This is a genomic window from Nonomuraea sp. NPDC050783 (genome assembly GCF_040802095.1).
Lineage (GTDB): Bacteria > Actinomycetota > Actinomycetes > Streptosporangiales > Streptosporangiaceae > Nonomuraea.
The window spans coordinates 54,394-111,795 of sequence record NZ_JBFAHK010000022.1; the positions used below are offsets into that span (position 1 = coordinate 54,394).

General features: G+C 71.5%; 48 protein-coding genes (2 of these 48 cut by a window edge). 23 read left to right on the forward strand and 25 right to left on the reverse strand.

The window, feature by feature from the left end:
- From AB0H75_RS40035 to AB0H75_RS40050, 4 genes are all read left to right on the forward strand, one after another.
- Positions 1 to 800, forward strand: the 3' portion of a protein-coding gene (locus tag AB0H75_RS40035; protein ID WP_367805262.1) for a S1 family peptidase. Its footprint begins 334 nt before the window's first position; 800 of the gene's 1,134 nt are visible here — the last part of the coding sequence; the start codon falls outside the window, past its left edge; the stop codon is at positions 798 to 800.
- A gap of 185 nt (positions 801 to 985) precedes the next feature.
- Positions 986 to 1,696, forward strand: a complete 711-nt coding sequence (locus AB0H75_RS40040; protein ID WP_367805264.1) for a DUF998 domain-containing protein — start codon at positions 986 to 988, stop codon at positions 1,694 to 1,696.
- A gap of 201 nt (positions 1,697 to 1,897) precedes the next feature.
- On the forward strand, positions 1,898 to 4,555 hold the full coding sequence (locus AB0H75_RS40045; protein ID WP_367805266.1) for a nitrate- and nitrite sensing domain-containing protein: 2,658 nt from the start codon (positions 1,898 to 1,900) through the stop codon (positions 4,553 to 4,555).
- The gene (locus AB0H75_RS40050) at positions 4,552 to 4,926 is read left to right on the forward strand and encodes a DUF742 domain-containing protein (protein ID WP_367805268.1); all 375 of its coding nucleotides are present in this window, start codon (positions 4,552 to 4,554) and stop codon (positions 4,924 to 4,926) included. The genes AB0H75_RS40045 and AB0H75_RS40050 overlap by 4 nt, the downstream gene beginning before the upstream one ends.
- A gap of 17 nt (positions 4,927 to 4,943) precedes the next feature.
- Here the strand turns inward: AB0H75_RS40050 and AB0H75_RS40055 are convergent, their stop codons facing one another.
- From AB0H75_RS40055 to AB0H75_RS40080, 6 genes are all read right to left on the reverse strand, one after another.
- On the reverse strand, positions 4,944 to 5,516 hold the full coding sequence (locus AB0H75_RS40055) for an ATP/GTP-binding protein (RefSeq protein ID WP_367805270.1): 573 nt from the start codon (positions 5,514 to 5,516) through the stop codon (positions 4,944 to 4,946).
- Complete coding sequence (locus AB0H75_RS40060; protein ID WP_367805272.1) at positions 5,497 to 5,862, reverse strand: DUF742 domain-containing protein; 366 nt, start codon at positions 5,860 to 5,862, stop codon at positions 5,497 to 5,499. The genes AB0H75_RS40055 and AB0H75_RS40060 overlap by 20 nt, the downstream gene beginning before the upstream one ends.
- Positions 5,859 to 6,266: a roadblock/LC7 domain-containing protein gene (locus AB0H75_RS40065; protein WP_367805274.1), complete on the reverse strand. Its 408-nt coding sequence runs from the start codon at positions 6,264 to 6,266 to the stop codon at positions 5,859 to 5,861. Before AB0H75_RS40065 ends, AB0H75_RS40060 begins: the two co-directional genes overlap by 4 nt.
- Positions 6,267 to 6,279: 13 nt before the next feature.
- Positions 6,280 to 8,394: a nitrate- and nitrite sensing domain-containing protein gene (locus tag AB0H75_RS40070; protein WP_367805276.1), complete on the reverse strand. Its 2,115-nt coding sequence runs from the start codon at positions 8,392 to 8,394 to the stop codon at positions 6,280 to 6,282.
- Positions 8,395 to 8,558: 164 nt separating this feature from the next.
- Positions 8,559 to 9,419 carry a PrsW family intramembrane metalloprotease gene (locus tag AB0H75_RS40075; protein WP_367805278.1) on the reverse strand — a complete coding sequence of 287 codons (861 nt, stop codon included), beginning with the start codon at positions 9,417 to 9,419 and terminating at the stop codon, positions 8,559 to 8,561.
- Positions 9,416 to 10,945 carry an FAD-dependent oxidoreductase gene (locus AB0H75_RS40080; RefSeq protein ID WP_367805280.1) on the reverse strand — a complete coding sequence of 510 codons (1,530 nt, stop codon included), beginning with the start codon at positions 10,943 to 10,945 and terminating at the stop codon, positions 9,416 to 9,418. Before AB0H75_RS40080 ends, AB0H75_RS40075 begins: the two co-directional genes overlap by 4 nt.
- 380 nt (positions 10,946 to 11,325) lie before the next feature.
- On the opposite strand from AB0H75_RS40080, the gene AB0H75_RS40085 reads away from it, so the two are divergent.
- The 3 genes from AB0H75_RS40085 to AB0H75_RS40095 all read left to right on the forward strand — a co-directional run bounded on the left by AB0H75_RS40085 (position 11,326) and on the right by AB0H75_RS40095 (position 13,656).
- Positions 11,326 to 11,526 carry a hypothetical protein gene (locus AB0H75_RS40085; protein ID WP_367805282.1) on the forward strand — a complete coding sequence of 67 codons (201 nt, stop codon included), beginning with the start codon at positions 11,326 to 11,328 and terminating at the stop codon, positions 11,524 to 11,526.
- Positions 11,527 to 11,536: 10 nt separating this feature from the next.
- Complete coding sequence (locus tag AB0H75_RS40090; protein ID WP_367805284.1) at positions 11,537 to 12,889, forward strand: flotillin family protein; 1,353 nt, start codon at positions 11,537 to 11,539, stop codon at positions 12,887 to 12,889.
- Between the two features lie 74 nt (positions 12,890 to 12,963).
- The gene (locus AB0H75_RS40095) at positions 12,964 to 13,656 is read left to right on the forward strand and encodes a hypothetical protein (RefSeq protein ID WP_367805286.1); all 693 of its coding nucleotides are present in this window, start codon (positions 12,964 to 12,966) and stop codon (positions 13,654 to 13,656) included.
- 12 nt (positions 13,657 to 13,668) lie between these two features.
- Here the strand turns inward: AB0H75_RS40095 and AB0H75_RS40100 are convergent, their stop codons facing one another.
- Together AB0H75_RS40100 and wecB are read right to left on the reverse strand one after the other, a co-directional pair.
- Entirely contained in the window at positions 13,669 to 15,705 is a 2,037-nt protein-coding gene (locus AB0H75_RS40100) for a glycosyltransferase (protein WP_367805288.1), read from the reverse strand.
- A 55-nt stretch (positions 15,706 to 15,760) separates the two neighbouring features.
- Positions 15,761 to 16,891: a non-hydrolyzing UDP-N-acetylglucosamine 2-epimerase gene (wecB, locus tag AB0H75_RS40105; protein ID WP_367805290.1), complete on the reverse strand. Its 1,131-nt coding sequence runs from the start codon at positions 16,889 to 16,891 to the stop codon at positions 15,761 to 15,763.
- A 56-nt stretch (positions 16,892 to 16,947) separates the two neighbouring features.
- Between wecB and AB0H75_RS40110 the strand changes: the two genes are divergently transcribed.
- The 7 genes from AB0H75_RS40110 (at position 16,948) to hisC (ending at position 25,165) form a co-directional block, all read left to right on the forward strand.
- Positions 16,948 to 18,633, forward strand: coding sequence for a glycosyltransferase family 4 protein (locus AB0H75_RS40110; RefSeq protein WP_367805292.1), 1,686 nt, complete (start codon positions 16,948 to 16,950; stop codon positions 18,631 to 18,633).
- A 124-nt stretch (positions 18,634 to 18,757) separates the two neighbouring features.
- Positions 18,758 to 20,011, forward strand: coding sequence for a nucleotide sugar dehydrogenase (locus AB0H75_RS40115; protein WP_367805294.1), 1,254 nt, complete (start codon positions 18,758 to 18,760; stop codon positions 20,009 to 20,011).
- A 19-nt stretch (positions 20,012 to 20,030) separates the two neighbouring features.
- Complete coding sequence (locus AB0H75_RS40120) at positions 20,031 to 21,119, forward strand: glycosyltransferase (protein WP_367805296.1); 1,089 nt, start codon at positions 20,031 to 20,033, stop codon at positions 21,117 to 21,119.
- Between the two features lie 20 nt (positions 21,120 to 21,139).
- Positions 21,140 to 22,942, forward strand: a complete 1,803-nt coding sequence (locus tag AB0H75_RS40125; RefSeq protein ID WP_367805298.1) for a DUF4434 domain-containing protein — start codon at positions 21,140 to 21,142, stop codon at positions 22,940 to 22,942.
- A gap of 43 nt (positions 22,943 to 22,985) precedes the next feature.
- On the forward strand, positions 22,986 to 23,651 hold the full coding sequence (locus tag AB0H75_RS40130; RefSeq protein WP_367805300.1) for an NUDIX domain-containing protein: 666 nt from the start codon (positions 22,986 to 22,988) through the stop codon (positions 23,649 to 23,651).
- A gap of 10 nt (positions 23,652 to 23,661) precedes the next feature.
- Positions 23,662 to 24,075: a hypothetical protein gene (locus AB0H75_RS40135; protein WP_367805302.1), complete on the forward strand. Its 414-nt coding sequence runs from the start codon at positions 23,662 to 23,664 to the stop codon at positions 24,073 to 24,075.
- A gap of 31 nt (positions 24,076 to 24,106) precedes the next feature.
- Positions 24,107 to 25,165 (forward strand): histidinol-phosphate transaminase, encoded by a 1,059-nt coding sequence (hisC, locus tag AB0H75_RS40140; protein ID WP_367805304.1) that lies wholly within the window; start codon positions 24,107 to 24,109, stop codon positions 25,163 to 25,165.
- Here hisC and AB0H75_RS40145 read toward each other — a convergent pair.
- Positions 25,162 to 26,103 (reverse strand): EamA family transporter, encoded by a 942-nt coding sequence (locus AB0H75_RS40145; protein ID WP_367805306.1) that lies wholly within the window; start codon positions 26,101 to 26,103, stop codon positions 25,162 to 25,164. The two genes, hisC and AB0H75_RS40145, sit on opposite strands and share 4 nt — an antisense overlap.
- A gap of 160 nt (positions 26,104 to 26,263) precedes the next feature.
- Here AB0H75_RS40145 and AB0H75_RS40150 point away from each other — a divergent pair, with 160 nt between their 5' ends.
- Positions 26,264 to 26,722 (forward strand): rhodanese-like domain-containing protein, encoded by a 459-nt coding sequence (locus AB0H75_RS40150; protein ID WP_367805308.1) that lies wholly within the window; start codon positions 26,264 to 26,266, stop codon positions 26,720 to 26,722.
- Between the two features lie 300 nt (positions 26,723 to 27,022).
- On the opposite strand, the gene AB0H75_RS40155 is transcribed toward AB0H75_RS40150, so the two are convergent.
- The 4 genes from AB0H75_RS40155 to purD form a co-directional block, all read right to left on the reverse strand.
- Positions 27,023 to 28,312 carry a GTP cyclohydrolase IIa gene (locus AB0H75_RS40155; RefSeq protein WP_367805434.1) on the reverse strand — a complete coding sequence of 430 codons (1,290 nt, stop codon included), beginning with the start codon at positions 28,310 to 28,312 and terminating at the stop codon, positions 27,023 to 27,025.
- Between the two features lie 201 nt (positions 28,313 to 28,513).
- Entirely contained in the window at positions 28,514 to 29,779 is a 1,266-nt protein-coding gene (murA, locus tag AB0H75_RS40160) for a UDP-N-acetylglucosamine 1-carboxyvinyltransferase (protein WP_367805310.1), read from the reverse strand.
- A gap of 80 nt (positions 29,780 to 29,859) precedes the next feature.
- Positions 29,860 to 30,696 (reverse strand): phosphoribosylaminoimidazolesuccinocarboxamide synthase, encoded by an 837-nt coding sequence (locus tag AB0H75_RS40165; RefSeq protein WP_367805312.1) that lies wholly within the window; start codon positions 30,694 to 30,696, stop codon positions 29,860 to 29,862.
- The gene (gene purD / locus AB0H75_RS40170; RefSeq protein ID WP_367805314.1) at positions 30,693 to 31,907 is read right to left on the reverse strand and encodes a phosphoribosylamine--glycine ligase; all 1,215 of its coding nucleotides are present in this window, start codon (positions 31,905 to 31,907) and stop codon (positions 30,693 to 30,695) included. The genes AB0H75_RS40165 and purD overlap by 4 nt, the downstream gene beginning before the upstream one ends.
- A 392-nt stretch (positions 31,908 to 32,299) precedes the next feature.
- Between purD and corA the strand changes: the two genes are divergently transcribed.
- Complete coding sequence (corA, locus tag AB0H75_RS40175) at positions 32,300 to 33,367, forward strand: magnesium/cobalt transporter CorA (RefSeq protein ID WP_367805316.1); 1,068 nt, start codon at positions 32,300 to 32,302, stop codon at positions 33,365 to 33,367.
- Positions 33,368 to 33,425: 58 nt separating this feature from the next.
- Here the strand turns inward: corA and AB0H75_RS40180 are convergent, their stop codons facing one another.
- On the reverse strand, positions 33,426 to 34,331 hold the full coding sequence (locus AB0H75_RS40180; RefSeq protein WP_367805318.1) for a glycerophosphodiester phosphodiesterase family protein: 906 nt from the start codon (positions 34,329 to 34,331) through the stop codon (positions 33,426 to 33,428).
- Between the two features lie 108 nt (positions 34,332 to 34,439).
- Between AB0H75_RS40180 and AB0H75_RS40185 the strand changes: the two genes are divergently transcribed.
- Positions 34,440 to 35,105 (forward strand): GNAT family N-acetyltransferase, encoded by a 666-nt coding sequence (locus AB0H75_RS40185; RefSeq protein WP_367805320.1) that lies wholly within the window; start codon positions 34,440 to 34,442, stop codon positions 35,103 to 35,105.
- On the opposite strand, the gene AB0H75_RS40190 is transcribed toward AB0H75_RS40185, so the two are convergent.
- The 3 genes from AB0H75_RS40190 to fbaA all read right to left on the reverse strand — a co-directional run bounded on the left by AB0H75_RS40190 (position 35,102) and on the right by fbaA (position 37,960).
- Complete coding sequence (locus tag AB0H75_RS40190; RefSeq protein WP_367805322.1) at positions 35,102 to 36,385, reverse strand: adenylosuccinate synthase; 1,284 nt, start codon at positions 36,383 to 36,385, stop codon at positions 35,102 to 35,104. The genes AB0H75_RS40185 and AB0H75_RS40190 overlap by 4 nt on opposite strands.
- A gap of 107 nt (positions 36,386 to 36,492) precedes the next feature.
- On the reverse strand, positions 36,493 to 36,903 hold the full coding sequence (locus AB0H75_RS40195) for a DUF3151 domain-containing protein (protein ID WP_367805324.1): 411 nt from the start codon (positions 36,901 to 36,903) through the stop codon (positions 36,493 to 36,495).
- Positions 36,904 to 36,937: 34 nt separating this feature from the next.
- Positions 36,938 to 37,960 carry a class II fructose-bisphosphate aldolase gene (gene fbaA, locus AB0H75_RS40200; RefSeq protein ID WP_367805326.1) on the reverse strand — a complete coding sequence of 341 codons (1,023 nt, stop codon included), beginning with the start codon at positions 37,958 to 37,960 and terminating at the stop codon, positions 36,938 to 36,940.
- Positions 37,961 to 38,088: 128 nt separating this feature from the next.
- Between fbaA and AB0H75_RS40205 the strand changes: the two genes are divergently transcribed.
- Entirely contained in the window at positions 38,089 to 38,790 is a 702-nt protein-coding gene (locus tag AB0H75_RS40205; RefSeq protein ID WP_367805328.1) for a DedA family protein, read from the forward strand.
- A 70-nt stretch (positions 38,791 to 38,860) separates the two neighbouring features.
- Positions 38,861 to 39,298 carry a hypothetical protein gene (locus tag AB0H75_RS40210; protein WP_367805330.1) on the forward strand — a complete coding sequence of 146 codons (438 nt, stop codon included), beginning with the start codon at positions 38,861 to 38,863 and terminating at the stop codon, positions 39,296 to 39,298.
- Positions 39,299 to 39,314: 16 nt separating this feature from the next.
- Here the strand turns inward: AB0H75_RS40210 and pyrE are convergent, their stop codons facing one another.
- On the reverse strand, positions 39,315 to 39,848 hold the full coding sequence (gene pyrE, locus AB0H75_RS40215) for an orotate phosphoribosyltransferase (RefSeq protein ID WP_367805332.1): 534 nt from the start codon (positions 39,846 to 39,848) through the stop codon (positions 39,315 to 39,317).
- Between the two features lie 148 nt (positions 39,849 to 39,996).
- Here pyrE and AB0H75_RS40220 point away from each other — a divergent pair, with 148 nt between their 5' ends.
- Both AB0H75_RS40220 and AB0H75_RS40225 read left to right on the forward strand, forming a co-directional pair.
- Entirely contained in the window at positions 39,997 to 42,339 is a 2,343-nt protein-coding gene (locus AB0H75_RS40220) for a sigma-70 family RNA polymerase sigma factor (RefSeq protein WP_367805334.1), read from the forward strand.
- Positions 42,340 to 42,519: 180 nt separating this feature from the next.
- A complete protein-coding gene (locus AB0H75_RS40225; protein WP_367805436.1) occupies positions 42,520 to 43,782 on the forward strand; it encodes an NYN domain-containing protein in 1,263 nt (420 codons plus the stop codon).
- Positions 43,783 to 43,818: 36 nt separating this feature from the next.
- On the opposite strand, the gene AB0H75_RS40230 is transcribed toward AB0H75_RS40225, so the two are convergent.
- Positions 43,819 to 44,448, reverse strand: coding sequence for a two-component system response regulator (locus tag AB0H75_RS40230; protein WP_367805336.1), 630 nt, complete (start codon positions 44,446 to 44,448; stop codon positions 43,819 to 43,821).
- A 3-nt stretch (positions 44,449 to 44,451) separates the two neighbouring features.
- Positions 44,452 to 48,624, reverse strand: coding sequence for a HAMP domain-containing protein (locus AB0H75_RS40235; protein ID WP_367805338.1), 4,173 nt, complete (start codon positions 48,622 to 48,624; stop codon positions 44,452 to 44,454).
- A 462-nt stretch (positions 48,625 to 49,086) separates the two neighbouring features.
- Here AB0H75_RS40235 and AB0H75_RS40240 point away from each other — a divergent pair, with 462 nt between their 5' ends.
- Complete coding sequence (locus AB0H75_RS40240) at positions 49,087 to 50,289, forward strand: PP2C family protein-serine/threonine phosphatase (protein ID WP_367805340.1); 1,203 nt, start codon at positions 49,087 to 49,089, stop codon at positions 50,287 to 50,289.
- Positions 50,290 to 50,800: 511 nt separating this feature from the next.
- Here AB0H75_RS40240 and AB0H75_RS40245 read toward each other — a convergent pair.
- From AB0H75_RS40245 to AB0H75_RS40255, 3 genes are all read right to left on the reverse strand, one after another.
- Positions 50,801 to 52,567, reverse strand: a complete 1,767-nt coding sequence (locus AB0H75_RS40245; protein WP_367805342.1) for a prolyl oligopeptidase family serine peptidase — start codon at positions 52,565 to 52,567, stop codon at positions 50,801 to 50,803.
- Positions 52,568 to 52,711: 144 nt separating this feature from the next.
- On the reverse strand, positions 52,712 to 53,740 hold the full coding sequence (locus AB0H75_RS40250; protein ID WP_367805344.1) for a putative RNA methyltransferase: 1,029 nt from the start codon (positions 53,738 to 53,740) through the stop codon (positions 52,712 to 52,714).
- Between the two features lie 229 nt (positions 53,741 to 53,969).
- The gene (locus AB0H75_RS40255; RefSeq protein WP_367805346.1) at positions 53,970 to 54,434 is read right to left on the reverse strand and encodes a GntR family transcriptional regulator; all 465 of its coding nucleotides are present in this window, start codon (positions 54,432 to 54,434) and stop codon (positions 53,970 to 53,972) included.
- Between the two features lie 373 nt (positions 54,435 to 54,807).
- On the opposite strand from AB0H75_RS40255, the gene AB0H75_RS40260 reads away from it, so the two are divergent.
- Complete coding sequence (locus tag AB0H75_RS40260; protein WP_367805348.1) at positions 54,808 to 55,107, forward strand: hypothetical protein; 300 nt, start codon at positions 54,808 to 54,810, stop codon at positions 55,105 to 55,107.
- Between the two features lie 50 nt (positions 55,108 to 55,157).
- On the opposite strand, the gene AB0H75_RS40265 is transcribed toward AB0H75_RS40260, so the two are convergent.
- Entirely contained in the window at positions 55,158 to 55,730 is a 573-nt protein-coding gene (locus tag AB0H75_RS40265) for a hypothetical protein (RefSeq protein ID WP_367805350.1), read from the reverse strand.
- Positions 55,723 to 57,402, reverse strand: partial view of a hypothetical protein gene (locus AB0H75_RS40270; RefSeq protein WP_367805352.1) — the 3' portion only. 426 nt of this gene lie beyond the right edge of the window; the window shows 1,680 of its 2,106 coding nt (coding positions 427–2,106); its start codon lies beyond the right edge, outside the window; it ends in the stop codon at positions 55,723 to 55,725. Before AB0H75_RS40270 ends, AB0H75_RS40265 begins: the two co-directional genes overlap by 8 nt.

Sequence of the window (57,402 nt, forward strand, 5' to 3'; positions counted from 1 at the left end):
GCGCGCAGCCCGTCGTCGTCCAGCGCTCGCTGGCCGACCTCAACGGCATCATGCGGAAGCTGGACCGGGCACCGAACCGGGCCAAGGCCGGCGCCGCCCTGTGGTACGTCGACGTCACCACCAACACCGTCTCCGTCCAGGCTCCCACGGTCGAGGCCGCCGAGGCGCTGGTCGCCGCCGCCGGCGTGGACCGCGGCCAGGTGAGCGTGGCCGCCACGGCCGAGCGCCCGATGACGTTCATCGACATCATCGGCGGGGCGCCGTACTACATCGGCTCCAGCCGCTGCAGCGTCGGTTTCGCCGTCACCCAGGGCTCGACCCAGGGCTTCGTCACCGCCGGGCACTGCGGCCGGGTCGGCTCCCGGACCTCCAACCCGAGCGGCACCTTCCGCGGCTCGTCCTTCCCGGGCAACGACTACGCGTGGGTGGCCGCCGACAGCGGCAACACCGCCACGCCGTACGTCCGCGGCTCCGGCGGCGCGCTGGTGACCGTCCGCGGCTCCACGCAGGCCTCGGTCGGCGCCTCCATCTGCCGCTCCGGCTCCACCACCGGCTGGCGCTGCGGCACCATCCAGCAGCACAACGCCACCGTCCGGTACGCGCAGGGCACCGTCACCGGCCTGACCAGGACCAGCGCCTGCGCCGAGCCCGGCGACTCCGGCGGCTCGTTCATCTCGGGCAACCAGGCCCAGGGCACGACCTCGGGCGGCTCGGGCAACTGCACGACCGGCGGCACCACCTACCACCAGCCGGTCAACGAGCCCCTGAGCGTGTACGGGCTGACGCTCCGCACCGGCTGACGCCCGATCCCCGCTCCCGTAACGCCGCGCAGCGCGCCCACCAGACCCGGGCACGCTGCGCGGTCTTTTGCGTGCCGCCCGGCCTCGCCGGCGTCCCCGGCCCTGACCCCCTCAGGGTCGGGTCAGGGACGGCTCGGGGGTGGCTCCGGATGCCCGGCAGGGGGGCGCGGCGGGAGGGTGGAGGCATGACCGCAGCAAAGAAGCTCCTCCCGGCCGTCGCCTGTGGCTCGATCCTGTTCGCCGTGGTCGCGGTGGTGGTGGGCCAGTTCGGGCCCGACCCCTACCTCGACCCGATGAGCGTGACCGTCAGCGAGTACGCCGTGTCCGACCGCGGGGGCGTCACGGAGGCCGCGATGGCGGTGCTCGGGCTGGGGTCGCTGGCGCTGCTGGCGGGGCTGCGGTCGGCGGGCGCTCCGGTGCGGGGGTTGCCGGAGCGCCTGCTGCTCCTCTGGTCCGCGGCGCTGGTGGTGGCGGCGGTCATCCCGACGACGCCGATCGGCCAGGACCTCGACCTGGCGGCGCAGATCCACCGGTACGTGTCCGTGGCGGCCTTCGTGAGCCTGCCGGCCGCCGGGGCGCTGCTGGTGCCGCGGCTGGGCGCGGACGCCGCGTGGAAGCCCGTGGCGCGGGCCGTGGAATGGGTGACGCTGGCGGGCGGGTTCGGGCTGCTGGCGATCACGTACGTGGCCCTGCCGGGGGAGCGGGTCATGATCGGGCTGGTGGAGCGGCTGCTGCTGGGGGCCGAGGTGACGTTGCTGGGCGTGCTGGCGTTCTGGCTGGCGTGGCTGTCGTGGCAGCGCCGGCCCGCCCTGGCCCGGACGGCCGGGCAGGTGCCCGCCCAGATGGCCGCCCAGGTGCCCGGGCAGGTGCGCGGCGGCCTGACGACGGCGGCCTGACGACGGCGAGCTGACGACGGCGGCCTGACCTGGCCACGGGCCGCCGGCCGGAAGGGTGGTTCCGGCCGTCCGTAAGGGGCGGACCTCGCGACCCCCAAGCCGCAAATTTCCGACATATCACAGATTTATCGCTAGTCGATCTTAAAACCATGTGTTTCGATGCTATTCTCTCCCGCGATCTTCTATCCGGGAGCAGGTGTCATGGCATCGGGCAGATCCATCCGATTCAAGATCTCGACGCTGCTCGTCATCCCCTTGATCTCCCTGATCGCGCTCTGGGGCTTCGCCGCGAGCACCACGTCGGGAGAGGCGCTCAACCTGCTCAAGGTCGAGACGATCTGGACCGGCGTCATCAACCACGCCGACGGCCTGGTCGGCAACCTCCAGAAGGAGCGCCAGGCCTCCGCCGAGCTCATCGGGAACAACGGCACCGACCCCGACGCCCTGGCCGAGGCGCGCGGCAAGGTGGACGCGAGCCGGAAGCGCCTGACGCAGAGCGCGATGACGGAGGACGTCCAGAACGCGCTCACCCCCGACATGAAGAGCCAGCTCCGCACGGTCCTCGCGGCCATCGACCGGCTGCCCGACATCCGCCGCAAGGTGGACGAGCGCCGGCTCACCCCGGGCTCCCTGGTCACCGAGTTCGCCCGGATCTCCGACGAGATCCACCTGCTCTACGCGCGGCTCAACATGAGCACCGACGTCGAGCTCTCCCTCCAGGCCCAGGGCGTGATCACCGCCGACGAGGTGCGCGAGCTGCTCAGCCGCGAGCACGCCCTGATCATCGCCTCCAACGGCCGGGCGGGCATGCACGACCTGCACATGCTGGCCGGCATCGACGGCTCCAGGACGTACCTGTTCCCCAAGGCCCTGGCCAACCTCGACACCGAGCTGCGCGCCCCGTTCGAGAAGATCTACTACTCCCCCAGGTACGTCACCATGCAGAACCTGGTGGAGAACTACGTCGCCGGGCAGCCGATGGACATCGAGCTGTGGCGCGGCATCGCCGACCAGGTGCAGAAGGAGTACCAGGAGGCCATCTGGCGCACCGGTGACAAGCTGCTGGCCAGGATGGAGCCGGCCGGCGTGGCCATCGTCGTGCGGGCCGCCGTCGCGGGCGCGCTCGGGCTCGTCGCGGTCATCTTCTCGATCTTCATCTCGGTCCGGTTCGGCCGCCGCATCACCCGCGAGCTGGCGACGCTGCGCCGCTCCGCGCTGGACCTGGCCGAGATCAGGCTGCCCGACGTCGTGGCGAAGCTGCGCAAGGGCGAGCGCGTGGACATCCAGGCCGAGGCGCCGCCCATCAGGGTCGGCAGGAACGCCACCAGCGAGGTCAGCGACCTCGCGGCGGCCTTCGACAGCGTGCAGAGCACGGCCGTGGACGCGGCCGTCGAGCAGGCCAGGCTGCGTGAGGGCCTGTCCGAGGCGCTGCGCAACCTGGCCCGGCGCAGCCAGTCGCTGCTCCAGCGCCAGCTCCGGCTGCTGGACGAGATGCAGCGCCAGACCGAGGAGCCCGAGGCGCTGGAGCGGCTGTTCAAGCTCGACCACCTGACCACCCGCATGCGCCGCCACGCCGAGGGCCTGGTGCTGCTGTCGGGCGGCTCGGCCGGCCGCCGCTGGCGCGGCGTCATCCCGATGGAGGACGTGCTCAGCGGCGCCGCCGCCCAGGTCGAGGAGTACACCCGGGTCCGGGTCTACCCGATGCCCGAGGCCGGCGTCTCCGGCGCCGCCGTGGCCGACCTCATGCACCTGTTCGCCGAGCTCATCGAGAACGCCGCCGCCTTCTCCTCGCCCAGCAACGAGGTCTCGGTACGCGGCGAGATGGTGGGCCGGGGCTTCGCCGTCGAGATCGAGGACCGCGGGCTCGGCATGGACGAGGCCACCCGGCAGGCCATCAACAGCCGCCTGGCCAGCCCGCCCGAGTTCGACGCCGCCCAGACCGAGCGGCTGGGGTTCGCGGTGGTCGGCATGCTGGCCGCCAGGCACGGCGTCAAGGTGACGCTCAAGCCGTCCCCGTACGGCGGCACCACCGCCATCGTGCTGGTGCCGGGGGCGCTGGTGGAGCCGCTGGCGCCGCCGGCGCAGCCGCTGGAGTTCCAGCCCCTGCCCGTGTCCGTGATGTGGCCGGAGAGCGCGGCCAACGGCCACGGCACGAACGGCCACGCGAACGGCCACGCGAACGGCCACGGCACGAACGGCCACGCCAACGGCAGCGGGTCCAACGGCAGCGGATCCCACGGCAACGGATCCCACGGCAACGGGGGCGACGGCGTCCTGCCGCGGCGCGTGCACACCAGCAGGCGCGGCCCGGCGCCCGCCCTGCCGCAGCAGGCGCAGCCCCTGGACGACGAGCTGGGCTCGCCGCCGGGAGCCGAGCCCCCGGCCGTCCCGCCGCCGACCCTCCTGCAGCCGCGCGCCGACGCGCCCGGCGCGTCCCCGGCGGCGCCCGCGTCCCCGCCCGCGCCGGAGCCCCTGACCGCGCCGGAGCCCCTGACCGCGCCGACGGAGCTGCCGCGGCGCGGGCGGACGGGCGGCGGGGCGCACCGCTCCGGCGAGCAGCCCGGCCAGCCGCAGGCCGACCGACCGCAGCTCGACCGACCGCAGCTCGACCGATCGCAGTTCGACCGATCGCAGCTCGACCGATCGCAGCCCGAACGACCGCCGACGAGCCTGCCCCGCCGCCAGCGCCAGACCGGCCTGCCGCAGCGGCTGCGGCAGGCGCCGCCGCCGCCTCCGGAGCCGGCGCCGCCCGTCGCGGAGCGTTCGCCCGAGGAGGCCAGGGCGTTGCTCTCCTCGCTCCAGTCCGGCTGGCAGCGCGGCCGGCAGGACAGCGAACAGGATGGGGGATCTCAGTCGTGAGCCGCGAGCACGAGTGGGTCGACGAGGAGGCCGGGCCGGTCGTGCGGCCCTACGCGGTCGCGCGCGGACGTACCAGGCCGGCGTCCTCGGCGCTCGACCTGCTGGCGACCGTCACCGCGACGGGGCTGCCCGTCCCGGCCAACGCCGAGCTGGGCGCCCAGCACCGCCGGGTGCTCGCCTGCCTGGCCGCCGAGGCCAGGCCGGTGGTCGAGCTGGCCTCGGAGGTGGCCCTGCCGGTCGGTGTGGTGCGGGTGCTCCTGGGCGACCTGCTGGAGCAGGGGCTGGTCTCGGTGCGCCGGCAGCGCGACCGGGGGTCCTCGCCGACCGAGAGCCTGCTCCGTGAAGTGATCAACGGCCTGAGGGCGCTGTAGCGGCCCCCAGGGAGCCGTCAGTTCGCCGAGGTGAGCGTCCTCAGGGAGTGCTCGACCAGAGTGATCATCACTTCCTTGGCCGAGGTGCGGCGCCGCACGTCGCACAACATCACCGGGACGTCGTCGTCGAGGTCGAGCGCGATGCGCACGTCCTCCACGCTGTGCCGCTCGGCGCCGTCGAAGCAGTTGACGGCCACCACGAACGGCGTGCCGCGCTGCTCGAAGTAGTCGACCGACGGGAAGCAGTCGGTCAGCCGGCGGGTGTCGGCGATCACCACCGCGCCCAGCGCGCCGTAGGACAGCTCGTCCCACATGAACCAGAACCGCTCCTGCCCGGGCGTGCCGAACAGGTACACCACGAGCCCTTCGCGGATGGTGATGCGGCCGAAGTCCATCGCCACGGTCGTGGTGGTCTTGGCCTCCACGCCGTCGAGGTCGTCCACGCCGACGCCGCGGTCGGAGAGCACCTCCTCCGTGCGCAGTGGTTTGATCTCGCTGATCGACCCCACCAGGGTGGTCTTGCCGACGCCGAACCCGCCGGCGACGAGGATCTTCAGCGCGACGGGGTCCTCAGAGAGCACGGAGTCCATTGATCACTTCCTTGAGAATGCGCTCATTCGGGCGCGTCCCTCCGGCGGAGGGCGAGGACACCGAGATGAGGCCTTGATCACGCATGTCGCCCAGGAGCACCCGGACGACACCGACAGGCAGGTCGAGCTCGACGGCCAGGTCGGCCACCGAGATCGGGCTGCGAGCAGCCCGCAGGATCAGTTGCTGCTCGGGACCGAGCTCGCCGGCCGGCGCCTCGGCGAGGGCGCGCACGGTCGCGACGAGGTCGAACGCGTCACCGGACGGGCGCGTGCGACCGCGGATGAGGGCGTAGGGCCGTACGACCGGGCCGGCCTCCTCATCGAACCACTGCGGGCTATCGCTCATGACGCTCCTGAGCGCGGGTTGGTGGTGATGTGCTGGCCCACCCGCTTGACCAGCATCGCCATCTCGTAGGCGATGTGCCCGACGTCCACGTTGGCGTCGGCGATCACGGCCAGGCAGGTGCCCTGCCCCGCCGCGGTCACGAACAGGAACGCCGACTCCATCTCCACGATGGTCTGGCGCACGTCGCCGCCGCCGAAGTGGCGCCCGGTGCCGCGCGCCAGGCTCTGGAAACCGGCCGCCACGGCCGACAGGTGCTCGGCGTCCTCCCGGATCAGCCCCTTGGAGTATCCGATCGCCAGCCCGTCGGTCGACAGGATGACCGCCTGCCGCACCGCCGCGACCCGCGACGTCAGGTCGTCCAGCAGCCAGTTCAGCTCACCAGTGTTGGTGGTCGGCGAACTCATGCATCCCCCTTAATCATGGCCCCTCCTCAGAGGCTTCTTCTCGGGCGCGCCGGGTTCCCCGCTGGAAGGCGGAGAACAGGTCGCGGACCTCCTCGGGAGAGCGTTCGGTCTGCTTCTCCTCAGTGTGCTGCTCCTCGGCGGGTGGCTGGGACGTCTCCGCCGGCTGGGGCGAGAGGTTGGCCTGGCGCACCCGCCGGGGCAGCCCCTTGTGGGTGCCCGAGGTCACGACCGCGAGCGCCTTCTTCCTCGTCCGGCCGGGCAGCGCGGCCATCTCCTCGCCGCCGTGGCCGGCCGTCAGCGCGGTCTGCTCGGTCACCAGCGAGCGCGGCACCAGGACGATGGCGGTCGTGCCGCCGAAGGGCGAGCGCCGCAGCACGACCTTGATGCCGTGCCGCTCGGCGAGCCTGGCCACCACGAACAGCCCGAGCCGGTCGCTGTCGGCCAGGTCGAACTCCGGCGGGTTGGCCAGCATCCGGTTGGTCGCGGTGTACTCGTCGGCGGGCAGGCCGAGGCCCCGGTCCTCGATCTCGATGGCGTAGCCGTTGCTGACCTGGTCGCCGCGTACCTGGACGGTGGTGTCCGGCGGCGAGTAGATGGTGGCGTTCTCGACCAGCTCGGCGATCAGGTGGGTGAGGTCGGCGGCGGCGCCGCCGTCGAACGCGCTGACCGGCATCGCCTGGACCTCGACCCGGGTGTAGTCCTCGACCTCGGCCACCGCGGCCCGGACGATGTCGATCACGGGCACCGGCTTGCGCCAGGCGCGGCCGGGCGCCGAGCCGGACAGGACCATCAGGCTCTCGGCGTGCCGGCGCATGCGGGTGGTCAGGTGGTCCAGGCGGAAGAGCTCTTCGAGGCGGTCGGGGTCGTGGGTGCGCCGCTGCATGCCGTCCAGCAGCGCGAGCTGGCGGTGCAGCAGGCCCTGCTTGCGCCGGGCGAGGTTGAGGAAGACCTGGCCGACGCCGCGCCGCAGCGCCGCCTGGCCGATCGCGGCGGTCACCGCGGTGCGCTGCACGGAGCCGAAGGCCCTGGCCACGTCGGTGATCTCAGCGGAACCGCTCACCTTGATCGGCTTGGCCTCCTTCCGCACGTCCACGTCCTCGCCCTTGCGCAGCCGCGCCACGAGGTCGGGCAGCCGCCGGTCCGACAGCTCGACCGCGGCCGCGCGCAGCCCGCCGAGCTCCGCGGCCAGGCGGCGACCGAAGCGTACCGAGATGATGATCGACGCGAGCACCGCGATCAAACCGAGGCCGCCCGCGACGGAGATCTCGACCACGGTGGTGGTGACGGCGTCGGAGGTGCGCGCGTTCAGGGTCTCGGAGGCGGCCACGCCCTCGTCGTCGAGCTGGGAGGTGAGCTTGCCGACGGTCTCGTTCCAGGCGCCGGCGTCCGAGGGCGGGGCACCGGTCTGGATGATCCGCGCCTCCAGCGTGATGAAGGTCTGGAACGGCGCGGAGGCGAAGGTCTGCTCGTACGGCCGGCGCAGCGCCACGTCGAGCCCGGCCAGGCCGCGCGCGTGCAGGAACCTCCTGGAGGCGGCGTACTCGGTGAAGGCCGTGACCTCGGCCGGGGTGAGCCGGTGGTCGGCCAGGGCGCCGGTGACGAGGGCGTGCTCCCTGGCGATGTGCTCCCGCGCCATGCCCATCGCCTGCATGGCGCCGGCCTGCTGGAGGATGGGCAGGTCGGCGACGGTGACCAGGTGGTCGTAGAGGGTGAACAGCGCGTCGAGGATCGTGTTGTAGGCGGTCAGGCCCGCCAGGCGGGAGCTGCGCCCGCCGTCGATGTCCGCCCTGATCTCCCCGAGCCGGTCGAGGGCGCGGGCGAGCGTGCCGAGCGGCAGGCGCAGGCCGGCGGCGTCGTCCCCGGCCTCGGCGACGGCGCGGCGGAAGTCCCGGACGGCGCCGTCGGTGCGGGCGCGCTGGCTGCCGAGCACCTCGGTGAGCTCACGCGTCGTGAGCGCCTCGGCGGAGCGGATGCGCTCGGCCTGGAGCTGAAGGCCCAGGTCGGTGGAGGTGACGCCGATGGTCCGGTACAGCGTGTTCGCGCGCAGCAGTGACTGCGCGTCACCCATGGTGAGGTTGAGGACGAAACCCCAGAGCGCGCTCAGAGACAGGAGGGGTAGCAGCAGCAATAAGAAGATCTTGAACCGAATTGACCGGTTACGCGAGCCCATGTCCCAACCTCGAGTCGGGGGCATTTCCACACCTTGTGTAAATACACCTCCGAAAGATCGCACAGGAGACTAGCACCGATTATGCTTCCGGCGCAGTGGGAGGAACACGTTCATTACCGTGACTATTGGGACAAGATCCCCTGCTCGTGGCGTGCCGTCCGCACCTCGGACCACAGCCAGCCCAGCGCGACCAGGGAGATCACGACGAGCCCCGCCCAGTTCAGGAGGGTGTACACGTGCACCTGCCACTCGGTCACGTGCGGCACCCGGCCGATCCTGAGCTGCTCGAACTGCCACGGCCGCCCGGTCAGCACGAGCGTGACCGCGATGGCGATGGCGCTCATCGAGTCCCACAGCGCGTGCAGCAGCGAGACGCCCAGGTAGGCCAGCACCACCCGGTTCGCCAGCCGGCCGCCCGCCGAGAACAGCACCCCGCCGAGGATGGCCGTCCACAGGCCGTGCCCCACCGGGGTCAGGATGCCGCGCAGCACCTCGGTCTCGACGAGCTGGCCCAGTGACAGGCCCCCGGAGGTGAACAGCGCGTTGAAGGCGTAACCGGCGCTCTCGAAGGCGGCGAAGCCGAAGCCGACCGTCGCGCCGAGGATGACGCCGTCCCTGGCCGAGCGGTGCGGCATGCGCCGGGTCACGAACATCAGCGCCGCCAGCTTCACGCCCTCCTCGATGAGGCCGACGGCGAGGTACATGAGCACCGACGGCCGGATCAGCCAGCTCTCCAGCAGCGAGGCCCCCAGCACGCCCAGCACGCCGCCCACGACGAACGCCATGAACAGCAGCTCCACCGTGACCCGGGGCGAGCGGCCCCGCCCGTACGCCCACACCACGAACGTCACCGGCACCAGGAAGCTGCCGAACAGCACCACGGTGGGCACCAGGTTGGAGTTGCCCGTCCAGCCGGTCACCAGCACCGTGGCCACCCACAGGACGAACCCGGTCAGGAAGATCCGCAACCACAGTCTCTTCACGTCATCAGCTCCTCCACGGCGCGGAACGCGGCGGTCACCGCGGCGTCGGCGCGGGCGGCGGAGGCCGCGTCCGAGCCCGCGATCGCGATCCTGCCGAAGCGCCGGCGGGCCACCTCGGCCGGGAACGGCCCGTCGGGGTAGAAGGCGTGCCACGGCCGGCAGTACTCGGGGGCGTTGCCGTGCCCCCAGCGGTTGACCGTGATCTCCTCGACGTCCGCGGCAGGGTCGAAGCCGGCCGGGCCGAGCAGCCGGGTCAGCTGCTCGCGGATCGTGCGCTCCAGCACCTCGTACGGCGTCCTGATCAGCTCCCTACGGCCCGCCACGGCTCCCGCCCGCGGCCCCAGCTCCGCCCGGCACGGCGTGGCCAGCAGGTGCACCTCGGCCGGCCCGCCCGGTCGGCCGGGCGGGTCCAGCTCGATCAGCGACCAGTAGGCGCCGGTCCACCGGACCCGGCGCACCCCTGCCCGCCGCCAGGCGTTCCAGTCGCGCACCCGGACGCTCGCGTGCAGCAGCGGCACCCGGACCGCCTCGCCCAGCGCCTCGCGCTGCGGCGCGGGCAGCTCCGGCACCAGGTAAGGGATCACCGCGCTCCAGCAGGCCAGGACCACCGACCCGGCCTCGACGCTCCTGACCCGGTGCCCGTCGAAGTAGGCGACTCTCGCCGCCCCCTCGCCGTCGCGCACCGACACCACCGGGCTGGACAACCGGAACCGCGCCCGGTCGCCCGGCCGGTCGGGCGAGCCGGGGTCGGGCAGCATGCGGTTCACCATCGCGCGCACCAGCGCCTGGTTGCCCTCGGGGAAGAGGTGGACGTCGGGGTCGCCGATGCCCCACTGCTTCCTGACCGTCGGGGAGTTGTACCGCGACGGCTTGCCCTTCTCCAGCCCGAGCCCGGCGAAGCCCGGGTACCCGGTCCCCCAGGCGTCGATCGCGCCCAGCGCGCGGGTGTCGTAGCCCCACTCGGGGCAGGACATGCTCCGGCAGAAGCGCTCGACGTCCGGGTGCGCGCCGCAGACCTGGAGCAGGAACGCCGAGTACGTCAGCCCGGCCAGCCGCTCCTGCTTGGCCTCGGCCGGCAGCCCGGGGAACCAGTCGGGCGGGCCGTGGCGCAGCCGGCGCAGGTCGTCCCTGGCCCGCGCGGCGATCGGCAGCCGGGCCACCCAGTCGGCCGTGAGCCGGACCAGGGTGTCGGCGCCGAAGCTCTCCTCGTCGCACATCACCGCGTCCACGAGCCCCGGTTCGGGGGTCACGAGCCTGGCGCCGGCGAGCCCCGTGCCCGCGGGCCCGGTGCCCGCTCCTCCGAGGGCGCCCTGGCGGTGGAACCTCGCCCGCCGGGCCTGCCCGCCGATCTCGTCGTGGTTGTCGAGGACGAGCACGCTCGCGCCCGGCCGGCGGCGCAGCCACTCGTAGGCCGCGCTGACGCCGCTCAGCCCGCCGCCCACCACGACGAGGTCGTAACGCTCGCCGGTGGGCTCGGGCGGGCCGGCGTACTGCCAGAAGCGGCCGTCCCTGAGCGCGTGCGGCACGCCGAGGGCCTCGGGACCGCCACCGCTGAACCCGCCACCGGATCCACCGCCTGATCCACCGCCGGATCCGCCGCCGGGCTCGGGCCGCGCCGGCGCGGCCGCGCCGGCCCGATCCGCACTGCCGCCAGGGACCACGCTCCCCAGCGCGCCCCCCAGAGCGCCCCCCAAGGTGCTCGCCGCAATGCCGTCGAAGAAGTCACGGCGGGAAATGGACTGGTTCATCCCAAGGTCGCGTGGCGTCAGGCTCATGGCGCGATCATCAGCAGCCCCGGTAATTGCGGCGCAGGGACGCGCAGTGCCCAGAGAAACATTTTGCGCGGCCTATTACGGCGAATGCCGGTTTGGAGTAGCGTCCGGAACAGCGCGGCGGGGGGAGTCGGGTGATCGGCAAGCAGGGCAGGGTCACCGGGAGGATCGGCCCCGGGCTCGTCGGCGAGGTGATGATCTCCGTCAGGGGCGGCAGCGAGGCCTTCTACGCGTACCCGAGCGTCTCCGACGAGGAGATCCAGATCGGCTCCATCGTCGTCGTGGTGGAGTACTTCCCCCCGCGCACCGTCTACGTGGCCAAAGCGCTCCTCTAGGGAGGCCCCGATGTCACCGGAGCTCTACATCACCGCCGGGGCGGCACTCGCCGCCGTCGTGGTCGTGATCCTGCTGTTCAAGGCGGTGTGGCGGGTCGCCGAGCCGAACGAGGCGCTGATCATCTCCGGCCTGGGCGCGCGCCGGCGCGGCGGGGACGTGGACAGCCTCGGCTTCAAGATCATCACGGGCAAGGGCGCCGCGGTCATGCCCGGCTTCCAGGCCGCCCGCCGCCTGCGCCTGGACACCCGGGCCGCCAACCTCCAGGTCTCCTGCGTCACCCAGCAGGGCATCCCCGTGCACATCCGCGGCGTGGTGATCTACAAGGTCGGTGACGACTTCGCCTCCATCGCCAACGCCGCCCGCCGCTTCCTCGACCAGCAGGACTTCATGACCAGCGCGATCCACGAGCTGTTCACCGGCCACCTGCGCTCGATCATCGGCAACCTCACCATCGAGGACCTCATACTCAACCGCGAGCGCCTCACCAGCGAGACCCGCGCCTCGGCCGCCGACGAGATGAGCAAGCTCGGCCTCGTCGTGGACTCGCTGCAGATCCAGGAGATCGACGACGAGACCGGCTACATCGTCAACCTCGGCAAGCCGCACGCCGCCAGGGTCGCCGCCACCGCCCGCATCGCGCAGGCCCAGCGCGACCAGGAGGCCACCGAGGCCGAGCAGGTCGCGGCCGCCAACATGGCCGCCGCCCGCCGCGACGCCCGCATCAAGGAGGCCGCCTACCAGGCGGAGATCGACCGGGCCCAGGCCACCTCGCGGCAGGCGGGCCCGCTGTCGGAGGCCACCGCCCGCCAGGAGGTGGTGGTCCAGGAGACCAGGGCCGCCGAGCTGGAGGCCCAGCTCGCCGAGCAGCGGCTCCAGTCACAGGTACGCAAGCCCGCCGACGCCAAGGCGTACGAGACCCGCACCCTCTCCCAGGCCGAGCGCGACGCCCGCATCGCCCAGGCCGAGGGGGAGGCGCAGGCCACCAGGACGCGCGGGCTGGCCGACGCCGACGCGGCCAGGGCGCTGGGCCTGGCCCAGGCCGAGGCGTCGCAGGCCAAGGGCCTGGCCCAGGCGCAGGCGATCAGCGCGCGGGCCCAGGCGCTGAAGGACAACCAGGAGGCGGTCATCGCCCAGCAGCTCGCCGAGCGGTGGCCGGAGATCGTCGAGGCGGGCGCGAAGGCGTTCGGCGGCGTGGACCACATGGTGGTGCTCAACGGCGCCCAGGGCGTCGAGGAAATGCTCGCCAAGGCGCTCACCCTGGGCGGCGCGGGGCTGGGCCTGGCCCGGGTGCTGCTCAACGGCAACACCCCGAACGACAGTAATTCGGAGAACGGCCTTAAAGCCACTGAATCCCGCGAATAGCGACGTTGCCCGGATGGCCGGGCCGCGATTCCTCTAGCGTTTTCGAGAATACCGCCAGAGGAATTGGAGAACTCATGCTTAAGGCCCTTTCCGGCATATGTCTGAGCATGATGGTCGTCGCCGGATGCTCGTCCGGCGGCGACGCGCCGGCCGCGCCCGCCGCCGCGGCCGGCAAGCCGGCGCAGGCGGCCGGGGCGTCATCGGCCGACGCCGCCAGGCTGCGTGCCGCGCTGCTGCCCGTGCCCGAGGGCATGCGCATCTCGTACGGCCCGGAGCTGGGCGCGTTCGGCTCGCTCAAGTCCACCCAGCAGGGCCTGGCCGCGGTCCGCCAGGCCCGGCTGGAGCGGCCGGAGTGCGCCGGCGCGGCCCAGCTCGACGCCGCCAGGCCGGACGTCGCCAAGGCCCCCGCCGCGGTGATCGCCTTCGCCGCCGAGCGCGGCTCGATCACCCAGGCGGTGGTCGAGCTCCCGTCGGCGGCCTTCCCCGCGCCGCTGCCGAAGCAGTGCTCGTCCTACACCGCGGACGTGGACGGCGCCAAGGTCACCTACGACACCCGCGTCCTGCCGATGCCGGCCAAGGGCGACCAGTCGCGCGCCTACCTCACCACGGCCGCGGGCGGCAAGGAGAACGCCCAGATCGGCTCGGTGATGATCCGGCGCGGCACCATGATCATGAGCATGCTCGTCGTGGGCCGCCAGGTGAAGGCGGAGGGCCTGTACGAGCTGGCCAAGCTGGCCGACCAGAACCTGGCCAGGGTGACGCGCTGAGCGCGGCGGGCCTCAGATCAGCACGTGGTCGTCCGGCCTGCCGACGAAGGCGAACTGGGCGTTGCGGGTCAGCTTGATGTGGTCGGCCTGCCAGGTGTGCATGGAGGCGTCGGCGCTGCGCCAGTAGACGAAGTTGAAGCGGTCCGCCGAGTAGATCTTGACGGAGTCCTCCTTGAGCCGGCGGACCAGCTCGGTGTCCTCCCCGCGGGTGATGTCGGCGAAGCGGTAGGAGCGGAACATGTCCGCCTTGCCGAGGAACGTACCTCCCTGCACCAGGAACGAGTAGCGGTGCTCCAGGCCGGGCAGCCGCAGCATCGTGGTGTTGGAGCCCTCGAAGTAGGCGTAGTGCGCGCCCTTGCCGACCAGCTCGGCGTCGGAGTAGTCGAAGGCCCGCACCAGGTCCGACAGGTAGTGCTCGCCGTAGAGGTTGTCGTCGTCCATCTTGGCGATCAGCTCGCCCTCGGCGGCCGCGATGCCCAGGTTCATGCAGCCGCCGAGCGACAGCTCGGCGGCGGCCGGCAGGACCACGACGTCGGTGATCCCGGCCATGCGCGCCTTGTCGGCGACCACCACGGGGTCGATGTCGAGGCCGTGCAGCACCATGACGAGCTGGAGCGGCCGGTGCCGCTGCCGGGCCACCGAGGAGATCGCGTGCTCGATCTGGGAGGCGCGGTTGGTGGGCAGCACGACCGAGATCGAGCGGGTGCGCGGCGTCACCCGGTGGCCGAGGTCCTGGAGGATCTGGTCCACCCGGTGGGAGAACAGGTGCTTGTCGAAGACCTCGCGCATGGCCAGGTGGCCCATGCGGGCCCGCAGCTCGGGGCTGTTGATCAGGTGCAGCACCTGGTTGTACGACTCGACCGGCTCGCGCGCGATGGGGATGAGGTCGCCGAAGGTCTCCTCGATGGCCCGCGACCAGCCGGAGACCACCGGGGTCGCGCAGGCCGACAGCTCGAAGACCCGCCGCGCGCACATGGTCGGCGAGTCGAGCACGGAGTTGACGTTGAGGAAGACCTTGTACATGCGGTACGCGGCCAGCATCTGGTCGTAGGGCAGCTCGCCGACGATGTGCGGGCGGTACTTCTCCGGCCAGGCGTACTTCTCGTCCACCTCGCCGTTGCGGGCGAAGATGTGCAGGCCCAGCTCGCGCACCGGGTCGAGGACGACCTCCATCTGCTCGCGGCGCTCGGGGTGCTTGTCCCGGAAGTACATGCCGGCGAAGACCACGTCGTGCAGGCGGCCCTGCTTCTGCTGGATCGGGTTGTGGACGCGGGGCTGGGCGGCGAACTGCAACACGTCCACCCGGTCGTGTCCAAGAATTTCACGATATTTCGGCAGCATGTCGCCGTCGCACGTGAACACGTAGTCGAACAGCTTGGCCGTGTCGATGAAGAAGTCGAAGTTCGGCGGGTCCTCCTTGTTCCAGAAGACCGTCGGGATGCCCTCGGCCCTGCACCAGGCCACCAGCTCGCGCAGCGGCTCCTTGGGGGCGTTGGTGCCGGTCATCTGGTAGCGCCAGCGGCCCTGGTTGCCGTGCCAGGCCGACTCGCAGAACAGCAGGTCGGGGCGCTTCTCGGCGAAGATCTCCGGCCAGTCCTTGAGCCCGAACTCGATCTGGTCCCACTCGTAGCGGAAGGCCATGCGGGAGAAGTCGTCGAGGATCACCGCGACCTTGAGGCCGGGCCGGTTGACCGGGCCGTTCGGCCACTTGACCGGCGGCACCTCCACCAGCGGCGGGCGGTTGCCGGCCAGCTCGACGGCCTCGGTCACGGGCATCGGCGGCTTGGGGGCCCGCTCCTTCGAGCGCACCGCCTCCATGATCTTCCCCGGGCTCTTCGCGCCCAGGGCCTCGCCCAGCTTGTACGTCCGCTTCGCCTGCGTGGCCTCCAGCTTCCAGCTCGCGTACGCGGCCTTGGCCTCGGCGATCTCCAGCCGCCGCCGTAGCTCCCTGAGCTCCGCCTCGTAGCGCTCGACGACCTTGCGCTCCTCGGGCAGCCAGTTGACGGGACCGAGTCGCTGGTACGAGGGGGGCTCAGGGGTTTCGGCCATGGTGATGACGCCTAACGCTCAGGGGAGATTTGCCATGTTACGCCGCCAGTGGTGGCTATTCGCGGCGTTTCGCCTGGGAAGCCGGTGCCAGGTTGTCGCCCTTGAGCCAGGCGGCGACCACCGTGGCGATGCGCGGCCCGGCCTTGCCGTCCCACAGCACCGGCAGCTCGCCGGCCGGCGTGGCGGCGCCGTCGGCCAGCGCCTTCTCCGCCGCCGCGGGCAGCAGGGCGGGCGTGACCAGGCGGTTCGTGCCGTGCGTGATCGTGATCGGCCGCTCGGTGTTGGGCCGCAGCGTCAGGCAGGGGACGCCCAGCACGGTCGTCTCCTCCTGCACACCGCCGGAGTCGGTGATCACCAGCGCCGCCCCGCGGACGAGTGAGAGGAAGTCCACATAGCCCAGCGGATCGACGACCTTGACCGTACCGCCGTCCACCAGGCCCGCCTCGGCCAGCCGCGCCTTGCCGCGCGGGTGCACCGGCACCACGACCGGGACCTGCCGCGAGACCTCCAGCACCGCCTCCACCAGCTCCCTGGCGGCCTCGGCGGTGTCCACGTTGGCCGGGCGGTGCAGGGTCGCCACGGCATACCGGTCGGGTATGCCGAGCCGGGCGGCCACCGGGGCCGGGTCCAGGGCGGGCAGCGCCGCGTACAGGCTGTCGATCATGGGGTTGCCCACCAGGTGCACCCTGGACGGCGGCACGCCCTCGCCGGCCAGATAGGCCAGCGCCTCGGGGGAGGTGGCGAAGAGCAGGTCGGCCAGCGCGTCGGTGACGACCCGGTTGACCTCCTCGGGCATGCCCCGGTCGAACGAGCGCAGCCCCGCCTCGACGTGCGCGGTCGGCACGCCCAGCTTGGCGCAGACGAGGATGGCGGCGAGGGTCGAGTTGACGTCGCCGTACAGCATGACCAGGGCGGGCTCCTGCTCCTGGACGACCTCCTCCAGGCCGACGAGCAGCGCCGCGGTCTGTCTGGCGTGGCTGCCCGAGCCGACCGCCAGGTTGGCCACCGGCTCCGGCAGGCCGAGGTCGGCGAAGAACACGTCCGACATCAGCGCGTCGTAATGCTGGCCGGTGTGGATGATGCCCTGCCGCACGCCGAGCTCGCCGAGTGCCCGCACCACCGGGGCCGCTTTCACGAAATTGGGACGAGCACCCAAAACGTGCAGGACCAGGGGGTTCTCCCTCATTGACCTCGCCTTTCATAGCGGAAGGGAAAAAACGCTGCCTATGGTACGGTCACCGCGTGGCATCCGACGCCAGTCGTCAAGACTCCTCCCAAAGCGCCGGCCGGGTCTCCGCGAAGTCCGCTCGTGCCGGTGTCGGTGGGCTGATCAAGGGCTTCGTCCAGCACCCGATCATCGTCTCCCGCGTCGTCGCGACGAAGGTCAAGTCCGACCCCGTCCGCGTGGCCCAGGCCGCCGCCGAGGCGCTCCCGCCCCGGCTGCGCCCCGTCGTGGGCGGCGTGGCCTGGCCGGCCGCGCGCCGGGCCCGGCGCATCGCGCGCAAGCTCGGCATGCGTGTGCTCAAGGGGCCGTGGAACGAGGCCAAGGCGCTCTGGGACGCCGGCCGCGTCAGCGAGGCCGCCGCCGTGCTGGAGGCCCACACCAAATACCCGTTCATCAAGCGCAGGGCCGCCTACTACCGCGGCGAGCTGGCCGCGATCAGCCCCGACCCGATCCCGCCCGGCCCCAAGGTGGCCATCCTGGAGCGCGTCCAGGGGCGGGTGCTGCACCTGGTCACCAACGCGCTGCCGTACACGCAGGCCGGCTACACCGTCCGCACCCACCGCATCGTCACCTCCCAGAAGGCCGCGGGGCTCGATCCGCACGTGGTCACGAGCTGGGGCTGGCCGATGATGCAGGGGCACGCCGACGCGCCGCCGTACGAGGAGATCGACGGCGTCCCCTACTACCGGCACCTGCCGGACGGGCACGGCGAGGTGCCCTTCGAGATGCGCGGCCGCATGGTCAAGGGCGCCGACTCGGTCACCAGGCTCGTCACGGAGCTGCGCCCGCAGGTCCTGCACGCCGCCACCGACCACCGCAACGGCTCGGTGGCCCACGCCGTGCGCGACCGCACGGGCACGCCGTTCGTCTACGAGGTCCGCGGCTTCCTGGAGGAGACCTGGGCCTCCCGCGACCCGATCCGGGTCGGCAGCGAGCGGCACGTGCTCCAGCGCGAGCGCGAGGCGTTCCTCATGCGCGAGGCCGACGCGGTGGTCACGCTGGCCGAGACGATGGCCGCCGAGATCGTCGAGCGCGGCGTGCCCAGGGAGCGCATCCACCTGGCGCCCAACGCCGTGGACGACTCCCTGCTGACCGCCCACTACGACGGCGCCTCCTTCCGCGACGCCTACGGCATCGCGCCCGGCGAGATCGTCGTCGGCTCGGTGTCGAGCATCGTGGCCTACGAGGGCTTCGCCACCCTGCTGCGGGCCGCGGCGATCCTGCGTGACGAGGGCACCCCGGTGCGGGTGCTCATCGTGGGCGACGGCGCCGAGCGCGAGAACCTGCTGGCGCTCGTCGAGGAGCTGGCGCTCAAGGACGCGATCCTGCCCGGCAGGGTCGGCCCCGAGGAGGCGCTGCAGGCGCAGGACGCCATCGACATCTTCGCCTGCCCGCGCGAGGACCTCCGGGTCTGCCGGCTGGTCACGCCGCTGAAGCCGGTGGAGGCCATGGCGCTCGGCAAGCCGGTGGTGCTCAGCGACCTGCCCGCCCTGTCGGAGCTGGTGGGCTCGGAGGGTGCCGGCCTGCTGGTGCCGCCGGGCGACCCCGAGGCGCTGGCCAAGGCCGTCGCGGGGCTGCGCGAGGACCCGGCCAGGCGGGCCGAGATGGGCGAGGCGGGCCGGGCCGAGGTGGCCGCCAAGCGGACGTGGGGCCGCGTTGCCGAGACTTATCGAGCCCTGTACCAGTCCCTTGTCGAAAGATGACCTTCCCGTGGGATGTCTCTTGTGACGGTTTCGGTCGCATTAGGCATGAGCTAGGTGGACTTGAGATAACCTTTGCGACCATGAAGTGTTGTATCCGGCTCCCAAAGGCACAGCTGTGACAGAAATGGACTTGGCTGTCATCGGCCTGGGCTACGTCGGCATGCCGCTCGCCAAGGAGGCGGTGGCCGCCGGTCTGCGAGTCGTCGGCGTCGACGTCGACCCCCGCAAGGTCGACGCGCTCAACGCCGGACAGTCGTACATCGATGACCTGACCGACGCCGACCTCGAGCACATGCTGGCTCACGGCTTCACGGCCACGCTCGACCAGAGTGTCCTGGCCCGGAGCAACACCGTCGTCATCTGCGTGCCCACGCCGCTGGACGAGGACCACCGCCCCGACCTGTCCGCCGTCGAGGGCGCGAGCAGGGCCGTGGCCGCCCACCTCACCAAGGGCACCCTCGTCGTGCTGGAGTCCACCACGTGGCCCGGCACCACCGACGAGCTGGTCCGGCCGCTGCTGGAGAGCACCGGCCTGGTCGCCGGCGAGGACTTCCACCTGGCCTTCTCGCCCGAGCGCATCGACCCGGGCAACCCCAAGTTCGGCCTGCGCAACACGCCCAAGGTCGTCGGCGGCTACACCGCGACCTGCCGCGACCGCGCCACGGCGTTCTACGGCCGCTTCATCGAGCAGGTGGTGCCGGTCAGCGGCACCCGCGAGGCCGAGATGGCCAAGCTGCTGGAGAACACCTACCGGCACGTCAACATCGCCCTCGTCAACGAGATGGCGATCTTCTGCGACGAGCTGGGCATCAACCTGTGGGAGTCGATCGAGGCGGCGGCGACCAAGCCGTTCGGCTTCCAGAAGTTCCTGCCCGGGCCGGGCGTCGGCGGGCACTGCATCCCCGTCGACCCGTCCTACCTGTCGTACACCGTGCGCAAGCTCGGCTACCCGTTCCGGTTCGTGGAGCTGGCGCAGGAGATCAACGAGCGGATGCCGTCCTACGTGGTGGCGCGCGTCCAGCGGTTGCTCAACCGGCATAAGAAGCCCGTGAACGGCGCCAAAGTCGTTATGCTCGGCGTCACCTACAAACCGGATATCGCCGACGAGCGGGAGACCCCGGCGCTGCCGGTGGCGCGTGCGCTGCTGGAGCTGGGGGCCGACCTCTCGTTCGCGGACCCGTACGTCAAGGAGTGGTCGGTGGACGGCACCGCGGTGCCGCGGGAAGAGGATCTGGCCGAGGCCGTGATCAACGCGGACGTCACGCTGCTGTTGCAGCAGCACGCCGCGTTCGACCTCGACATGGTCGAGGCGAAGGCCAAGCTCGTGCTGGACACCCGCGGCGTGCTCGCCGAGGGTGAACGCGTCGAGCGGCTGTAGCGACGGAGGGCTGCGCGCAGTGCACGTGCTCGTCATGACGGTGGTGCATAACCCCGAGGACGCGAGGATCCTGCATCGGCAGATCCGCGCGCTCGTGGATGCCGGTCATGAGGTCACGTATGCCGCCTCCTTCACCGGCTTCGGAGTCGTCCCGCGTCCCTGGGTGACCGGTGTCGACCTGCCCAGGGCCGCCCAGCGCAAGCGCGTGGCGGCGGTCTGGGCGGCACGCCGGCTGTTCAAGCGCATGCGTGACAAGGTCGACCTGGTCCTGGTGCACGACCCCGAGCTGCTGTTCGCGGTGTGGGGCGTGCGCAACCGGCCGCCGGTGGTGTGGGACGTCCACGAGGACACCCCGGCCACGCTCTCGCTCAAGCCGTGGCTGCCCTCGGCGCTGCGCCCGCCGGTGCGCTTCCTGGCCCGCATGCTCGAAGGCACCGCCGAGCGCCACCTGCACCTGCTGCTGGCCGAGACGGCGTACGCGGGCCGCTTCAAGCACGCCCACCCGATCGTGCCCAACGAGACCTGGGTGCCCGACTCCGTCACGCCGCCGGGCGACGACCGCGTCGTCTACCTCGGCTGGCTGTCGCGGGCGCGGGGCGTGATGGAGGCGGTCGAGGTCGCCAAGCTGCTGCAGCCCTATCGCGTGGCGGTGGAGCTGATCGGCTACGCCGACCCGCAGAGCCGCCCGGTGCTCAACCAGGCCGTCACCGACGGCCTGCTGGAGTGGCGCGACTTCATGCCCAACGACGAGGCGCTCAAGCGCCTCGACGGCGCGCTCGCCGGGCTGTCGCTGCTGCACGACGAGCCCAACTACCGCCACTCGATGCCCACCAAGATCGTCGAGTACATGGCGCACGGCATCCCCGTGATCACCACCCCGTCGCCGCGCGCCGTGGAGCTCGTCGAGCGCTACGACAGCGGCGTGGTGGTGCCCTGGCAGGACCCGAAGGCGGTGGCCCAGGCCGTGCTGACGCTCCGCGACGACGTACGCGAGCGGCGGGCCCAGGGCGCGCGCGGCTACGCGGCGGCCCGCGCCAACCACCACTGGCCCAACTCCGCCAAGCGCTTCGTCGCCCAGCTCGAAGCCTGGGCGGGGGTCAAGCCATAGCGGACGGCGGTTCGTCGAAAGTGCGCTGGCTTCTACTCGTCGCGGGCGTGGCCATCCTGGCGGTGGTCGCCGCCGTGGTCATCGTGCTGCGGCCGGACGGCGAGCAGAAGGTCGTCCCGGTGGCGCGCACCAGCGCGGCGGTCAGGCCCACGGCCGAGGCGCCGCCCACGCCGGCGGTCACCCAGTTCACCGACGACTGCGGGACGTTCGCCACCAAGGAGAAGGCCCCCTACGCCGTCACCGGCTACTGGATCACCCCGAAGTCGAACCCCTGCACCTGGCGCACCCAGCTCAAGGAGATCCACGACGTCGGCGGCGACACCATCATCAGGATCGGCTACGGCCTGCAGTTCCGCACGGTCTCGCCGGCCGGGGAGATCCTGACCAGGGACGGCGAGCCGGATTCCCTCTACAAGAGCTGCCGCGAGGACGGCCTGACCTGCCACGACGCCGCCGAGCGGGACCTGATGAAGGCCAACCCGGACAACCGCGTCGGCCGCACCTACGTCTACCGCACCGACGAGTCGTTCGGCCCCAACGTGTTCCGCTGCCCCGAGGTCGAGCACAGCGTCACCGTGGGCAAGCGCACCTACTTCCGCCTGATCACCCAGCCGGACGGCTCGGACGACTCGACCTGCGACTTCTCCAGCAAGGGCGCGTCCTACGACCTGATCCTGGTGGCCGGCTCCGCGACCGACAGCCTCACCAAGCTCCTCGACCTCGGCGACCGGTTCGGCATGCGGATCTTCCCCGCCCTGCCGCTGGCCCCGCGCGACCCCGCGACCCCGATCAGGGCCAACAAGAAGCACCTCGGCACGCTCACCACGCTGACCCGGCGCATCCTGCAGGACTACGGCGCCCGCTTCGCCGACCGGGAGTCGCTGGGCGGCGTCTACCAGCCGTTCGAGGTGCAGATGTCCGACACGCTGGCGGGCAACCCGACGCTGGAGGTCTACGCCGACCAGCACACGATCGTCGAGCAGGAACTGCCCGGCAAGCCCATCCTCATCAGCCCCTACATGGACGCGCGCAGGCGGAAGGCGTTCGGCCAGACCCCCGCGCAGGTGGCCGAGGCGTTCAAGGCGCTGGCCAAGACCGGGGTCGGCATCATCGCCCCGCAGGACAGCCGCGGCACCGGCAAGGTGGGCCTGTTCTGGCCGGACGAGCGCGACGACGAGGTGGACGAGCGGCTGCGGCCGATGGTCGGCGAGGCCACCTACGACACCGCTTACTACGGCTCCACCCGCGACTACTACCGCGAGATGTCCCTGGCCCGCGAGGAGATGGTCCAGGAAGGCCACGAGGTGCAGCTCTGGGCCAACGTGGAGGCGTTCGAGCCGTCGGGCGAGCAGCCGTGCGCCCCCACCGGCACCCGCGGCAAGACCGACAAGAAGCGCCTGGACCAGGCGGTCACCATGACCGGCCGGTACGTGCAGAAGGTCGTCTCCTACATGTGGAGCGACTTCATGACCTGCGGCGAGCCCTCGCTGGAGGAGGAGATCACCGCCGACTGGCGGCGGCCGATCGCCGTGGACGCCATCAGGCGCTCGCGCGACATCCAGGACGGCGTCGAGGTGCGCGGCTACAACCTCAAGGACGGCACGGTCACCGTGCAGTGGTCCGGCGGCACCAAGGACCTGGTGGTGTCGCAGGTGGGCTGGCTGGAGGAGGATCCGCTGGAGGAGCTGCCCGAGGGCATGGTGACGGCGTGGGTGCCGTTCGACTGGACCCGGGTGCCGGGCGGCGAATGGGTGCGGATCACCGTCAAGGGGCCGTCGGGGCTGGCCGCCAACGAGCCCCTGCACGTCAGGATCGCCGCCTGACGCGTGTTCGCCGCCCCTTCGCCGTGCGTGTAACGTGCCGTGCATGGTCCCGAGCGTCCCGGTCAGCGTCGACCTGGTGGTGCTCACCGTGCGCGATCATGCCCTGAGCGCTCTGGTGTGGCGCCGCGACAACCCGCCGTTCCTGCGGCGCTGGTCGTTGTCGGGCGGTTTCATCCAGCTCGACGAAGACCTCCCCGACGCCGCCCGCCGCATCCTGGCCGAGCGGGCGGGCCTGCCCGGCGCGCCGGTCCACCTGGAGCAGCTCCAGACCTACGGCTACCCCGACCGCGACCCGCGCCAGCGCGTGCTGAGCGTCGCCTACCTCGGCCTCGCCCCCGACCTGCCCGCCTCCGAGCAGGCCCACATGAGCTGGCAGCCGGTCCAGGCCCTCACGGTCATGGCCTTCGACCACCGCCGCATCATGCTCGACGGGGTCGAGCGGGCCCGCGCCAAGCTGGAGTACACCTCGCTGGGCGCGGCCTTCTGCCCGCCCGAGTTCACGGTGGCCGACCTGCGGCGGGTCTACGAGATCGTCTGGGGCCGCCCCCTCGACCCGCGCAACTTCCACCGCAAGGTCACCAAGGCCGAGGGTTTCCTGGTGGAGACCGGCGGCACCACCACCCGCGACGGCGGCCGCCCGGCCAAGCTCTACCGCCGGGGGCCGGCCGAGCTGCTGCACCCGCCGATGCTGCGCTCGCTCAAGGAGTAGCCTCGATCGCATGAAGGCGGGCCCGTCAGGCATCCTGCTGCTCTCCGTGCTGGTCGTGGCGGCCGGGGTCGCCCTCGTCCTGGCGGTGGTCGCGCCGCCCGCCTCCCGGCCCACGGTGTCCATCCCCGGCACCGACGCCCCCGCGGTGATCAGGACGGTGCCGTGGCAGCAGGGCTCCGATCCCGACCTGCCCCACCTGCTGGTCGTCGGCGTGGACATCGAGCCGGGCACCTACGTCGCCCCCGGCCGCGCCGGGCCCGAGGCGGTCCATCCGTGCACCTGGGCGCGGCTGCGCGGGCTCGACGGGCGCAGCGAGGACGTCATCGCCTCCGGGACGGCCACGGGGCCGGTGACGGTGACGATCCTGCCCGGCGACAAGGGGTTCGTCACCGGGGGCTGCGGCGAGTGGGTCGGCCCGGCATAAGGGTCTCCCGAGCAGGAATTAAGGTAGGGCCATGCCTCGTTTCCGCCAGATCCTGGACACCATGGCCCCGTACAAACCGGGCAAGGCGGTCGCCGCACCCGACGGGCGGTCCTACAAGCTCTCCTCCAACGAGTCCCCCTACGACCCGCTGCCGTCCGTGGTGGAGGCGATCGCGGAGGGCGCGCGGCAGATCCACCGCTACCCCGACCCCGCGGCGGTCGAGCTGACCGAGGCCGTCGCCCGGCGCCTCGGCGTGCCGGCCGAGCACGTGGCGCTCGGGCCCGGCTCGGTGACGGTGGCGCAGCAGATCCTGGAGGCGGTGGGCGAGCCCGGCGGCGAGGTCGTCTACGCCTGGCGCTCGTTCGAGGCCTACCCGCTGCTGGCCGACCTGGCGGGGGTGACCTCCGTACGGGTGCCGCTGGCCGGCGAGGACCACGACCTCGACGCGATGGCGGAGGCGGTGACCGAGCACACCCGCCTGATCTTCGTGTGCAACCCCAACAACCCGACCGGCACCGCGATCCGCCGCCGCGAGCTGACCGCCTTCCTCGACCGCGTGCCCGAGGACGTGCTGGTGGTGCTGGACGAGGCCTACCGCGAGTACGTCCGCGACGACGACGTCCCCGACGGCGTCGAGCTCTACCGCGACCGGCCCAACGTGTGCGTGCTGCGCACCTTCTCCAAGGCGTACGGGCTGGCGGGGCTGCGGGTCGGCTACCTGGTCGGGCACGAGCCGGTGGCCTCGGCGGTGCGCAAGACGACCATGCCGTTCGCCGTCAACCACCTCGCCCAGATCGCCGCCGTCGCCTCGCTGCGCGCCGAGGACGAGCTGCTGGAGCGGGTGGACCGGGTGGTCAAGGAGCGCACCCGCGTCCGCGAGACGCTCATCGAGCAGGGCTGGACGGTGCCCCCGTCGGAGGCCAACTTCGTCTGGCTGCGGCTCGGCGAGCGCACCCTCGACTTCGCCGGCTCCTGCGGGCTGGAGGGCGTGGCGGTGCGGCCGTTCCACCCGGAGGGCTGCCGGGTGACGATCGCCGACCCTGAGGCCAACGACGCCTTCCTGGCCGTGGCCGCCCGCTTCGCGCGCTAGACCTCGACCTTCTCGGCGGCCGGCGCGGTCGTGACCTTGGCGCGCCGCTCGGTGGAGACCACCAGGGCGACGCCCAGCAGGATGACCGCGCCGCCGGCGATGATCTGCGGCGTCACGGTCTCGTTCACCACGAGCACGCCGAGGACGACCGCGACGACCGGGTTGACGTAGGCGTAGGTGGACACCAGCGAGATCGGCGCGTTGCCGAGCAGCCAGGTGTAGGCGGTGAAGCCGACCAGCGAGCCCACCAGGATCAGGTAGGCCAGCGCGGCCCACGAGGTGCCGGAGACGGCGGCGGGGTCGAGCCGCTCGCCGAACGACAGGCCGGTCACCACCAGCCCGAGCCCGCCGGCCCCCATCTCGACCATGCTGGCGGCCCACACGTTCGGCGGCATCGGGATGCGGGCCGACAGGAACGACCCGATCGACCACGACAGCGAGGCCAGCAGGATCACCACGACGCCGGTCGTGCTGGCCGACTCGCCGCCGCCGTTGAGCGACAGCGCGGCGACCCCGCCGAAGCCGACCAGCACGCCCGCCAGCGTCAGCAGCGCGGGCCGGTCCCTGAAGGCGATCCTGAACACCACCAGCCACAGCGGCACCGACGCCACGAGCAGCGCGGCCAGGCCCGAGGAGATGTGCTGCTCGGCCACGGCCACCATGCCGTTGCCGCCGGTCAGCAGGAGCAGCCCGACCAGCGCGGCCCCGCCGAACTGGCGGGCCGACATGCGAAACGGCTCCCTGCCCTTCCTGATCAGCAGGAAGGCGCCGAGCAGCAGCGCGGCGACGAGGAAGCGCATCGAGCCGCTGAGCATCGGCGGCATGGTCTCGATGGCGAGCCTGATGCCGAGGTAGGTCGAGCCCCACACCACGTAGACGATGGCCAGCGCGCCCCAGATGAGGAGCGGGCTGCGGTTGTCAGTGGTGTTCGTACTCATGGCTCATGACCATACCGGGCAGATGTGACAAAAGCTGGCGGATCCCGGACTGCGAATATGGCGGGATATTAGCGATGGGCGGCGTTCGCGCCACTGTCGAGCCGCCGGTCCTGCTGCCAGGATCGCTGCTGACCCCACCGCCTACCGGCAGGAGAGCCCGTTGTCCGCCGTCGCAGCCGTCCCCGCCGCTCCCAGCGCCGCGGCCGTCGCTCACTTCGCCGCCCGCCTGTCCTTCGAGACCGACGTCTCGGACGTGGCCGCCGACCTCGCCGCCGCGGTTCCCGGCCTGGTGGTCGTGGACTCCCGCAGCCGGGCGAGCTGGGACCAGGGCCACGTGCCGGGAGCCGTCCACCTGCCCACCGCCGAGATCGCCGCCCGGGCGGCCGGGTTGATTCCGCGCGGCGCCCTCGTCGTCACCTACTGCTGGGGCCCGGGCTGCAACGGCGCCACCCGCGCCGCCCTGGAGTTCGCCCGGCTCGGCCACCCGGTCAAGGAGATGATCGGCGGCTTCGAGTACTGGGCGCGGGAGGGCTTTCCCGTGGAGACCGCCTCAGGTATCACCCACCGCCCGGCCGACGCGCTCACGGCTCCGGTGGCGGCCGTCGCGTGCGGGTGCTGACCCTGGGAAGCCTGGGGGCTCGGAGCGCCGCGCAGGGGCGCTGGAGGGCCGCGCAACGGCCTTCTGGCGGCCGGTGGCCGAAAAAATTGGCGCCCCCGTCCGAATCGTGTCGATCGGGGGCGTCCGAGAACATACCCGCATCCAGGCGGGCCAACCAACAAGTTCGCGAGAGTCAATGCGCAGGTGCGCGGCGGTGACAGCGCCAGTCAAGACGGCGCTCCCGCGACCCCCCCGACGACCTGGCCCTCGCGCCTTGCCGGTGACCCCGGTTCCGCCGCCGCGAAGGACGGCGGAACCCGCCTAACGCGGCCCCAGCTTCTCCACGATCAGCCGGTAGAGCTGCCGGGGCCGGCCCGGCTGCGGCGTGCGGTTGGGCGGAAGCGGCCACGCGAGTCCCTCGTCAACCAACGTGCGCAGCAACCGCCGGGCCGTGCGGGGAGTGACCCCCAGCATCTTGCCCGCTCCCTCCGCGTCCACCACCGTGTCCCCGCCTTCGAGCTTGGCGGCCAGCCTGGCCAGCACCTCCACGCCCTTCGGCTTCAGCGCGGTGGAGCCGGTCGGCGGCATCCGCGGGGCCGGGATGAGCGCCCGCCCCTCGCGGTCCACCGCGAAGCCCTGTGCCTGCTTGCCCGCCTGCGTGCGGGCCAGCGCGGCCCGCGCGTGCGACTCCGCGTCGTGCGTCGTGCGCCCCATGCCCACGCCCACCTCGACCGCCAGCCCCAGCTCGTCGCGGATCCTGGCGGCGAACGGCAACACCCGGAACCCGTCGGTGGCCGCCGCGATCGACCCTCTGGTCGCGGTGACCAGATAGCTGTGGTCGTCGATCGGCCAGACGGTGGCGTTGATCCGGTTCGCCTCCTGGACCAGCAGCCGGTGCAGCGACAGCCGCAGCTCGTCGCGCCAGTAGCGCGGCGCGGCGCGGCGCACCGGCTCGCGCAGCGTCGGCACCTCCACCAGCACCACGGTGAGCTGCGACTCCTCCAGCCGGTGGTGCGCGCCGAGCAGCGCCGCGGTGTGCAGCGCGGTGCGCACCGCCGCCGAGGTCGGCCGGATCCTGATGACCGGCACCCCGGCCGCGTGCAGGCGCTCGGCCACCGCGGGCAGGCACGTGAGCGCTCCCGTGGTGACGCCCTGGCGGGCCAGTCGCTCGTGGTAGGCCGCGATCGTGCCGGTGGCGCCCGGCTCGTCGCGGCTGTGCACGTCCGTGGCCGCGATGCCGAGGTCGGTGTACGCCTCCTCGACGTCGGCCCGGCTGATCACGTCGATGCTGACCCGCTGGGGGTCCACGCGGGTGTCCAGCGCCGCCTTGGCCAGCGCCGCCACCAATGCTGCTCCGCCGAGTTGCACGTATGTCGCGGGCATCGTCAGCACGCCGGAACGCCGGGCCAGGTCGTAGGGGACCGGGCTGGCGAACAGGCACGCGTCGACACCGGGACCGAGCCGCGTCACCTTGTCGGGCGCCTCCTGCTCGTCGCGGTACGCGGCGGCCACCAGGCGACACGGCAGCGGTGCAGCGGCGTGACCCATCAGCATGACCCGCTCGACGAGATCGTGCGGTCCGACCACGCCAATGGTGAGGTCCGGTGTCATGGCGCCCGGGCGTGACACTCGGGGAGTTTCTTCGGCCCTCTCGACCAATGTTCGTCCCATCCTGCCGTCCGTTGCAGTGCTCTCTTTTGGAACGATCGCTCGCGGGGGCCGTAATGTCACGCCCGACTTTTCCGGAAAGCCGTTCTGGTTGACCGCCCGACAAGATGTCTCAGCAGCTCAACGAGGTTTTTCTCACGTTTTTTAGCGTTCGGAAATCTCTCGTGTAATGTCCGCGCCGAGCGCGCGCATTCGTGCGGCGAGATGCGCGTGACCGCGGTCGATCAGGTATCCGGAGTCGATGACGGTCTCGCCTTCGGCGGCCAGACCGGCGAGCACGAGTGCGATCCCGGAGCGGAGGTCGTGCGCGGTCACCTGGGTGCCGGTCAGCGGGGTACGGCCGCGGACCACGGCCCGGCTGCCCCGCACCTCGACGCTGGCGCCCATCTTGTTGAGCTCGCCGGCCAGCGCGAAGCGGCCGTCGAAGATGCGCTCGTGGATGTAGCTGGTGCCGTCGGCCAGCGCCGCGACCGTCATCATCGGCGACTGCAGGTCGGTGGCGAAGCCGGGGTAGGTGTCGGTGATGATGTTGATCGGCCGCAGCGGGCCCTCGCAGCGCACGTGCAGCACCGCGCCCTGGCGGGCGAACTCCACGCCCATCTGCTCCAGCTTGTAGCGCACGACGCCGAGGTCGAGGCCGGTGCCGACCAGGCTCACCTCGCCGCCGGTGATGGCCGCGGCCATCGCGAAGACGCCGGCGTCCAGGCGGTCGGGCATCACGATGTGCTCGACGGCGTGCAGCTCCTCCACGCCCTCGACGGTGATGAACCCGGTGCCGCCGCCGCTGATGCGCGCGCCCATCTTGGTGAGCAGGTCGATGACGTCGAGGACCTCGGGCTCCAGCGCCGCGTTCTCGATCACGGTCGTGCCCTTGGCCAGGCAGGCGGCCATGATGAGGTTCTCGGTGCCGGTGTGGGAGGGGGTGTCGAGGTAGAGGGTCGCGCCGGTCAGGCCGCTGGCCTTGACGTGGATGACGGTCTCCTCCTCGTCCACCACCGCGCCGAGGCGCTTGTAGCCGAGGTAGTGGAAGTCGAGGTTGCGGCTGCCGAGGTTGCAGCCGCCGACCCCCTCCACGATCGCCTCGCCGAGGCGGTGCAGCAGCGCCGGGGTGAACAGCACCGAGCCGCGGAAGCGCCGCGCGATCTCGGCGGGCAGCACGGGGCTGCTCACCCGGGAGGCGTCGATGACCAGCGTGCGCTCGGACTCGTGCAGCTCGACGTAGGCGCCCACGGCCTCGGCCAGCTCGACCGCGCGCCGGACGTCCTCGATGATCGGCACGTTGCGCAACACGGTGCGCCCCTTGGGGGCGAGCAGGGCCGCGCCGATCATGGGGAGCACGGCGTTCTTCGCGCCCTGGATGAACGCGGTTCCACGCAGTGCGTTGCCACCGCGCACGCGGTAACGGACCATTTCGTGCGGCTCCTTGAATGGGAGGGGGACGGGCTTGATCGGGCCAACAGTAGTCGCTCACACCACATGACCCAGCCGAATCATCCGCTAAAGGCGGACCCCGTGAGCCGTTCATATGCTTCTAGGTATCGCTGCCGGGTGCGCTCGACGACATGGTCCGGAAGTCGAGGTGGGGGGTTTCCAGATGATTTGTCCCATCTGGATTCGGGCGAAAGTAGCCAGTCCCGTACATATTGCTTGTCAAAAGAAGGTTGGGAACGGCCCGGTTTCCATTCGTCGGCCGGCCAGAAACGCGAGGAGTCGGGGGTCAGCACCTCGTCGCCCAGCGTCAGCACGCCGTCGGCGTCCCAGCCCAGCTCGATCTTGGTGTCGGCGAGGATGATCCCGCGCTCGGCGGCGATCCGCGCGCCCCGCGCGTAGACGGCCAGCGTGATCCGGCGCAGCTCCTCGGCGGTCTCCGCGCCGACCTCGGCCACCACCCGCTCGTACGGGATCGGCTCGTCGTGCTCGCCCCGGGGCGCCTTCGTGGACGGCGTGAAGATCGGCTCCGGCAGCCGGGAGCCGTCGTCCAGCCCCGCGGGCAGCGGCACCCCGGAGACCGTGCCGCCGGCGCGGTACTCGCCGAGCCCGCCGCCCGCCAGGTAGCCGCGCGCCACGCACTCGATCGGCACCATCGTCAGCGGCCGGCACAACACGCTGCGGGCCTCGTCGCCACGCGCCACCACATGGTTGGGCACGATGTCCTCGAGCTGCTCGAACCACCACAACGACAGCTGCGTGAGAACGGCCCCCTTGTCGGGGATGCCGGGCTCCAGCACGTGGTCGAAGGCCGAGATGCGGTCGGAGGCGACCATCAGCAGCAGGCCGTCGTCGGTCTGGTAGAGGTCGCGTACCTTGCCGGAGTGCACGTGCTTCACGGGGCGATGTCCGTCCTGTAGTGGGAGCCGCGCAGCTCGACGCGGGCGGCCAGCTCGTAGGCGTTGGCGCGGGCGCTCTCCTGGTCGGGGCCGTTGCCGACCACGGCCAGCACCCGCCCGCTGGCCGACAGGACCCGCCCGCCCTCCCGCCGGGTGCCGGCGTGCAGCACGTACGCGTGCCCCGAGTCGGCCGGCAGGGCGATCGGGTCGCCCTTGACCGGCGCCTCGGGGTAGCCCTCCGCCGCGATCACCACGGTCACCGCGGAGCCCGGCCGGAAGACCGGGTCGAGCCCCAGCTCGCCGGTGGCGCAGGCCATGAGCAGCCCGCCGAGCGGCGTCTCCAGCCGGTCGAGCAGGACCTCGGTCTCGGGGTCGCCGAAGCGCGCGTTGAACTCGACGACCTTCGGCCCCTTCGCCGTCAGGGCCAGCCCGACGTAGAGCACCCCCTGGTAGGACATCCCGCGCCGGGACAGCTCGGCGATCGTCGGGTGCACGACCTCCCGCATGACCTGGTCGGTCAGCCCCTCGGGGGCCCAGGGCAGCGGCGTGTAGGCGCCCATGCCGCCGGTGTTGGGGCCCTCGTCGCCGTCGCGCAGCCGCTTGAAGTCCTGGGCGAGCTGCAGCGGGACGGCGGTGCTGCCGTCGCAGAGCGCGAACAGCGACACCTCGGGGCCGTCGAGGTATTCCTCGATGACGACCCGCTCGCAGGAGCGCGCGTGCGCCAGCGCCAGCTCGCGGTCGGTGGTGACCACGACGCCCTTGCCGGCCGCCAGCCCGTCGTCCTTGACCACGTACGGCGCGCCGAACTCGTCGAGGGCCGCCGCGGCCTCCTGCTCGGTGGCGCACGTGCGGGCCCGCGCGGTGGGCACGTCGGCGGCCCTCATGATCTCCTTGGCGAACGCCTTGGAGCCCTCGATCATGGCGGCCTCGCGCGAGGGCCCGAAGCAGGCGATGCCCGCCTCGCGCACCGCGTCGGAGACCCCGGCCACGAGCGGCGCCTCCGGCCCGACCACCACGAGGTCGGCCCGCAGCCGCGTAGCCAGCTCGGCCACCTGCCCGGGGTCGAGCGGATCGACGGGATGGACGGTCGCGACCCGCTCGATGCCCGCGTTGCCGGGGGCACAGTGGAGCTCGGTGACCTGGGGATCGAGCTGGAGCGAACGGCACAGGGCGTGCTCACGCCCACCGGAACCAATGACTAGAACGCGCACGCGCCCATTGTCGCAGGCCCCGGGCACCGGAGCCGGTCCAGGTGTCCTTGCACCTTATGCCGGAACGGACGACAAACTTTGTGGAGTTCTACCTGAGCGGGCCGCCGCCGGAACGGTATCGTCGTTTAGGTTCACCCGCCTGTGGTAGGTTAAGGCGGCTTTGCGGCGTCTCATGTGATTGGAGGTGGTCCGGGATGAATCCTGGTGATCCCAGCAGTACGTGCCACTCTCGCACGTACTCCCCGTATGCCCCCGACCACTCCAATCCGGCAGCCTGATCGTGCCTCCACGCATGTGAGGTGACTTTATCGTCGCGTGGAGCGTGCCAGGTCGGGCGGAAAGGGACTGCCATGCGCTCGTCCACGCTTTTCCGTCGTATCAACCGCCACCCCGTGCAGCGGCATGCCGCGCACCCGATCGTGAAGCCCGCCCGCGAGGTCTGCGTGCCCCCCGTCGACTCGGTCGTCGAGTTCGGCGCCTACGTACGCGGCAGGAAGGTCCCCGCGACCGGCATCGCCGAGGCCCTGCACCTCGTACGCGAGCACAACAAGGACGCCGAGGGCGCCAACGCCTTCGTCTGGGTCGGCTTGCACGAGCCCGCCGCCCCCGAGGTCGAGTGGTTGTCAGAGGTCTTCGGTCTGCACCCGCTCGCCGTCGAGGACGCCGTCAAGGCCCACCAGCGTCCCAAGGTCGAGCGCTACGGCGACTCGTTGTTCATGGTCCTCAAGACCATCGCCTACCTCGACCACGACCAGCTCACCGACAACAGTGAGATCATCGCCACCGGCGAGATCATGGTCTTCCTCGGCGCGGACTTCGTGGTGACCGTCCGGCACGGCGAGCACTGCCCGCTCACCGTCGTGCGCGAGCGCCTGGAGGACAAGCCCAAGCTGCTCAGCCGCGGCCCGGCCGGCGTGCTGCACGCCATCGCCGACCACGTCGTCGACCAGTACCTCCAGGTGGCCGACCTCATGCAGCTGGAGCTGGAGGAGGTCGAGGCCACCGTCTTCGCCGACGTCAGCTCCCGTGACATCAACCGGATCTACCAGCTCAAGCGGGAGATGCTGGAGATGAAGCGGGCGGTCACGCCGCTGCAGGCGCCGCTGTCCGCGCTGCCGCAGCGGCGGGTGATCCCGTCGGAGATGCGCGAGTACTTCCGCGACGTCGGCGACCACCTGTCGCGGGTGTGCGAGCAGGTGGAGTCCTCCAACGAGCTGTGCAGCTCGATCCTGCAGGCCGCGCTGGCCCGCTCGAACGCCCTGGCCAACGAGGACATGCGCAAGATCTCCTCCTGGGTGGCGATCATGGCGGTGCCCACGATGATCGCCGGCATCTACGGCATGAACTTCGACTTCATGCCGGAGCTGCGCCAGGTGTGGGGCTATCCGGCGGTGCTGGCCGTGATGGTCGCCGCCTGCGTGCTCCTGCACCGCGGCTTCCGCCGCAACGGCTGGCTCTGAGGGGCCTCTGAAGGGCCTCTGAAGGGCGCGCTCCCCGGCCGCTCCGGGGGCGTGCCGCTCAGACGCCGACCGGCCTGAGGGGGGCGACGGGCTCCGGCAGCTCCAGGCCCCGCTCGCGCCACAGCTCCCGCATGCGATCGGGATAGTCGGTCACGACGCCGGCGACCCCGAGGTCCAGCATCCTGGCCGCCAGCGCGGCGTCGTTGACCGTCCAGACCGCGACGTCCAGCTCCGCGGCGGCGGCCTGCGCCATCAGCTTCTCGTCCACCATGACGTGCTCGGGCGAGAGCGTGGTGGCTCCGGCCGCGCGGGCGGCGGCGGGCAGGTCGGGGCCGAGGTCGTCGTGCCAGTGCAGGGTGTCGGGCTCGATGAGCGCGAAGCGGCGCGTGCCGGGCGCGACCCGCGCGGCGTGCCGGACGATCCGCCAGTCGAAGCTGAGGATCGCGGTGCCGCCGAGCCGGCCGTGCCGGTCGAGCTCGTCCACCACGAGGTCGGTGAACATCTCGGGATCGGCCGTCAGCTCCGGCCTGGTGGGGTCGGACTTGAGCTCGACGTGCAGCCGCACGCTCTCGGCTTCGTAGGCGTTGACCAGCCCCAGCACCGCGCCCAGCGTGGGCATCCTGGTCTCCGGCATGGCGACCTGGGTGAGCGCGAACGGGTCCTCGGGGTGCCGCGGCAGCCGCACGCCCACGTCGAGCGTGCGTAGCTGCGCCAGCGTGAGGGCGTTGACGGGCTTGCCGACGTACGGGAAGAGCGGATCGCCCTCGCGGAGCGGCCGCCGGTCGGCGCTGGTCACCGCGGAGACCGTCAGGTCGTGCGTGAGCACGAGCCGCCGGTCGGCGGTGAGCGCCACGTCGAGCTCCAGCGCGTGAACGCCGAGCTCCATCGTGCGGATCATGCCCGGCAGGGTGTTCTCCGGCCACAGGCCCCGGGCCCCCCGGTGACCATGAATCTCAACGCGCACACCCGGACCCTACCGGGAGGGAGGACCGATCAGGCAGTGCCACGCCGTGTCCTTTTTATCCTGCTACGCCCGGTCGGATAACCCTGAATGGACAATAGGCTGTTCTCTATGGCAGAGGTTCTCAAACCTGCCCATTACCCCACAGTCCGGGCATGGGTCGACGGCTGGGTCATCTCCCGCAACGCTCCCGAGCCCGTACGCGAGCCCTGGGGCCTGCGCGTGGACGTCGGCCTGCCCGGCCACGTGGCCCGCCACATCGTCGCCGCCCCCACGCCGGAGCTCCTGCGCCACCTGACCGCCCGGATCACCGCGCCCGGCACCTGGCTCAAGCTCTGCGCCCCTGCCGAGGCCGTCGCCCCGCTGCTGCCGCCGCCCTGGACGGTCAAGGACCGCGAGTTCATGATGACCGCCCGCCTGGCCCGCGCCGCGCCGCCCGAGCCCCCGCCCGGCTACACCCTGGCCGTCACCACCCGGGCCGGCGTCACCGCCGCCCGCCTGCTGACCGCGGCCGGCGAGGTCGCCGCCCGCGGCCAGTTCGCCGTCTCCGGCACGACGGCCGTCGTGGACCAGGTGGAGACCGCGGCCGGCCATCGCCGCCGCGGCCTCGGCACCGTCGTCATGCGCACGCTCGCCGCCCGCGCCGCCGCCCGCGGCGCCCGCACCGGCGTCCTCGTCGCCACCGCCGAGGGCCAGGCGCTCTACGAGACCCTGGGCTGGACTCTGCACACCCCGATGACGGCCGCCGTGCTCACCGGGGAGCGGACCGCGGGCTAGACCAGGGGGCGGACCACCACGGTCTGGTCGCGGCCGGGGCCGACGCCGATGGCGCTGATCGGGGCGCCGCTCATCTCCTCCAGCGTGCGCACGTACGCCTGGGCGTTCGGCGGCAGGTCCGCGAAGGACTTGGCGCCGGTGATGTCCTCCTGCCAGCCGGGGAACTCCTCGTAGATCGGCGTGGCGTGGTGGAAGTCGGTCTGCGTCATCGGGATCTCGTCGTGGCGGACGCCGTCCACGTCGTAGGCCACGCACACCGGGATGCGCTCCAGGCCGGACAGCACGTCCAGCTTGGTGAGGAAGTAGTCGGTGATGCCGTTGATCCGGGTGGCGTAGCGGGCGATCACCGCGTCGAACCAGCCGCAGCGGCGGTTGCGGCCGGTGGTGACGCCGTACTCGCCGCCGGTGGTGCGCAGCCAGTCGCCCATCTCGTCGGTCAGCTCCGTCGGGAACGGGCCCGAGCCGACGCGGGTGGTGTACGCCTTGAGGATGCCGATGATCTTGGTGAGCCGGTTCGGCGGGATGCCCGCACCGGCGCACGCGCCGCCCGAGGTGGGCGAGGACGACGTCACGAACGGGTACGTGCCGTGGTCGATGTCGAGCAGCGTGCCCTGGCCGCCCTCCAGCAGCACGAACCTGCCCTCGTCCAGCGCCTTCGACAGCACCAGCGAGGTGTCGGCGATGTGCGGCTTGAGCCGCTCGGCGTAGGCGAGGTACTCCTCCAGCACCGCCTGCGGCTCGATGCCGCGCCGGTTGTAGACCTTGGTGAGCACCTGGTTCTTCTCGGTCAGCGCGACCTCGATCTTCTTGGCCAGGATGCCGGGGTCGAGCAGGTCCTGCACGCGCACGCCCATCCGGGCGATCTTGTCGCCGTACGCCGGGCCGATGCCGCGCCCGGTGGTGCCGATCCTGGCCTTGCCCAGGTAGCGCTCGGTGACCTTGTCCAGGGCCTTGTGGTGGGGCATGATCAGGTGGGCGTTGGCCGAGATCAGCAGCCGCTCGGCGGAGATGCCGCGTTCGGCCAGGCCGTCGATCTCGCTGAGCAGCACGCCGGGGTCGATGACCACGCCGTTGCCGATCACCGGTACGACCTCCGGTGACAGGATTCCCGTGGGCAGCAGGTGCAGCGCGTACTTCTGGTCGCCGATGACGACCGTGTGGCCCGCGTTGTTGCCCCCCTGATAGCGGACGACGTAATCGACGTCGCCACCGAGCAGGTCGGTGGCCTTGCCCTTGCCCTCATCGCCCCACTGGGCACCAACGAGAACGGCAGCCGGCATGGTTCAGTCTCCCGAGCACAAAACGAAACCCCTGGCGCAAGTGCGACAGGGGCTCTTGCGTAGAGAGACTACCCGAACGTGCCCTTTCGTCCCAAGGGGCCGCGCGGCTAGCCCTTCGTCAGGGCCTCGTAGCCGCTTTCCGTGCTGTCCTTGAGGAACTGCAGGCAGCGCTCGGCCTCGTCCTTCTCGCCGATGGACTGGGCGGCCCTGGACAGCGCGTACAGGCAGCGCAGGAAACCGCGGTTGGGCTCGTGCTCCCAGGGGATGGGACCGTGGCCCTTCCAGCCGCTGCGGCGGAGCTGGTCGAGGCCGCGGTGGTAGCCGGTGCGCGCGAAGGCGTAGGAGGTGACCGCGTGCCCCTGGGCGAAGTACTCCTCCGCGAGCGAGGCCCAGGCCGCCGGGTAGGCGGGGAAGCGGGCCGCCACGTCGGAGGCCTTGGCGCCGGCCTCCAGCGCCTCCTTGGCCTCGGGCAGGTCCGGCAGGTGAGTCGGGGGTGGCCCGGCGAGAAGGTTATCCATAGGACAAGTCATACCCGCCGGGCCGGGATCGTGGCTACGAGATCTTCGTCCCAGCGCTCTTGAGGTGCCGGCACGCCTCGACGACGCGGGCGGCCATGCCGGCCTCGGCGGCCTTGCCGTAGGAGCGCGGGTCGTAGGTCTTCTTGTTGCCGACGTCGCCGTCCACCTTGAGGACGCCGTCGTAGTTGCGGAACATGTGCTCGGCGATCGGGCGGGTGAAGGCGTACTGGGTGTCGGTGTCGATGTTCATCTTCACCACGCCGTACGAGATGGCCTCCTGGATCTCCTCCAGCGACGAGCCGGAGCCGCCGTGGAAGACCAGGTCGAACGGCTTGTCCTTGCCGTACTTGGCGCCGACCGCCTCCTGGATGTCCTTCAGCACGGACGGGCGCAGCTTGACGTGGCCCGGCTTGTAGACGCCGTGCACGTTGCCGAAGGTCGCGGCCAGCATGTAGCGGCCCTGCTCGCCGACGCCCACGGCCTCGGCGGTGGCCAGCGCGTCGCCGGAGGTCGTGTACAGCTTCTCGTTGATCTCGCCGACGACGCCGTCCTCCTCGCCGCCGACCACCCCGATCTCCATCTCCATGATGATCCGGGCCCTGGAGCACTTCTCCAGGAGCTCCTTGGCGATCTCCAGGTTCTCCTCCAGCGGAACGGCCGAGCCGTCCCACATGTGCGACTGGAAGAGGGGGTCGAGACCCTTGGAAACGCGTTCCAGGGAGATGTCGACGAGCGGCCGCATGAAGCCGTCGAGCTTGTCCTTGGGGCAGTGGTCGGTGTGCAGCGCCACCGTGACCGGGTACTTCTCGGCGACGATGCGGGCGTACTCGGCCAGGGCGGTCGCGCCGGTGACCATGTCCTTGACCGTCGTGCCGGACAGGAACTCGGCGCCGCCGGTGGAGACCTGGACGATGCCGTCGCTCTCCGCCTCGGCGAACCCCCGCAGCGCGGCGTTCAACGTCTGCGAGGACGTCACGTTGATCGCCGGGTAGGCGAATCCGCCGGCCTTGGCCCGGTCGAGCATCTCAGCGTAGACCTCTGGAGTCGCAATAGGCATGATTCATCTCCCTGAGAAGTTACGGCTGTGCGCCAGGCCCCAGTATTCCGGCTCACTACCCGCCGTGGTAGACACAACGCCCGCCGGAGCGACACGTCCCCCATGCCCGCTGAGGGTAGGCTCTGCGCGTGGACTGGCTTTTGAATCTCCTCGACCCGACGTGGTGGCTCACGATTCTCGGCGCTTTCGCCACGATCGGCGTGCTGGCCATCATCTTCGCCGAAACGGGTCTGCTGCTCGGGTTCTTCCTGCCCGGCGACTCGTTGCTGGTGGCGGCGGGGATTTTCAGCTCGGCCTCGGTCGCGGCGGGCGTCGGCATCGAGCCGCTGTCCTACCCGCTCCTGCTCGTCGGCACCCCGCTGTGCGCGATCGCCGGCGCGCAGCTCGGGCATTTCCTGGGCGCGCGTTTCGGCCGCAAACTCTTCGACAAACCCGATTCCCGGTTGTTCAAGAGGGAGCACGTGCTGCGGGCCGAGGAGTTCTTCGAGAAGTTCGGTCCGGCCAAGGCGGTCATTCTGGCCAGGTTCGTACCGATCGTGCGGACGTTCATGAATCCCGTCGCGGGCGTCCTGGAGATGCCGTCCCGGCGATTCCTGATCTGGAACGCCGTCGGCGGCGTGGTCTGGGTCGAGAGCCTGCTCGTGCTCGGTCACGTCCTCGGCGGCCAGGTCGACCCGAAGCAGATCGACAAGTACATCCTGCCGGGCGTCTTCCTCATCGTGCTGATCTCGCTGATCCCCATCGCCGTCGAGGTGGTCAAGAAGCGCCGCGAGGCCAGGCGGCTGCCCGCGCCCAGCGGCAAGCACCACCGCGTCGGCGACCCGTTCTGACGCGGGATCTGACGCGAGAGATCTGACGCGAGATCGGGAAGACCGGCATACCGCGCGGTACGCTCCCTGTGTGGGACGCCACAGGTCGGATCCGATGGGCATCGCCCGCCTGGCGCTCGCCGTCGTGGCGGCGGGCGCGTTGGTGACGCTCCTGGTCGTCGGCGCTCGCGCGCTGATCGGCACGCTGGGCACGCCGTCGCAGGCCGAGCGCGAGCGCGAGCACGCCTCCGCGCCGGCCACCCCCGTGGGGCGGTCCAGCGCGCAGGTGCCCACCGTGCGCATCGAGTGCCTGGCCGACACCTGCCCCACCGTCACCGTACGGGTGCCGGGCGGCGACGTGCTCCAGCACCGCGAGATGAGCAGGGGCGAGGAGGTCAACTACTTCGAGCCCGAGCTGGACGTCGTGGTCAGCGACGCGGGCACGGTCCGCGTCACCGAGAACGGCGAGCCCCGCCCGCCGGGGAAGCAGGGCGAGCGGCAGGCGTTCACGGTGCGCGCCTCCGGCTAGGACCCCGGGCCCGCGCTCAGAGCCCCAGGTCGTCCAGCGTGTACGCCGTCCGGTACTCCAGCCCCTCGCCGGCCACCCGCTCGCGCGCCCCCCGGTCGACGATCGTGGCCACGGCCACCACCTCGGCCCCGGCCTCGCGCAGCGCCTCCACCGCGGTCAGCACCGATTCGCCGGTGGTCGAGGTGTCCTCCACGGCCAGCACCCGCCGCCCCGCCACGTCGGGGCCCTCGACGCGGCGCTGGAGGCCGTGCTGCTTGGCCGCCTTGCGCACCACGAACGCGTCGAGCGCGCGCCCGCGCGCCGCCGCCGCGTGCAGCATCGAAGCCGCCACCGGATCGGCCCCCAGGGTGAGCCCGCCCACCGCGTCGTAGGCCAGGTCGTCGGTCAGGTCGAGCATCACCTTGCCGATGAGGGGCGCGGCCGCGCCGTCGAGCGTGATCCGGCGCAGGTCGAGGTACCAGTCGGCCTCCATGCCCGAGGAGAGCGTGACCTTGCCGTGGACGACGGCCTTCTTCTTGATCTCGGCCAGCAGGTTGTCGCGATCTGTCATGCGTCCAAGCTTAGGGTCCTGGCCGGTACGCGCACCGGCCCGCCCGGCGCCGCGCCGGGGCTCCAGGCAAAGGCGGCATCGCGGTTTAGCCATGACGGGGGATGCGGAATGATTGCGCGGGGCAACTCCACGTAATCGTGAGGTCACCATGAGTGTGGAAACGCCGCGCAGCGACGCGGATCTCCTGCGGGCGTCCAGACAGGGCGACGCCGCCGCCTTCAGGCAGCTCTACGAGCGCCACGTCGCCGCCGCCCGCGCGCTGGCCCGCCAGCTCGTCCGCGGCACGGAGGTCGACGACGTCGTCGCCGAGGCGTTCACGAAGATCCTCGACCTGGTGGGCCGGGGCGGCGGCCCCGAGTCCGGCTTCCGCACCTACCTGCTGACCGTCGTGCGGCGCACCGTCCACGACCGCTCCCGCGTCCGGAGCCGGCGGCTCGCCGCGGGCGGGTTCGAGGCGTACGACCCGGGGGAGCCGTTCGTCGATCCCGCCCTCGCCGGGCTGGAGAGGTCGCTCATCGCCCGCGCCTACCTGTCGCTGCCCGAGCGGTGGCGGGCCGTGTTGTGGCACGTCGAGGTGGAGCGGAGCCGGCCCGCCGAGGTCGCGCTCCTGCTCGGGCTGCCGCCGGCCGGCGTGGCGGTCCTGGCCCGGCGGGCCCGCGACGGGCTGCGGCAGGCGTACCTGCGGCTCCACCTGGCCTCGCGGCCGCCGCGCGAGTGCCGTCCCGTGCTGGCCGGGATGAGCGCCTACGTCAAGGGCGGCCTGGCCCGGCGCGAGTTCCGGGCGATCGGCGAGCACGCCCGCGGCTGCGAGGAGTGCCACGGCGTGCTGCTGGAGCTGGCCGACGTCACCCGCGGGCTGCGGGTCATGGTGGGGCCGCTGTTCGCCGGCCCGCTCTTCGGCGGGTACGCCGCCGCCCTGGGCGGCGGCCCGCGCGGCGGCGCGGCCGGGGTGCTGCGGGCCCTCGGCGCGCTGCGGCGGGCGCCCCGGCGCCAGCGGGTCACGCTGGCCGCGGGCCTCGCGGTCGCGGTCACCGTGGTCGTCGCGCTGCTGCTGGTCTCCGGCGACACGCCGGCCGGCCGGTCCGGCGCCACCGCGCCGGCCGGCCCGCCGCCTTCCGGCGCCCCGCCCATCGTGGTGCCCGCCCTGCCGGCGCCGGGCAGGCGGCCCGCGCGGGTGCCGCCCGCCGCGAGCAGGCCACCCGGGCAGGCCCGGCTGCGGGCCACCATCGCCGCCCTCGGCGCGCTCGTCCGCGCGCAGCCGGGCATCGTCGGCATCCGGCTGCGCAACGACGGCGACGCGCCCAGCGGCGCGCTGGCCGCGCTGGTCGAGCTGCCGGAGGGCGTGCGGCTCGTCCCCACCGCGCGCCAGCACCAGGCCGCCGCGCTCGGCGAGCCGGTGGGCACGGTGGACGGCTGGGCCTGCCGTCCCACCGGCGGCGGCGCCCGCTGCTCCAGGGCGTCGCTGCGGGCGGGCGAGGGCACGGCGGTGTTCCTGCGGGTGCTGGTCGCCGAGGGGGCGCCCGAGGGCGCGGGCCCCGCCGTGCGGATCGAGGCCGGGCCGCTGCGGGTGCGGGCGCGGGCCGAGGAGGGGGTGCGCGCGAGCGGCGCGCCGGCCAGGTTCGCCACCGAGGGCAGGGTCACCGTGCGGGCCGCCGGCAACTCCCTGCTGAGCTGCCCCGAGGGGCGGGCGGGCTGCGCGGAGGCCCGGAGGCGGCGGGGCGACCAGCGCGACAACGACCTGTGGCCGATGGCCGCGCTCGACCGCGACGACGTGCCGGAGACGCGCTCGTCCAGCGCCGCCCGGCTGAGCCTGCCGGCGGGCGGGCGGGTGGTGTGGGCCGGGCTCTACTGGTCGGCGAGCGCGGGCCGGGCGGGGCCGATCAAGGTGCGGCCGCCGGGGCGGCACTCGTACGTCACCGTCCACCCCTCGCACGTGGCGCTGCGCGAGCTGCCCAGCGGGCCCGTCTACCAGGCGTTCGCCGACGTGAGCATGCTGGCGGCCGGGGCGCGCAGGAGCGGCCTGTGGTGGGCGGCCGACGCGCCGCTGGCGGAGGGCGTGGCGCGCTACGCCGGATGGAGCCTGGTGCTGGTCGTCACCGATCCCCGCCGGCCCTACAGCCAGGCCGTGGTGCTCGACACGGCCACCGTCGTCGGCGGCTCGCGGCGGCGGGTGCGCGTCCCGATCGGCGGGCTCACCCCGGCCGCCGCCCCGGCGCGGGTCGAGCTGGTGACCTGGGAGGGGGACGCCGGCCTCGCGGGCGACCGGGTCTCGCTCGGCGCCGGGTCCCTCACCCCGGCGGGCGGCGACCGCGACCGGGCCAACGCCTTCGACGGCTCCGCGGGCGGCGTGGCGGGGATGACGTTCGGCGTGGACGTCGATACGGTCGGCGCTGAGCTCGGGGCCGATCCCGGGCTGACGATCGCCACGGACAAGGACGTCGTCCTGTTCGGTGTGGCCGCGTTGAGCGTGCGTGCGCGATCGTCACCATAAATGGGACAAACTGGTACGATCTGCCCGCGTGGTCCGGCGCATCGGCGGGCGAGGGGCGAATCGTCGGGATTAACCCTCGCGCGATCACCCGCTTTCATTACCCTGAGAGAGGGCCGCCGAGTCCGGTCTCTGACGGTGCAGAGCCGGCAAGGTCGGACCACCAGGAAAGGGGCGGTGTCAGTGGATCGCTGCGCGCTGTTCGTGGACGCTGGCTATCTGCTGGCTGACGGGGCGATGGCCGTGCACGGCACCCGCCATCGCGAGGCGGTCGCATGGGACTACCCGGGGCTGCTCCAGCTGCTGACCGGGCTGTCGCGCGAGCGCACCGGCCTGCCGCTGCTGCGGTGCTACTGGTACGAAGCGACGGTCGAGGGCCGGCGCACGCCCGAGCAGGACGCGCTGGCCGACATCCCGGGGCTCAAGCTCAGGCTGTCGCGCATCAGGCCGGGCCGGCGCGAGGGCGTCGACGCCCAGGTCCACCGCGACCTCATGACGCTGGCCCGCAACAACGCCATCTGCGACGCGGTGGTCGTCAGCGGCGACGAGGACCTGGCGCAGGTCGTCTGCGACGCCCAGGACCTCGGCATGCGGGTCACCGTCATCCACATCGCGGCCGAGGGCGGCTGGGCCGTCTCGCGGACGTTGCGCCAGGAGTGCGACGACCTGGTCGAGCTGGGGGCCGTGCACCTGCGTCCCTACGTGGCGATGGTGTCGGGCGCCGGCGAGTCCTCCAACGGGCACCACCAGCCGCTGAGCAACGGGCAGCCGGCGTCGCTGCCGCCGATCACCTCGCCCTCCTCCGGCAGCCACGCGGCCGGCTCGTCCTCGGCGGGCGGCTCGATGAGCGGCCCGATGGGCGGCTCCGTGGGTGGCTCTGTGGGCGGCTCGATCGGGCAGCACGCCGCGGCCAACGGGTCGGCCTCGTCGTCCGGGCGCGGGCAGTCGTCCCCGTCCACGCCGCCGGTGCTGCCGACCTACTCCAACTACCAGATCGAGCAGCAGCCGCCGCCCGCGGCGCCGGCGACCGGGCCCATCCCGGTGCAGCCGCCCGTCCAGCCCGCGCCCCAGCCCCCGTTGCAGTCGCCGAGCACCGGCCAGTTCGCCTCGTCCGCCGGCAGCGCCTACCCGCCGCAGCTCGGCTCCTACACCGGGCCGCAGGCCGCGCCCGTCGTCCCGGCGGCGGCCACGTCGGGCGCCACCACGCTGGCCGACGCCGTCAAGGCCGCCCACCGCGAGGGGCACGACTTCGGCGAGTCCGTCGCCAGGGACGCGCCCGCGCTGTGGCTGGAGGCCGTGCTGGCCCGCAAGCCCCGCATGCCCTCCGACCTGGAGGCGCGGCTGCTGCAGGGATCGTCGTTGCCGATCGACTTCCTGCTGCACGACGAGGTCCGCCACGCGCTGCGCCGCGGCTTCTGGGACGCCCTCGAACGCGCCCGCCACTGACCGGCCCCGGCGTCCCGGCCGGCCGGGACGCGGAGGTCAGGAGAGGGCGTCGAACCCGGCCCGCAGGTGGCCGACGCGCTCCGTGAGGTCGGACAGCGGAGCGGCCAGCGACTGGTCCTGGGCCTTGCGGACGAGCTCCCGGATCCGGGCCAGCTCGTCCTCCACCGCCGTCAGCCGCCGCGACAGCTCCGGCAGCACCGAGGCGTGATCGCTCACCCCGGGCGGCAGCTCGCCGGAGACCCGCTCGCGCAGCAGGGACGCCTGCTCGGCCAGCCGCTTGTTCATGTTGTGCAGCTCGGTGAACACCGAGACCTTCGCCCGCAGCACCCACGGGTCGAACGGCTTGGTCAGGTAGTCGACGGCGCCCGCCGCGTAGCCGCGGAAGGCGTAGTCGGGAGCGCTGTCCACGACCGTCAGGAAGATGATCGGGATGTTCTTGGTCCGCTCGCGTCGCTTGATGTGCGCGGCCGTCTCGAACCCGTCCATGCCCGGCATCCGCACGTCGAGCAGGATGAGCGCGAACTCGGTGTTGAGCAGCGCCTTGAGCGCCTCCTCGCCCGACCGGGCGCGCACCGGCACCAGGTCGAGCGAGCTGAGGATGGCCTCGAGCGCGATGAGATTCTCCTCGCGGTCGTCGACCAGCAGGATCTTGGCACGATCCGGCATCGATCACGCCCCTTCGGCTGAGGACTCGGATGTGGCGCCCTTGCCGCGGCTGAGCCAGCCCCGCAGGCGTTCGAGCAGCCGGTCCACGTCCACGGGCTTCGGGACGTAGTCGGAGGCGCCCGAGGCGATGCTCTTCTCGCGGTCGCCGCGCATGACCTTGGCGGTGAGCGCGATGATCGGCAGGTCGGCGAACTGCGGCATGCGCCGGATGGCCGAGGTGGTCGCCCAGCCGTCCATCTCGGGCATCATGATGTCCATCAGCACGAGTGCGACGTCCTCGTTCCGTTCGAGCTGTTCGATCCCCTCCCGGCCGTTCTCAGCGTAGACGACCGTCGAGCCGTGCCGTTCCAGCACGCTGGTCAGCGCGAACACGTTGCGGATGTCGTCGTCCACGATGAGGATCTTGGCGCCGTTGAGCGGGTCGTCGCCCTGCCACTGCGGCGGGGTCTCGACCGGGGGCTCTACCAGCTCCGGCATCGGCAGGTCGAGCGGCAGCGGCGGCTCGGGGAGGGCCGCCGGCTCGTCGGAGGGCGGGCTCATGAACTGCCGGCGGGCCACGCCGCCGTCGGTGGCGGCCAGCGGGCCGGTGTAGGTGGCCGGCAGGTAGAGCGTGAACGTGCTGCCCTTGCCCAGCTCGCTGTCCACGTGGATCTCGCCGCCGAGCAGCCGGGCGATGTCCCGGCAGATGGCCAGGCCGAGGCCGGTGCCGCCGTACTTGCGGCTGGTGGTGCCGTCGGCCTGGCGGAACGCCTCGAAGATGACGTCCCGCTTGTCGGGCGCGATGCCGATGCCGGTGTCGATCACCTGGAAGGCCAGCAGGTCGCGGGCGTCGTGCAGGGTGTCGTCGTCGAAGTCGACGCCCGGGGGCGCCATCGACACGCGCAGCTTGACCTCGCCCCGCGGCGTGAACTTCACCGCGTTCGACAGCAGGTTGCGCAGCACCTGTTGCAGCCGCTGCTCGTCGGCGCGCAGCTCGTGCGGCACGTCGTCCTCGATGTCGACCGTGAGCGTCAGCCCCTTGTCCTGGGCCAGCGGCGCGAACGCGGCCTCCAGCAGGTCGACCATCTTCGGCAGCGACACCTGGATCGGATGGATGTCCATCCGGCCCGCCTCGACCTTCGACAGGTCCAGCATGTCGTTGATGAGCTGCAGCAGCGCCGAGCCCGCGCTGTGGATGGTGCGGGCGAACTCGACCTGCTGCGAGGTCAGGTTGCCCTCGGCGTTCTCGGTGAGCAGCTTGGCCAGCACCAGCAGGCTGTTGAGCGGGGTGCGCAGCTCGTGCGACATGTTCGCGAGGAACTCGGACTTGTAGCGCGAGGAGACCGCGAGCTGCTCGGCGCGCTCCTCCAGCGTGCGGCGGGCCTGCTCGATCTGGAAGTTCTGGATCTCGATGGCGCGGTTCTGCTTGGCCAGCAGCGCCGCCTTGTCCTCCAGCTCGGCGTTGGACCTGCGCAGCTCCTCCTGCTGGCGCTGCAGCTCGTCGGAGCGTTCCTGCAGCTCGCGGGTGAGGCGCTGGGACTCGGTGAGAAGGTCCTCGGTGCGGGAGTTGGCGATGATGGTGTTCATCGTGACGCCGATGGTCTCGACGAGCTGCCGCAGGAAGTCGAGGTGCACCTCGCCGAACGGCGTGAACGAGGCCAGCTCCAGCACGCCGAGCACGCGGTTTTCGAACAGGATCGGCAGCACCACGATCTGCGCGGGCGTGGACCGGCTGAGCCCGCTGTCGATCGTGATGAACTGCGGCGGCACGTCGTCGAGCACGATGTGCCGGCCCTCGGCCGCGGCCTGGCCGACGATGCCCTCGCCGATCGCGAAGCGCCGGCGCGGCGCCCGGTCGGGGCGCACGCCGTAGCCGCCGATCAGCACCAGCTCGTGGTCGCCCTCGGGGTCGATGCCGTAGAAGGCGCCGTAGCGGGCCGACACCAGCGGCGTCAGCTCGCTCATCGTCAGCTTGGCCACCTCGAACAGGTCGCGGTGGCCCTGCATGAGCCGGGAGATGCGGGCCAGGTTGGACTTGAGCCAGTCCTGCTCCTGGTTGGCCTGGGTGGTCTCGCGGAGGTTGGCCACCATCGAGTTGATGTTGTCCTTCAGCTCCGCCAGCTCGCCCTGCGCCTCGACCGCGATCGAGCGGGTGAGGTCGCCGCGGGCCACGGCGCTGGTGACGGTGGCGATGGCGCGTACCTGCGTGGTGAGGTTGCCGGCCAGCTCGTTGACGCTCTCGGTGAGCCGCTTCCAGGTGCCCTCGACGCCCTCGACCCGGGCCTGGCCGCCGAGCTGGCCCTCCGAGCCGACCTCGCGGGCGACCCGGGTGACCTCGGCGGCGAAGGAGGAGAGCTGGTCCACCATGCGGTTGATGGTGGTCTTCAGCGCCAGGATCTCGCCCTGGGCGTCCACGTCGATCTTGCGGGTGAGGTCGCCGTTGGCGACCGCGGTGGTCACCTCGGCGATGTTGCGGACCTGGTAGGTGAGGTTGTTGGCCATCGAGTTGACGTTGTCGGTGAGGTCCTTCCAGACGCCCGACACGCCCTGCACCCGGGCCTGGCCGCCCAGCTTGCCCTCGGTGCCGACCTCGCGGGCCACCCGGGTGACCTCGTCGGCGAAGGACGAGAGCTGGTCCACCATCGTGTTGAGGGTGTCCTTGAGCTGCAACATCTCGCCCTGGGCATCGACGGTGATCTTCTTCGACAGGTTGCCCTGCGCCACCGCGGACGAGACGGCCGCGATCTGGCGCACCTGCGAGGTGAGGTTGTTGGCCATCGAGTTGACGTTGTCGGTGAGGTCCTTCCAGACACCGGACACGCCGCGCACCTGGGCCTGGCCGCCGAGCTGGCCCTCGGTGCCGACCTCGCGGGCCACGCGGGTCACCTCGGAGGCGAACGAGGAGAGCTGGTCGACCATCGTGTTCATGGTCGACTTGAGCTCCAGGATCTCGCCCTGGGCGTCCACGTCGATCTTGCGGGTGAGGTCGCCGTTGGCCACCGCCGTGGTGACCTGGGCGATGTTGCGTACCTGGTAGGTGAGGTTGTTGGCCATCGAGTTGACGTTGTCGGTGAGGTCCTTCCAGACGCCCGACACGCCCTTCACCTCGGCGCGGCCGCCGAGCTTGCCTTCCGTGCCGACCTCGCGGGCCACGCGGGTGACCTCGTCGGCGAAGGACGAGAGCTGGTCGACCATCGTGTTGAGGGTGTCCTTGAGCTGGAGGATCTCGCCCTGCGCGTCAACGGTGATCTTCTTCGACAGGTTGCCCTGGGCCACGGCCGTCGCCACGGTCGCGATGCTGCGTACCTGGCTGGTGAGGTTGTTGGCCATGAAGTTGACGTTGTCGGTGAGGTCCTTCCAGACGCCGGACACACCGGTGACCTGGGCTTGGCCGCCGAGCTGGCCCTCGGTGCCGACCTCGCGGGCCACGCGGGTGACCTCCTCGGCGAAGCCGGACAACTGGTCGACCATCGTGTTGACGGTGTTCTTCAGCTCGAACATCTCGCCCACGGCGTCGACCGTGACCTTGCGGCTCAGGTCGCCCTTGGCCACCGCCGTGGTCACCACGGCGATGTCGCGCACCTGGGCCGCCACGCGCGAGGACATCGTGTTGACGGCCTCGGTGAGGTCGCGCCAGCTCCCCGACATGCCCCGCAGGTTGGCGCTGCCGCCCAGCCGGCCCTCGGTGCCGGCCTCGCGGGCCACCCGCGTCACCTCGGAGTTGAACAGCGCGAGCTGGTCGACCATGCCGTTGATGGCTTTGCCCAGGCGGCGCACCTCGCCGCGGGCCGAACGGTCGAGGTCGATGCGGCGCGACAGGTCACCCTTGGCGACCGCGTCGATGACGTCGGCCGCCCCGCTGACCGGGCTCACCAGCGCGTCGATCAGCATGTTGACCGACTCCACGCTCTCGGCCCAGGCCCCGACGCCGGGGCCGGGCGTCAGCCGCTCGCTGAAGCGACCCTCCTTGACCACTTCCTTGCGCACGCGGACCAGCTCGTTGGCGAGGTGCTCACGGCGATCGGCCACCTCGTTCAGCAGCAGCCGCACCTCGCTCAGGATCCCAGGAGGAGCATGAGGCACCCGCCGCCGGAAGTCGCCGTCACGCCACGAGAAGAGGGTCTCCAGGATGGGCACGAGATCGGACTCGGTGTAAGTCCTCTCCTCCGGGGTCGGCGCGGCCTTGGCCGTGGTCATGGGGCCTCCTTCACTCGCTCTGGGCCTCGGCGAGTGATTCAAGTCTGTCACGATGAGTAGCTCGTAGTCCTGTCCTTGGATTTACCCCAAGTCAGTGGGAAGTGTGGTAGGCACGTTGGGATGACTGCTTCTCCTCAAGCGGTGCTCGCCGCGACGTTCGCACCTGGTGAGACCGCTGTGACGGCTGCGATGAGGTTCACGCGCGAGGTGATGACCGCGTGGGCCACCGGTGGCGTGCTGCACACCGCCGAGCAGGTCGCGGGCGATTTGGCGGAACAGGTCGCTGACGAGCCGTTTGAGGTTGTTTGGAAGCATTTTGGGGATGCTGTGCAGGTCGAGTTCCGCCAGCACCTCGCCTCCCCGGGCGATCCTAAAGCTCCTTCCACGAACGTCGAGGAGTGGGGAATCACCTACCGGGGCGATTCCCGTATCCACTGGGCAAGGCTCACGCTACCTGGCTCCGTGGACAGAGTGACAGCCGAGCGGCTGGACGAGAGCGCCCGCGGGCCGCACTGGCTGGGGTTCCTGGCCGACGCGAGCGACCTGCTGGCGGGCACCCTCAACCCCGACATGGTGCCCGCCATCATCGCCCAGATCGTGGTGCCGCGGCTGTCGAGCTGGTGCGCGGTCTACACCTCCGACGGCGACGCCGGGCCGCTGCGGCTGGTCTACCTCTGGCACGCCGACGAGGCCCGCATCGACGCGCTGCGCGACCAACTGGCCGGCACGGACGTCACGGCCGCCGACGACCGCGTCCCCTCGCTCATCCACCTGCCCGACTCCCAAGTGCTGGCCGTGCCGCTCACGGCGCGTGGCCGCGGCCTCGGCATGATGTGCCTGGGCCGGCCCGACCGCTTCCCCGACGAGGTCATCCAGTTCGCCGAGGACATCGGCAGGCGCGCCGCGCTGGCCATGGACAACGCCCGCCTGTACGCCCAGCAGGCCGCCGCCAACCGCGCGCTCCAGCGCAGCCTGCTGCCACCCAACGAGCCCGAGGTGCCGGGGCTCGACTACGGCGTCATCTACGAGCCCGCGGGCGAGGCCAACGAGGTCGGCGGCGACTTCTACGACCTGTTCAAGGCGGGCGACGACTCCTGGCGCTTCGCCATCGGCGACGTCTGCGGCACCGGGCCCGAGGCCGCCGCCGTGACCGGCCTGGCCAGGCACACGCTGCGGCTGCTGGCCAGGGAGGGCTACGGCGTGGCCGCCGTGCTCGGGCGGCTCAACCAGGCGATCCTGGAGGAGGGCGAGCGGGCCCGGTTCCTGACGCTGCTGCACGGTGACATCACGCCCGTGGAGAGCGGGCTGGAGGTGCGGCTGGTGTCGGCCGGGCACCCCGAGGCGCTGCGGCTGCGCGCCAACGGCACGGTCGAGGCGGTGACCACGCCGCAGTCGCTGCTCGGCGTCTTCCACGAGGTCGTCTTCGAGTCCGACACCGTCCACCTCGACCACGGCGACGTGCTGCTGGCCGTGACCGACGGCGTGACCGAGCGGCGCAACGGCCGGCGGCTCCTCGACGACGACGGCGGGCTGGCCAGGATGCTGGGCGAGTGCGCCGGGCTGTCGGCCCGCGCGGTGGCCGAGCGCATCCGGCGGGGGGTGGCCGAGTTCGCCACCGAGCCGAGCGCCGACGACCTCGCCATCGTCGTCCTCCGCGCCCGCTGACCCACACCGCCACCGCCCGTCCGGCTGCTCTCCGCTCCTCCGCGCCGACCAGCCCGCACCGCCCGCGCGGTCGGTCTCCGACGGGTTCTGGGGTGTGGTGGGACTCAGCCGGGGCCGCTCTCCCCGGGGCAGGGGGCCGGTGGTGAGGGGGCCCTCCGCCGGCCCGCCCTCCAGACGGCGGGCTCGCCGGTCGGGGCAGGACCGAGCGGCGGCGGGCCGGGAGGGCGTGGCCGGGCGGGGCGAGACCGTACGTTCCAGGCAGGGACGGACCGGCACATCCCGAAGGGGACGGACCAGCGCGTCCCGGGCGGACGAGCGGCGCGTCCCGGCGCGTCCCGGCGCATCCCGGCGCGTCCCGGCGCGGACGGTGTGCTGCCGGCCGCGGGTCCGCGGACGGTGTGCTGCTCGACGACGCCCCCGGAGCCGAACGGCGCTCCGCGCGATGCTGGCAGTGCCGGCGGCCGACGATCAAGCCATCCGGCAGCGCCAACTCTTTACGACATGTCAGCCATCAGCGCATCTTGACATGCCGTTTCGCGAATTCGAGCTGCAACGCGATCTGCGCGATCCGCTCGGACTCCACCATCGAGCCCCGGATGGCGTCGTAGATGTACACCTCGTGCTCGCGCCCGTGCTCGGCCAGCTTGGCCACGTACTTCTCGATCTGCCGGAACGGGCAGCGCGTGTCGTTCTCGCCCGCCAGGATCAGCAGCGGGCTGCTCACCTGCTCCACGTACGTGATCGCCGACCCGGCGGCGTACCGCTCGGGCTGCTCGTCGGGCGAGCCGCCGAACAGCGCCCGGTGGTAGGCGCGCAGGCTCTCGACCTCGTCCTCGTACGACGTCTGGTGGCAGGCGATCGGCGCGGCCGCGATGCCGGCGGCCCACAGGCCGGGCTGCGTGCCGAGGCCGAGCAGCGCGAGGTGGCCACCCCACGCCGCCCCGGCCAGCACCAGCCGGTTGGGGTCGGCGATGCCGCGCTCGACCACCCGCCGGCGCACGGCCGCGATGTCGGCCAGCTCGATGTGGCCCACGTCGCCGTGCAGGGCGTTGCGCCAGGCGGTGCCGTAGCCGGTGGAGCCGCGGTAGTTGACCCGCACGACCGCGAAGCCGGCGTCCACCCAGGCCGCGACCTCGGGCGAGAAGGCGTCGCGGTCGTGCTGGTGCGGCCCGCTGTGCAGCAGGAAGACGGTGGGGTAGGGCGCGCCGCCGCTCTCCGGCTTGGAGATCAGCGCGTGCACCCGGCCGCCCTCGCCCTCGACGTCGAGGTCCTCGACCGGCACGCTGGGCGGCGCGGCCGGGCCGCCGGGGTTGAGCACGACCTGGCCGTTGGTGGAGCGGATGATCGGCGGCCGGGACGCGCTGGACCACGAGTACTCGACGTGGCCCCCGGGCCGGGGCGCGGCCTCGTCGATGACGCCGTGCGGGGTCTCGATGGCGGTGAGCGTGCCGCCGGCCAGGTCGTAGCGGTGCAGGTAGCTGCGGGCCCGGTCGTCGCGCCTGATGAGCAGGGCGCGGCCGTCGTGGTACCAGTCGGCGTCCAGGTCGCCGGAGTCCTTCAGCCAGATCTCGCGCTGCTCGCCGGTGGCCGGGTCCCAGACCACAGGCTCGTGGCGGTGGCGGCGCTCGTGCAGGGCGAGCAGCCGGCGGTCGCCCGGCACGGGGGCGAAGCCGAGGCCGATCACGCCCTTGCCGGGGCCGTCGTACAGCTCGCCGACGACCTCGCCGTCGGGACGGACGACGCGTAGCGCCGGATGCCGGAAGTCGCCGTACTCGCCGTGGTTGATGGCGATGAGGGAGCCGTCGAGCGACATGTCGGCCACCCAGGCGGCCTCGGTGTGCTCGTACAACTTCCGGAACGGCTCGCCGTCGCGGACCAGGTGGATGCGGAAGGTGCCCTCGCTGGCCCAGCTGATCGCGGCGACGCCGGTCGTGGACAGCGCGATGCCGCCGGGCTGTCCCGGGGGCAGGGCGGGGGCGACCGGCTCGTCCGGGCCGCCGGTGAACGGCTGGCGCCACCACACGCCGAACTCGTCGCCCTCGGTGTCGGCGAACCAGTAGATCCACTGGCCGGTCGGGTCGATGGCCGCGTACGCCGTGCCCTTCAGCCGGTCGGTGACCTGCCGGACGGCGCCGGTGCCGCGGTCCCAGGCGTAGACCTCCCACTTCCCGGTGGCGTTGGAGCGGTAGATGGAGCGGTTGGGTGCCTGGCGGGCCCAGAACGGCAGCGTCATGCGCGAGGCCCGGAACCTGGCCTGCCAGCGTTCCTCCGCCTTCATGCGGCGCGCCCCCTCCCGTTGATGTCCCGCGCCTCCGGGCTCGGGATGCCGTCCAGTATTGCGCCTGTCTGGGAGAAATACTTGGGAAATGTGGGGGAATTTCGGACTAAATACCCCATCAGTAACACCAGTCACACGCGCCCGTCAAGGAACAGGTCTTGAAGGGGGTGCGGGCTCGAAGATAGACAGATGAAACGCCGCGCGTGTTACCACTTTCTCGCCTTTTCGCGCGACATATGCCGCGATGCGGGCGTCGAGCTCGGCCGCGTCGGTGTGCCACGCACTCGGGCCCATCCCGACGACCTGCGCGATCCCGTCGGCGTCCAGCTCCATGTCGAACGCGACGGTACGCCGCCCGGCAGGCGCGAAGCCCTCCATGCTCCGTGCCACCCGGCGCTCCTTGTCGTCGTCCACGGCGAGCAACCCCAGCCCCTCCACCAGCGGGCTCAGGTGCTCGGCGGCCGGCGTGACGACCACCGCAACGCCGCCCGGCCGCAGGATCCGGCCGAACTCGGGGCCGTTCCTGGGCGCGAAGACGTCGATCACCACGTCCGCCACTCCATCCTTGATGGGAAGCGGCCTCCAGACGTCGGCCACGAACGCCCCAGCCCTCGGATGCACCCGCGCCGCCCGGCGTACTGCGTGTTTCGACACATCGAACGCCATCCCGATGCCATCGCTCACGGCATTGAGCACGGCCGCCAGGTAGTGCCCGGTGCCCGTGCCCGCGTCGACGACCACCGGCGCGGACCTGCCCTCCGCGCGGCGACCCTCGGCGCCGTTCCGGCCAGGCACAGGACCTTTTACTGACCCCACGCCGCGACCGGCCTCCATTCCCGCCCCACGGTACGCCCTCAACCCGCCGCCGTCATTCGTTTCGGTAATCGACTCATGTTCTGTTGGAACGTTCTCCCCCACCGCCTCCCGTACCAGACCGGCGAGCGCGGCGGCGAGCGGCGCGTAGTGCCCGGCGTCGAGAAAGGCGGCACGGGCGGCCACCATCGCCGCACTGTCGGCCGTCCCCGGCGGCCGCGAGCCCACCAGCAGGCTGACGTACCCCTGCCGGGCCACGTCGAAGGCGTGCCCACGCGCACACCGCAGCGCGCCCCCGCCCAGCCGCACGTCCGCGCGACAGACCGGGCACACCAGGTATTCGACGACGTCGGCCAGCACGCCCCCATTCTCGTGCACGCACGCCCTGGCCCGAGACCCGATGCCAGGATCCACCGACATGTACGGGATCGGACCACACGCGAGCATCAGCGACCGGACCCCGGGCCGCCACTGAACCCCGCCTCGCTCCCGGCGGTTGAACCTCCTCGGCGACATGCGGCCACCGGCCGGCCAGATCGTCGCGCGGATTTCCTGACCTGACGACCAGTCGGGCGACGACGAAGACCTCCTACTCGGGAGGAGACGGGTAGGTGCCCCGGCCTGACACCGTGAACACCAATCCCTGGTCACGGAGCAATGCCAGAGCCCGCCGAACGGTGCCTTTGGCCACCTCGTAGTGCTGTGCGAGCTGCGTCTCGGATGGCAGCGGCACGTCCTGCTGGAAGTCTCCGGCCCGGACCCGCGCGGCCAGGTCGTCGGCGATCGCCTGGAACCTCCATCCCGACCTGACCTGGCGCGCCGCGCTCTCCGGCCCCACATAAGAGCCGTCACCCCTGATCGTGTAGATGACGCCCGCATCGCGCAACTCCCGGATCGCGTGCCGGGCGGTGATGCGCGCGACGCCGAACTCGCTCATGAGGTCGGCTTCGGACGGTACGAGCGCACCCGGTCGAAGCTCGCCGCTGTCGATCCGCTGCCGCAGGAGGTCGGCGAGCTGGCGATAGAGCGGTACGGGCCCTCGAGGGTTGAGCACACCCGCATGCTAGATGTCCTAATACGTGCCATCACCGCCGACTACGTGCTATTGAGTGGCCTAGGCTTTCTCTAACACGGGCTAGGACAAGCCATGTACCGGACAGGCCATGCCTTGCTAGCGTGAGACGTGTCGCGTCCAGATCGATGGAGCGGTGCGCGTGTGAACCCTTCAGAGGAAGGCGGAGGCCCAAGGCCATGGCCGGCATAACCACAGATCCACGCTTCGAGCCTCTGGCGTCCAGGATCAGGGCCTTGCTCGAGGACTGCGGATACCGGCTGCCTCCAGGGGGCGATCACCTTCGTGAGCTCGTCCTGGACCGAGTCGGCCTCGCGCTCAAGGACCTCGTGGAGATCTTCGAGGGAAGGACGTCATGACACGGCATGAGGGGAAGTCTCCCGACTTCCACGGACCGCATGTCGCGCCGCTTCTGCCGGATCACCATGTGCTGACCTGGTACGAGCCAACCCAACGGGCGGTGCGCATCCGCGTGGTTGCGTGGACGTGTGAGTGCGAATGCTGCCGGGTTACGTACGAGCTGTGCGGCATCGCCGGTCAGGGCTTCGTCCGCCGTACCGACCGGGACAGACGGACCGCCCACGAAACAAGATGGACGTTGACCGCGACCGCCAGACACACCTTCGAGCAGATCCTGCGCGGCGAGGCCCGGTGAAAGCGATCAGAATCCCGCCAGAGCCGGATGGCCGACGTCACCGGGACACCTCAGCCCTGTGGTGGGCCACCAGGCTTGCACTTGAACATCTCGGCGAACCGCCGCTGGGCTATCCGCATGAGCTGGACGAGGTCGTGGTCCTGGTTCCGCGCTGGATTCTTCTTGATGTAGATGGTGATGAGCGAGTTCTCGTCCCCACAACGGAACAAGGCGCCGGCCGAACGAAACGGGTAGCCGCGAACCTCGTAGCTGTCTATCGAGCCTGTGCCCAGTTCCTGCGGAAGCCTGACGCGCCCGTTCTCCTCTCCGTTTCGCATCCATTTTTCGATGACGCTGTGTTCTGCTGCGCGCTCGTACCCTGTGAGGAGGATGCTCTGCACGTCGTTCGTGACCGCACAACTGTCCGCGGCGGAACTTTTGCCAGAGCCCGCTGTGTACCGGCCGGTGTAGCCGGTCAGTTCGGCCACTGCAGCCTGCGGAATGAAGTAACACAGATAGGGAGGGCGGTCGATGACGTCGCCGCGCGCAGGCGAAGGCGTGAAGCTCGGATGGTCGGGCGTGCATGAAACGGTCAGAAGAACCAAGGCGGCCAGGCAGAACCGTGCTGTCCGCCGTCTAGTCATCGTCCCCTGCCTTATGTTCAGAGGCCATAACGTTGATCTTGAACTCGTCTGCGCCCACCCTGACCTTCGTCTGGGCGCTTCCGAAATCATCGGGAACTCTGGAATGGCGGTCCAGCCAGCTCGCGAAGTTGTCGTACTCATACCTGGTCATCTGATGCGGAGCCTTGACGTGCGGTGGGTTGCCCTCGACAAAAGGTTGCTGCTCCAAGCCGTCGCGATCGTAGTATTCGTGGGCTACAGAGGACGATTCAAGCATCTGTTTCAGCATCTGCTCGGCCGCCTTCTGGTCGGACGCGGCGACATTGAAACCTTTGGCTGCCTTCCCGCCGCCGTGCCCGGTCTGTTCCACGAGCCAGTTTCCGGCCTTCGTGTAGCCGTCCTTTACGAAGTTCTCGAAGACGCTGCTGGCTGCTTCAAGCCCCATTTTCCCCACCTGCCCGGCGAAGGGGACGGGAACGAGGCCGATGCCGCCCTCGACCAGTTTCCGGAAAGCCGCGTCCGCTGCGTCCGCCTCCTTGCCTCGACCGACCAGAGCCTGCTTACGTCCCTCAAGCAGGTGTCCGAGCGCCTTGGAATCATTTGTGATCACGTTTCGCAGGAAAGTGTTGTCGTGCGTCGCGATCGCCTGGTCGATCCTGCCCCGCATGTGCGCGATCTGCCCATAGAGCAATGCCTGATATCCCTTCTCGTCGGCGGCCACGTCGAGCAGGACGAGGTCGATGTCCGGAGGGCTGAACTGGGCGATCGGCCGCCCGTTGACGATGCCCATGAGCTCACTGTCCTGCGCCCGCCCGTAGTTCTTGTAGAAGGAACTGACGACGTCGTCGGAGTGTTCGGTGAGGATGCGGCCCATGTTGTCGCGGATGCCGGAGAGCCAGTCGAGTTCGGAGGGGTTCTTGATCTCGATCTCTCCGGTGTCGTTGAACGACACGTGCGGCTTCACGTCGTCGGCGAGGATCTGGGTGGCCATGACCGCCAGCCGTTTGGAGTCGGCGTCGGTGCCCTTCATGGCGGCCTCCATGGCCGTGCCCAGCGACTCGCCGTGGTCGCCCATCGCCCACTGCGGGCGCCGGCCGCTCATCAGGTACGTCAGCAGATCCCTGTCGCCGAGCAGTGCCTGGGCGCGCTCGCGCGAGGTGGCCGCGACGGTCGTCAGCGCGGCGATCGGGTCGGCGGCGCCGATGGTGTCGGAGTCCTGGAAGGGGCGGGTGTCGATGGGGGCGGGCAGGTTGTAGGCGTCGGTGTCCTTGGGCAGGAAACGTTCGCGGTACTGCTTGAGGTAGTCGCGGTCCCAGCGGATCATGTCCTGGCCGATGCTCTTCATGAACCACTCGCTGTACGCCTGCTGCGGCGCCGCGGCGAGGATCTGGCCGAGCGACCAGTAGCCCGGGTTCGTCAGGCCGCCCATGTCCGGGGCCGGGATCTCCGTGCGTCCTTGTTGTCTCAGCTCACCCAGGAACTTCCGGCTGAGGCGCGCGTTCCTGGCCGGGTCGGTGGCCGTGGCGAGTGCCTTGCTCAGCATGGACAGGACGTCGCGGTTCTGCCGTCGCAGGACGGCCGCCGCCGCATCGTCGTCGGCGTCGAGCGCCTTGCGTACCCGCGTCCCCATGGCGGCGGGGATCGTGAGCAGGCCCCGCGGGCCGAGTTGTTCGAGGAGGGCGGTGGCGAACCG

What these genes read in the sequence shown, in the direction of transcription:
- AB0H75_RS40040 (WP_367805264.1), top strand. Translation starts at nt 986, where the DNA reads ATGACCGCAGCAAAGAAGCTCCTCCCGGCCGTCGCCTGTGGCTCGATC.
- AB0H75_RS40045 (WP_367805266.1), top strand. Translation starts at nt 1,898, where the DNA reads ATGGCATCGGGCAGATCCATCCGATTCAAGATCTCGACGCTGCTCGTC.
- AB0H75_RS40055 (WP_367805270.1), bottom strand. Translation starts at nt 5,516, where the DNA reads ATGGACTCCGTGCTCTCTGAGGACCCCGTCGCGCTGAAGATCCTCGTC.
- AB0H75_RS40060 (WP_367805272.1), bottom strand. Translation starts at nt 5,862, where the DNA reads ATGAGCGATAGCCCGCAGTGGTTCGATGAGGAGGCCGGCCCGGTCGTA.
- AB0H75_RS40065 (WP_367805274.1), bottom strand. Translation starts at nt 6,266, where the DNA reads ATGAGTTCGCCGACCACCAACACTGGTGAGCTGAACTGGCTGCTGGAC.
- AB0H75_RS40090 (WP_367805284.1), top strand. Translation starts at nt 11,537, where the DNA reads ATGTCACCGGAGCTCTACATCACCGCCGGGGCGGCACTCGCCGCCGTC.
- AB0H75_RS40095 (WP_367805286.1), top strand. Translation starts at nt 12,964, where the DNA reads ATGCTTAAGGCCCTTTCCGGCATATGTCTGAGCATGATGGTCGTCGCC.
- AB0H75_RS40100 (WP_367805288.1), bottom strand. Translation starts at nt 15,705, where the DNA reads ATGGCCGAAACCCCTGAGCCCCCCTCGTACCAGCGACTCGGTCCCGTC.
- wecB (WP_367805290.1), bottom strand. Translation starts at nt 16,891, where the DNA reads ATGAGGGAGAACCCCCTGGTCCTGCACGTTTTGGGTGCTCGTCCCAAT.
- AB0H75_RS40115 (WP_367805294.1), top strand. Translation starts at nt 18,758, where the DNA reads ATGGACTTGGCTGTCATCGGCCTGGGCTACGTCGGCATGCCGCTCGCC.
- AB0H75_RS40130 (WP_367805300.1), top strand. Translation starts at nt 22,986, where the DNA reads ATGGTCCCGAGCGTCCCGGTCAGCGTCGACCTGGTGGTGCTCACCGTG.
- AB0H75_RS40135 (WP_367805302.1), top strand. Translation starts at nt 23,662, where the DNA reads ATGAAGGCGGGCCCGTCAGGCATCCTGCTGCTCTCCGTGCTGGTCGTG.
- hisC (WP_367805304.1), top strand. Translation starts at nt 24,107, where the DNA reads ATGCCTCGTTTCCGCCAGATCCTGGACACCATGGCCCCGTACAAACCG.
- AB0H75_RS40145 (WP_367805306.1), bottom strand. Translation starts at nt 26,103, where the DNA reads ATGAGTACGAACACCACTGACAACCGCAGCCCGCTCCTCATCTGGGGC.
- AB0H75_RS40155 (WP_367805434.1), bottom strand. Translation starts at nt 28,312, where the DNA reads ATGACACCGGACCTCACCATTGGCGTGGTCGGACCGCACGATCTCGTC.
- murA (WP_367805310.1), bottom strand. Translation starts at nt 29,779, where the DNA reads ATGGTCCGTTACCGCGTGCGCGGTGGCAACGCACTGCGTGGAACCGCG.
- AB0H75_RS40185 (WP_367805320.1), top strand. Translation starts at nt 34,440, where the DNA reads ATGGCAGAGGTTCTCAAACCTGCCCATTACCCCACAGTCCGGGCATGG.
- AB0H75_RS40190 (WP_367805322.1), bottom strand. Translation starts at nt 36,385, where the DNA reads ATGCCGGCTGCCGTTCTCGTTGGTGCCCAGTGGGGCGATGAGGGCAAG.
- AB0H75_RS40195 (WP_367805324.1), bottom strand. Translation starts at nt 36,903, where the DNA reads ATGGATAACCTTCTCGCCGGGCCACCCCCGACTCACCTGCCGGACCTG.
- fbaA (WP_367805326.1), bottom strand. Translation starts at nt 37,960, where the DNA reads ATGCCTATTGCGACTCCAGAGGTCTACGCTGAGATGCTCGACCGGGCC.
- pyrE (WP_367805332.1), bottom strand. Translation starts at nt 39,848, where the DNA reads ATGACAGATCGCGACAACCTGCTGGCCGAGATCAAGAAGAAGGCCGTC.
- AB0H75_RS40220 (WP_367805334.1), top strand. Translation starts at nt 39,997, where the DNA reads ATGAGTGTGGAAACGCCGCGCAGCGACGCGGATCTCCTGCGGGCGTCC.
- AB0H75_RS40230 (WP_367805336.1), bottom strand. Translation starts at nt 44,448, where the DNA reads ATGCCGGATCGTGCCAAGATCCTGCTGGTCGACGACCGCGAGGAGAAT.
- AB0H75_RS40235 (WP_367805338.1), bottom strand. Translation starts at nt 48,624, where the DNA reads ATGACCACGGCCAAGGCCGCGCCGACCCCGGAGGAGAGGACTTACACC.
- AB0H75_RS40245 (WP_367805342.1), bottom strand. Translation starts at nt 52,567, where the DNA reads ATGAAGGCGGAGGAACGCTGGCAGGCCAGGTTCCGGGCCTCGCGCATG.
- AB0H75_RS40260 (WP_367805348.1), top strand. Translation starts at nt 54,808, where the DNA reads ATGACACGGCATGAGGGGAAGTCTCCCGACTTCCACGGACCGCATGTC.
- AB0H75_RS40265 (WP_367805350.1), bottom strand. Translation starts at nt 55,730, where the DNA reads ATGACTAGACGGCGGACAGCACGGTTCTGCCTGGCCGCCTTGGTTCTT.